General features: G+C 66.2%; 53 protein-coding genes and 1 tRNA gene (2 of these 54 running past the window's edge). 37 read left to right on the top strand and 17 right to left on the bottom strand.

Annotation, left to right across the window (positions count from 1 at the left end):
* The 11 genes from atpA to RM463_RS12205 all read left to right on the top strand — a co-directional run.
* A protein-coding gene (atpA, locus tag RM463_RS12255; RefSeq protein WP_311430177.1) for a F0F1 ATP synthase subunit alpha crosses the window boundary here: on the top strand, positions 1–1,497 show its 3' portion. Its footprint begins 48 nt before the window's first position; the window shows 1,497 of its 1,545 coding nt (coding positions 49–1,545); the start codon falls outside the window, past its left edge; its stop codon occupies positions 1,495–1,497.
* A gap of 71 nt (positions 1,498–1,568) precedes the next feature.
* Entirely contained in the window at positions 1,569–2,450 is an 882-nt protein-coding gene (atpG, locus tag RM463_RS12250; protein WP_132043358.1) for a F0F1 ATP synthase subunit gamma, read from the top strand.
* Between the two features lie 66 nt (positions 2,451–2,516).
* Positions 2,517–3,893 (top strand): F0F1 ATP synthase subunit beta, encoded by a 1,377-nt coding sequence (gene atpD, locus RM463_RS12245; RefSeq protein WP_195688659.1) that lies wholly within the window; start codon positions 2,517–2,519, stop codon positions 3,891–3,893.
* Positions 3,894–3,918: 25 nt separating this feature from the next.
* Positions 3,919–4,347 carry a F0F1 ATP synthase subunit epsilon gene (locus tag RM463_RS12240; protein WP_195688658.1) on the top strand — a complete coding sequence of 143 codons (429 nt, stop codon included), beginning with the start codon at positions 3,919–3,921 and terminating at the stop codon, positions 4,345–4,347.
* A 113-nt stretch (positions 4,348–4,460) separates the two neighbouring features.
* Positions 4,461–5,831: a magnesium transporter gene (mgtE, locus tag RM463_RS12235; RefSeq protein ID WP_195688657.1), complete on the top strand. Its 1,371-nt coding sequence runs from the start codon at positions 4,461–4,463 to the stop codon at positions 5,829–5,831.
* A 104-nt stretch (positions 5,832–5,935) separates the two neighbouring features.
* The gene (locus RM463_RS12230) at positions 5,936–6,733 is read left to right on the top strand and encodes an undecaprenyl-diphosphate phosphatase (RefSeq protein ID WP_311430176.1); all 798 of its coding nucleotides are present in this window, start codon (positions 5,936–5,938) and stop codon (positions 6,731–6,733) included.
* 22 nt (positions 6,734–6,755) lie between these two features.
* Complete coding sequence (locus RM463_RS12225) at positions 6,756–7,862, top strand: FAD:protein FMN transferase (protein ID WP_311430175.1); 1,107 nt, start codon at positions 6,756–6,758, stop codon at positions 7,860–7,862.
* 3 nt (positions 7,863–7,865) lie between these two features.
* Positions 7,866–9,230, top strand: a complete 1,365-nt coding sequence (gene glmU / locus RM463_RS12220; protein ID WP_311430174.1) for a bifunctional UDP-N-acetylglucosamine diphosphorylase/glucosamine-1-phosphate N-acetyltransferase GlmU — start codon at positions 7,866–7,868, stop codon at positions 9,228–9,230.
* 12 nt (positions 9,231–9,242) lie between these two features.
* Positions 9,243–11,078 (top strand): glutamine--fructose-6-phosphate transaminase (isomerizing), encoded by a 1,836-nt coding sequence (gene glmS / locus RM463_RS12215; RefSeq protein WP_311430173.1) that lies wholly within the window; start codon positions 9,243–9,245, stop codon positions 11,076–11,078.
* Positions 11,079–11,119: 41 nt separating this feature from the next.
* Positions 11,120–11,947: a DUF72 domain-containing protein gene (locus tag RM463_RS12210; protein WP_195688653.1), complete on the top strand. Its 828-nt coding sequence runs from the start codon at positions 11,120–11,122 to the stop codon at positions 11,945–11,947.
* A gap of 347 nt (positions 11,948–12,294) precedes the next feature.
* Positions 12,295–13,638, top strand: coding sequence for a sodium-dependent transporter (locus RM463_RS12205; RefSeq protein ID WP_195688652.1), 1,344 nt, complete (start codon positions 12,295–12,297; stop codon positions 13,636–13,638).
* A gap of 81 nt (positions 13,639–13,719) precedes the next feature.
* Here RM463_RS12205 and RM463_RS12200 read toward each other — a convergent pair whose 3' ends face one another.
* Complete coding sequence (locus RM463_RS12200) at positions 13,720–13,935, bottom strand: PA3496 family putative envelope integrity protein (RefSeq protein WP_132044663.1); 216 nt, start codon at positions 13,933–13,935, stop codon at positions 13,720–13,722.
* Between the two features lie 228 nt (positions 13,936–14,163).
* On the opposite strand from RM463_RS12200, the gene hexR reads away from it, so the two are divergent.
* The 3 genes from hexR (at position 14,164) to RM463_RS12185 (ending at position 18,637) form a co-directional block, all read left to right on the top strand.
* A complete protein-coding gene (gene hexR, locus RM463_RS12195; protein WP_195688651.1) occupies positions 14,164–15,027 on the top strand; it encodes a transcriptional regulator HexR in 864 nt (287 codons plus the stop codon).
* A gap of 175 nt (positions 15,028–15,202) precedes the next feature.
* Positions 15,203–17,404 (top strand): DNA helicase II, encoded by a 2,202-nt coding sequence (gene uvrD / locus RM463_RS12190; RefSeq protein ID WP_311430172.1) that lies wholly within the window; start codon positions 15,203–15,205, stop codon positions 17,402–17,404.
* Between the two features lie 144 nt (positions 17,405–17,548).
* On the top strand, positions 17,549–18,637 hold the full coding sequence (locus RM463_RS12185; protein WP_195688649.1) for a TRAP transporter substrate-binding protein: 1,089 nt from the start codon (positions 17,549–17,551) through the stop codon (positions 18,635–18,637).
* 150 nt (positions 18,638–18,787) lie between these two features.
* Here RM463_RS12185 and RM463_RS12180 read toward each other — a convergent pair whose 3' ends face one another.
* Positions 18,788–19,195 carry an acyl-CoA thioesterase gene (locus RM463_RS12180; protein ID WP_311430171.1) on the bottom strand — a complete coding sequence of 136 codons (408 nt, stop codon included), beginning with the start codon at positions 19,193–19,195 and terminating at the stop codon, positions 18,788–18,790.
* Between the two features lie 212 nt (positions 19,196–19,407).
* Here RM463_RS12180 and RM463_RS12175 point away from each other — a divergent pair, with 212 nt between their 5' ends.
* The 6 genes from RM463_RS12175 (at position 19,408) to cysZ (ending at position 25,586) form a co-directional block, all read left to right on the top strand.
* On the top strand, positions 19,408–20,367 hold the full coding sequence (locus tag RM463_RS12175) for a substrate-binding domain-containing protein (RefSeq protein ID WP_311430170.1): 960 nt from the start codon (positions 19,408–19,410) through the stop codon (positions 20,365–20,367).
* A 75-nt stretch (positions 20,368–20,442) separates the two neighbouring features.
* A complete protein-coding gene (locus tag RM463_RS12170; protein ID WP_311430169.1) occupies positions 20,443–21,657 on the top strand; it encodes an ABC transporter permease subunit in 1,215 nt (404 codons plus the stop codon).
* The gene (gene pstA / locus RM463_RS12165; RefSeq protein ID WP_195688646.1) at positions 21,654–23,189 is read left to right on the top strand and encodes a phosphate ABC transporter permease PstA; all 1,536 of its coding nucleotides are present in this window, start codon (positions 21,654–21,656) and stop codon (positions 23,187–23,189) included. Before RM463_RS12170 ends, pstA begins: the two co-directional genes overlap by 4 nt.
* Positions 23,190–23,254: 65 nt before the next feature.
* Positions 23,255–24,028, top strand: coding sequence for a phosphate ABC transporter ATP-binding protein PstB (gene pstB / locus RM463_RS12160; protein WP_409229402.1), 774 nt, complete (start codon positions 23,255–23,257; stop codon positions 24,026–24,028).
* 25 nt (positions 24,029–24,053) lie between these two features.
* Positions 24,054–24,782 carry a phosphate signaling complex protein PhoU gene (gene phoU, locus RM463_RS12155; protein ID WP_195688645.1) on the top strand — a complete coding sequence of 243 codons (729 nt, stop codon included), beginning with the start codon at positions 24,054–24,056 and terminating at the stop codon, positions 24,780–24,782.
* Positions 24,783–24,848: 66 nt separating this feature from the next.
* Complete coding sequence (gene cysZ, locus RM463_RS12150) at positions 24,849–25,586, top strand: sulfate transporter CysZ (protein ID WP_195688644.1); 738 nt, start codon at positions 24,849–24,851, stop codon at positions 25,584–25,586.
* A 7-nt stretch (positions 25,587–25,593) separates the two neighbouring features.
* Here the strand turns inward: cysZ and phoR are convergent, their stop codons facing one another.
* From phoR to RM463_RS12130, 4 genes are all read right to left on the bottom strand, one after another.
* On the bottom strand, positions 25,594–26,898 hold the full coding sequence (phoR, locus tag RM463_RS12145; protein WP_195688643.1) for a phosphate regulon sensor histidine kinase PhoR: 1,305 nt from the start codon (positions 26,896–26,898) through the stop codon (positions 25,594–25,596).
* A gap of 1 nt (position 26,899) precedes the next feature.
* On the bottom strand, positions 26,900–27,589 hold the full coding sequence (phoB, locus tag RM463_RS12140; RefSeq protein ID WP_311430168.1) for a phosphate regulon transcriptional regulator PhoB: 690 nt from the start codon (positions 27,587–27,589) through the stop codon (positions 26,900–26,902).
* Between the two features lie 91 nt (positions 27,590–27,680).
* A complete protein-coding gene (ubiA, locus tag RM463_RS12135) occupies positions 27,681–28,571 on the bottom strand; it encodes a 4-hydroxybenzoate octaprenyltransferase (RefSeq protein ID WP_195688641.1) in 891 nt (296 codons plus the stop codon).
* A gap of 32 nt (positions 28,572–28,603) precedes the next feature.
* On the bottom strand, positions 28,604–29,170 hold the full coding sequence (locus RM463_RS12130) for a chorismate--pyruvate lyase family protein (RefSeq protein WP_409229404.1): 567 nt from the start codon (positions 29,168–29,170) through the stop codon (positions 28,604–28,606).
* A 58-nt stretch (positions 29,171–29,228) separates the two neighbouring features.
* Between RM463_RS12130 and RM463_RS12125 the strand changes: the two genes are divergently transcribed.
* The 4 genes from RM463_RS12125 (at position 29,229) to yccS (ending at position 33,480) form a co-directional block, all read left to right on the top strand.
* Positions 29,229–30,389, top strand: coding sequence for an FAD-dependent oxidoreductase (locus RM463_RS12125; RefSeq protein WP_195688640.1), 1,161 nt, complete (start codon positions 29,229–29,231; stop codon positions 30,387–30,389).
* Positions 30,390–30,564: 175 nt separating this feature from the next.
* Entirely contained in the window at positions 30,565–30,840 is a 276-nt protein-coding gene (locus RM463_RS12120; protein WP_195688639.1) for an HU family DNA-binding protein, read from the top strand.
* Positions 30,841–30,955: 115 nt separating this feature from the next.
* Positions 30,956–31,312, top strand: coding sequence for a hypothetical protein (locus RM463_RS12115; RefSeq protein ID WP_195688638.1), 357 nt, complete (start codon positions 30,956–30,958; stop codon positions 31,310–31,312).
* 11 nt (positions 31,313–31,323) lie between these two features.
* A complete protein-coding gene (gene yccS / locus RM463_RS12110; protein ID WP_311430166.1) occupies positions 31,324–33,480 on the top strand; it encodes a YccS family putative transporter in 2,157 nt (718 codons plus the stop codon).
* Positions 33,481–33,648: 168 nt separating this feature from the next.
* On the opposite strand, the gene recG is transcribed toward yccS, so the two are convergent.
* Together recG and RM463_RS12100 are read right to left on the bottom strand one after the other, a co-directional pair.
* On the bottom strand, positions 33,649–35,742 hold the full coding sequence (recG, locus tag RM463_RS12105; RefSeq protein WP_195688636.1) for an ATP-dependent DNA helicase RecG: 2,094 nt from the start codon (positions 35,740–35,742) through the stop codon (positions 33,649–33,651).
* A complete protein-coding gene (locus RM463_RS12100; protein WP_195688635.1) occupies positions 35,739–36,659 on the bottom strand; it encodes a hydrogen peroxide-inducible genes activator in 921 nt (306 codons plus the stop codon). Before RM463_RS12100 ends, recG begins: the two co-directional genes overlap by 4 nt.
* 67 nt (positions 36,660–36,726) lie before the next feature.
* Between RM463_RS12100 and RM463_RS12095 the strand changes: the two genes are divergently transcribed.
* The gene (locus RM463_RS12095) at positions 36,727–37,599 is read left to right on the top strand and encodes an SDR family oxidoreductase (RefSeq protein WP_195688634.1); all 873 of its coding nucleotides are present in this window, start codon (positions 36,727–36,729) and stop codon (positions 37,597–37,599) included.
* Between the two features lie 24 nt (positions 37,600–37,623).
* On the opposite strand, the gene thpR is transcribed toward RM463_RS12095, so the two are convergent.
* The 7 genes from thpR to RM463_RS12060 all read right to left on the bottom strand — a co-directional run bounded on the left by thpR (position 37,624) and on the right by RM463_RS12060 (position 44,067).
* Complete coding sequence (thpR, locus tag RM463_RS12090) at positions 37,624–38,142, bottom strand: RNA 2',3'-cyclic phosphodiesterase (protein ID WP_195688633.1); 519 nt, start codon at positions 38,140–38,142, stop codon at positions 37,624–37,626.
* 32 nt (positions 38,143–38,174) lie between these two features.
* Positions 38,175–38,564 (bottom strand): RidA family protein, encoded by a 390-nt coding sequence (locus RM463_RS12085; protein ID WP_195688632.1) that lies wholly within the window; start codon positions 38,562–38,564, stop codon positions 38,175–38,177.
* Between the two features lie 86 nt (positions 38,565–38,650).
* Positions 38,651–40,789 (bottom strand): bifunctional (p)ppGpp synthetase/guanosine-3',5'-bis(diphosphate) 3'-pyrophosphohydrolase, encoded by a 2,139-nt coding sequence (locus tag RM463_RS12080; RefSeq protein ID WP_311430165.1) that lies wholly within the window; start codon positions 40,787–40,789, stop codon positions 38,651–38,653.
* A gap of 65 nt (positions 40,790–40,854) precedes the next feature.
* The gene (rpoZ, locus tag RM463_RS12075) at positions 40,855–41,112 is read right to left on the bottom strand and encodes a DNA-directed RNA polymerase subunit omega (protein WP_132044707.1); all 258 of its coding nucleotides are present in this window, start codon (positions 41,110–41,112) and stop codon (positions 40,855–40,857) included.
* A gap of 135 nt (positions 41,113–41,247) precedes the next feature.
* Positions 41,248–41,862, bottom strand: coding sequence for a guanylate kinase (gene gmk, locus RM463_RS12070; RefSeq protein ID WP_195688630.1), 615 nt, complete (start codon positions 41,860–41,862; stop codon positions 41,248–41,250).
* A 93-nt stretch (positions 41,863–41,955) separates the two neighbouring features.
* A complete protein-coding gene (locus tag RM463_RS12065; protein ID WP_195688629.1) occupies positions 41,956–43,146 on the bottom strand; it encodes an MFS transporter in 1,191 nt (396 codons plus the stop codon).
* A gap of 57 nt (positions 43,147–43,203) precedes the next feature.
* A complete protein-coding gene (locus RM463_RS12060) occupies positions 43,204–44,067 on the bottom strand; it encodes a YicC/YloC family endoribonuclease (RefSeq protein WP_195688628.1) in 864 nt (287 codons plus the stop codon).
* Between the two features lie 171 nt (positions 44,068–44,238).
* Here RM463_RS12060 and rph point away from each other — a divergent pair, with 171 nt between their 5' ends.
* Positions 44,239–44,976: a ribonuclease PH gene (gene rph / locus RM463_RS12055; RefSeq protein ID WP_132044715.1), complete on the top strand. Its 738-nt coding sequence runs from the start codon at positions 44,239–44,241 to the stop codon at positions 44,974–44,976.
* A gap of 91 nt (positions 44,977–45,067) precedes the next feature.
* Here the strand turns inward: rph and RM463_RS12050 are convergent, their stop codons facing one another.
* The gene (locus tag RM463_RS12050) at positions 45,068–45,835 is read right to left on the bottom strand and encodes an exodeoxyribonuclease III (RefSeq protein WP_195688627.1); all 768 of its coding nucleotides are present in this window, start codon (positions 45,833–45,835) and stop codon (positions 45,068–45,070) included.
* A gap of 91 nt (positions 45,836–45,926) precedes the next feature.
* Between RM463_RS12050 and pyrE the strand changes: the two genes are divergently transcribed.
* The 4 genes from pyrE to rep all read left to right on the top strand — a co-directional run bounded on the left by pyrE (position 45,927) and on the right by rep (position 49,879).
* Positions 45,927–46,616 (top strand): orotate phosphoribosyltransferase, encoded by a 690-nt coding sequence (gene pyrE, locus RM463_RS12045; protein WP_311430164.1) that lies wholly within the window; start codon positions 45,927–45,929, stop codon positions 46,614–46,616.
* Positions 46,617–46,686: 70 nt separating this feature from the next.
* On the top strand, positions 46,687–47,238 hold the full coding sequence (locus tag RM463_RS12040; protein WP_229333012.1) for a YfaZ family outer membrane protein: 552 nt from the start codon (positions 46,687–46,689) through the stop codon (positions 47,236–47,238).
* Between the two features lie 77 nt (positions 47,239–47,315).
* A complete protein-coding gene (trmL, locus tag RM463_RS12035) occupies positions 47,316–47,807 on the top strand; it encodes a tRNA (uridine(34)/cytosine(34)/5-carboxymethylaminomethyluridine(34)-2'-O)-methyltransferase TrmL (protein ID WP_195688624.1) in 492 nt (163 codons plus the stop codon).
* Entirely contained in the window at positions 47,804–49,879 is a 2,076-nt protein-coding gene (gene rep / locus RM463_RS12030; RefSeq protein WP_195688623.1) for a DNA helicase Rep, read from the top strand. Before trmL ends, rep begins: the two co-directional genes overlap by 4 nt.
* A gap of 96 nt (positions 49,880–49,975) precedes the next feature.
* On the opposite strand, the gene RM463_RS12025 is transcribed toward rep, so the two are convergent.
* Positions 49,976–50,833, bottom strand: a complete 858-nt coding sequence (locus RM463_RS12025; protein ID WP_311430163.1) for a c-type cytochrome — start codon at positions 50,831–50,833, stop codon at positions 49,976–49,978.
* Between the two features lie 248 nt (positions 50,834–51,081).
* On the opposite strand from RM463_RS12025, the gene RM463_RS12020 reads away from it, so the two are divergent.
* The 7 genes from RM463_RS12020 to ahpF form a co-directional block, all read left to right on the top strand.
* A tRNA-Arg gene (locus RM463_RS12020) sits at positions 51,082–51,158 on the top strand.
* A 253-nt stretch (positions 51,159–51,411) separates the two neighbouring features.
* Positions 51,412–51,939 carry an HPP family protein gene (locus RM463_RS12015; RefSeq protein WP_195688622.1) on the top strand — a complete coding sequence of 176 codons (528 nt, stop codon included), beginning with the start codon at positions 51,412–51,414 and terminating at the stop codon, positions 51,937–51,939.
* A 189-nt stretch (positions 51,940–52,128) separates the two neighbouring features.
* Positions 52,129–53,322: a zinc-binding dehydrogenase gene (locus RM463_RS12010; protein ID WP_195688621.1), complete on the top strand. Its 1,194-nt coding sequence runs from the start codon at positions 52,129–52,131 to the stop codon at positions 53,320–53,322.
* The gene (locus RM463_RS12005) at positions 53,319–54,359 is read left to right on the top strand and encodes a proline racemase family protein (protein ID WP_195688620.1); all 1,041 of its coding nucleotides are present in this window, start codon (positions 53,319–53,321) and stop codon (positions 54,357–54,359) included. Before RM463_RS12010 ends, RM463_RS12005 begins: the two co-directional genes overlap by 4 nt.
* Positions 54,360–54,474: 115 nt before the next feature.
* Entirely contained in the window at positions 54,475–54,879 is a 405-nt protein-coding gene (locus RM463_RS12000; RefSeq protein WP_195688619.1) for a ribonucleotide reductase subunit alpha, read from the top strand.
* Positions 54,880–55,013: 134 nt separating this feature from the next.
* The gene (gene ahpC, locus RM463_RS11995) at positions 55,014–55,577 is read left to right on the top strand and encodes an alkyl hydroperoxide reductase subunit C (protein WP_195688618.1); all 564 of its coding nucleotides are present in this window, start codon (positions 55,014–55,016) and stop codon (positions 55,575–55,577) included.
* Positions 55,578–55,746: 169 nt separating this feature from the next.
* Positions 55,747–57,059, top strand: partial view of an alkyl hydroperoxide reductase subunit F gene (gene ahpF, locus RM463_RS11990; RefSeq protein WP_195688617.1) — the 5' portion only. The gene runs 241 nt beyond the window's last position; the window shows 1,313 of its 1,554 coding nt (coding positions 1–1,313); the start codon lies at positions 55,747–55,749; its stop codon lies beyond the right edge, outside the window.

Raw genomic sequence — 57,059 nt, 5'->3', positions numbered from 1 at the left:
ATCGAAAAGCTGGATGTCGCATCCGAAGCCCGTAATCAGGGCACCATCGTCAGCGTTTCCGACGGCATCGTGAAAGTACACGGCCTCGAAGACGCGATGTTCGGTGAAATGATCGAGTTCCCCGGCAGCATCTACGGCATGGTGCTCAACCTCGAGCGTGACTCCGTGGGCGCCGTGGTGCTTGGCGACTACCTGCAGCTCGAAGAGGGCATGACCGCCCAGTGTACCGGACGCATCCTCGAGGTGCCGGTGGGCCCCGAGCTGTGCGGGCGCGTGGTCGATGCGCTGGGCAACCCCATCGACGGCAAGGGCGAGCTCAACGCCAAGCTGACCGACGCGGTGAAAAAGGTCGCCCCCGGCGTCATCACCCGTCAGTCCGTCGACGAGCCGATCCAGACCGGCTTCAAGTCCATCGACGCCATGGTGCCGATCGGCCGCGGCCAGCGTGAGCTGATCATCGGTGACCGCCAGATCGGCAAGTCGGCGATCGCCATCGATGCCATCATCAACCAGAAAGGCACCGGCGTCACCTGTGTCTACGTGGCCATCGGTCAGAAGCAGTCGACCATCGCCAACGTGGTGCGCAAGCTCGAAGAGCATGGCGCCATGGAGCACACCATCGTGGTCGCCGCCGGCGCCGCCGATCCGGCCCCGATGCAGTTCCTCGCGGCCTACTCCGGTTGCACCATGGGCGAGTACTTCCGCGATCGCGGTGAAGACGCCCTGATCGTCTACGACGACCTCTCCAAGCAGGCCGTGGCCTATCGTCAGGTCTCCCTGCTGCTGCGTCGTCCGCCGGGCCGTGAAGCCTATCCCGGTGACGTCTTCTACCTCCACTCCCGCCTGCTGGAGCGCGCGGCACGCGTGAACGCCGACTACGTCGAGAAGTTCACCAACGGCGAGGTGAAGGGCAAGACCGGCTCGCTGACGGCGCTGCCGATCATCGAGACCCAGGGTGGTGACGTCTCGGCCTTCGTTCCGACCAACGTGATCTCGATCACCGACGGTCAGATCTTCCTCGAGACCGACCTGTTCAACTCGGGCATCCGTCCGGCCATCAACGCCGGTCTCTCGGTCTCCCGTGTCGGTGGTTCCGCCCAGACCAAGATCATCAAGAAGCTCGGCGGCAGCGTGCGTCTGGCCCTGGCCCAGTACCGTGAGCTGGCGGCCTTCGCCCAGTTCGCTTCCGATCTGGACGAGGCGACCCGCAAGCAGCTGGAGCACGGTCAGCGTGTCACCGAGCTGATGAAGCAGAGCCAGTATGCGCCGATGTCCGTGGCCGAGATGGCACTCTCCCTGTATGCCGCCAACGAGGGCCATCTGGAGGAGGTCGAGGTCAACAAGGTTCTGGACTTCGAGCGTGCCCTGCGCGACTTCATGAAGGCCGAATACGCCGAGCTGCTCGACAAGATCAACCAGACCGGCGACTACAACAGCGAGATCCAGGACGGACTGAAAGAGGGTCTCGAGAAGTTCAAGGCCACTCAGAGCTGGTAATCCCGTTGGCCCATCCCGCCCGCGGGATGGGCCCTGGAGCTTACTGAGTGCCACGAACGGAGTAGATCGCTATGGCAGCTGCAAAAGAGATACGCACCCAGATCGGGAGCATCAAGAACACGCAGAAGATCACCAGCGCCATGGAAATGGTCGCGGCGTCGAAGATGCGCAAGGCCCAGGACCTGATGAAGTCCAGCCAGCCCTATGCGCGTCAGATTCGCAACGTGGTCGCGCATGTCGCCGATGCCAACCCCGAGTACCGCCACCCCTGGATGGTCGAGCGTGAGGTCGAGCGCGTCGGCTACATCGTGGTGTCCACCGACCGCGGCCTGTGTGGCGGCTTGAACATCAACCTGTTCAAGGCCGTGACCAAGGACGCCAAGGCGTGGCATGACCAGGGGGCCGAGCTGGATTTCTGTGCCCTGGGCAGCAAGGCCGGCAGTTTCTTCAGAAGCTACGGGGGCAACCTCGTCGCGGCGAAGAGCGGCCTGGGCGAAGCGCCCGAGGTCGAGGATCTGATCGGCAGTGTGAAGGTGATGCTGGATGCCTATGACGAGGGTCGGCTGGACCGCCTGTGCGTGGTGTACAACGAGTTCGTCAACACCATGACCCAGAAGCCGGTGGTCCGTCAGCTGTTGCCCCTGTCACCCGATATGGGCTCGGATTCGAACGACGAAGAAGACAAGCGTCCCGGTAGCTGGGACTACCTGTATGAGCCGGATGCCAAGGCGCTGCTGGATAGCCTGCTGGTGCGATTCGTCGAATCGCAGGTCTACCAGGCGGTGGTCGAGAACGGAGCCTGTGAGCAGGCCGCCCGAATGATCGCCATGAAGAGTGCCACCGATAACGCCGGCAATCTCATCGACGACCTGGAGCTGGTGTACAACAAGGCCCGTCAGGCGGCCATTACCCAGGAAATCTCCGAGATCGTCGGTGGTGCCGCGGCCGTATAAGCGCCAGGGAGGCCATGGCCCTCCCGGCATGCAGGTTTCATTTTCAGGTATTTGAGAGGAACCAAGATGAGCGGACGTATCGTACAAATCATCGGCGCGGTGATTGACGTAGAGTTTCCGCGGGACAATGTTCCCAAGGTCTACGACGCGCTGAAGGTCTCGAATGTCGAGACCGTGCTCGAGACCCAGCAGCAGCTGGGTGATGGCGTGGTGCGTACCATCGCCATGGGCTCCACTGAGGGGCTCAAGCGGGGCATGGACGTCACCAACACCGGTGCGGCCATCTCCGTGCCGGTGGGCGAGGAGACGCTGGGTCGCATCATGAACGTGCTCGGCGAGCCCATCGACGAGGCGGGCGAGATCGGTGAGCAGGAGCGCATGCCGATTCACCGCAGTGCGCCGGGCTATGCCGACCAGGCGGCTTCCAGCGAGCTGCTCGAGACCGGCATCAAGGTCATCGACCTGGTCTGCCCGTTCGCCAAGGGCGGCAAGGTCGGCCTGTTCGGCGGCGCCGGTGTGGGCAAGACCGTCAACATGATGGAGCTGATCCGCAACATCGCCACCGAGCACAGCGGCTACTCGGTCTTTGCCGGTGTCGGTGAGCGTACCCGCGAGGGTAACGACTTCTATCACGAGATGACCGAATCCAACGTTATCGACAAGGTATCGCTGGTCTACGGTCAGATGAACGAGCCGCCCGGGAACCGCCTGCGCGTGGCCCTGACCGGCCTGACCATCGCCGAGAAGTTCCGCGATGAAGGCCGTGACGTGCTGCTGTTCGTCGACAACATCTACCGTTATACCCTGGCCGGTACCGAGGTCTCCGCCCTGCTGGGTCGGATGCCCTCCGCGGTGGGTTACCAGCCGACCCTGGCCGAGGAGATGGGTGTGCTCCAGGAGCGCATCACCTCCACCAAGACCGGCTCGATCACCTCCGTGCAGGCCGTCTACGTGCCCGCGGATGACCTGACCGACCCGTCGCCGGCGACCACCTTCTCGCACCTGGACGCCACCGTGGTACTGGCGCGTTCGATCGCCGAGCTGGGTATCTACCCGGCCATCGACCCGCTGGACTCCACCTCCCGTCAGCTCGACCCGCTGGTGGTGGGCGAGGAGCACTACGGCGTCGCTCGCGGCGTGCAGAACGTGCTGCAGCGCTACAAGGAGCTCAAGGACATCATCGCGATCCTGGGCATGGACGAGCTTTCCGACGAGGACAAGCTGGCCGTGTCTCGCGCGCGTAAGATCCAGCGCTTCCTGTCACAGCCGTTCTTCGTCGCCGAGGTGTTCACCGGTTCGCCCGGCAAGTACGTGTCCCTCAAGGACACCATCCGCGGCTTCCAGGGCATCCTCGACGGCGAGTACGACGAGCTGCCGGAGCAGGCCTTCTATATGGTCGGCACCATCGACGAGGCCGTCGAGAAAGCCAACCAGATGAAGTAATCCCGTCTACCTGGGAGACGTCGTCATGACGAAAAGCTTCAAGTGCGAGATCGTCAGCGCCGAGGAAGGAGTCTTCTCCGGCCAGATCGAGCGGATCATCGCCAACGGGCGCATGGGCGAGCTGGGCATCCTGCCCGGTCACACCCCGCTGCTGACCGAGCTCAAGCCGGGACCGGTGCGCGTGCTTCATGATGGCGGTCAGGAGGAGAACTACTACGTTTCGGGAGGCTTCATGGAAGTCCAGCCGGACGTGGTGACCATCCTGGCCGACTCGGCCACCCGTGCCCATGACCTCGATGAGGCGGCGGCGGAAGAGGCTCGACAGCAGGCGCTGAGGAACCTCAACGACAAGTCCGCCGAGCTGGACTACACCCGGGCATCGGCCGAACTGGCCGAAGCCGTGGCCCAGCTGCGTACGATCCAGCAGCTACGCAAGAAGGCCGGCAAGGGCTGATCTTTGCCCCAGCGTGAAGTCTCGCGCCCCCGGCTCGACGGTAATGTCGAGCCGGGGGCGTTCTTGTCTCTATCATCCCGGTAGCCTGACCCTGGGGCGCCGAGGAGCATGCCATGTCCCTCACCGATATTCTCAACACCCATCGGGCCACACTCTGCCAGGCGCTTGCCGAAGAGGAGAGCGAGCGCGCCACTGCGCTGCTGTCCGAGCTGCGCTCGGCGGATATCGCCGAGATCCTCGGGGCCGTCCTGTCGGAGGACGAGGAGCCGTCCCGCACCCTAGCCCTGATGGAGTACCTGCCCCTGGAGCGGCGTGCCAGCATGCTTGGGCATCTGCCCGGTGATACCCAGCGGGTGCTCGCCGAGGCGATGAGCGATGAGCGCCTGCTGTTGACCCTCGAGGAGATGGGCTCCGACGAGCGTGCCGATCTCTTCAACCTGCTCGACGAGGATCGCCGCCAGAGTCTGCTGCGGCGCATGGCCCGACGCGAGCGGCAGGAGCTCAAGCGCCTGGCCAGCTACGAGGAGGGGACCGCCGGGGCGATCATGACCACGGACTACGTGGCCATTCCCAGTGGCATGACGGTCCCCCAGGCGATGATGCGGGTTCGCCAGACGGCGCCCGATGCCGAGACGGTCTATCAGCTCTATATCATCGATGGCCATGGCCGGTTGGCCGGCACCCTGTCGTTGCGTCAGCTGATGGTGGCGCCACCCGGAGAGCAGATCGACGAACTGATGATCCGCGATGTCATCCACACCTCGGTCGACGAGGCTCAGGAGGAGGTGGCGCGCATCGTCGCCCGCTACGACCTGCTGGCGCTGCCGGTGGTGGATGGCGATGAGCGACTGGTGGGGATCGTTACCCACGACGATGCCATGGACGTGGTCGAGTCCGAGGCCACCGAGGATATCCACAAGGGGATGTCGATCGGCACCCTGGAGGGCGGGGTCAGCCGAGTGCCGCTGTGGAGCCTGTATCGCAAGCGTGTCACCTGGCTGGTGCTGCTGGTATTCGCCAACCTCTTCTCGGGAGCGGGGATCGCCTACTTCGAGGAGACCATCGCCGCCCAGGTGGCACTGGTGTTTTTCCTGCCACTGCTGATCGGCAGCGGCGGCAACGCCGGCGCCCAGGCCGCCACCCTGATGGTGCGCGGCATGGCGACCGGCGACGTGGGCATCAAGGACTGGGGCAAGCTGATGGGGCGTGAGATGCTGGTGGCGGGCTCGCTGGGCCTGACCATGGCCCTGGCGGTGGCGCCCATCGGGGTCATGCGCGGCGGTGAGGCGCTGGCCCTGGTGGTGGCCATGAGCATGGTCACCATCGTGCTGTTCGGCAGCCTGCTGGGCATGTGCCTGCCCTTCCTGCTCGACCACCTGGGCTGGGATCCGGCCACCGCCTCGGCGCCGTTGGTGACCACCCTGATCGATGCCTCCGGCGTGCTGATCTACTTCGGCATCGCCACGACGATCCTCGGTACATGAGCCCTGAACCGATGGCAAGCGGGGCGGACAGCTCGGTCGCGCGGGTGTATCCTCTGCACGGCGTGGCGCCTACGGGTGCGGGCTTCATCTGACAGGAAACTACCATGGATTGGCTTCAGGTCGTCATACTCGCGATCGTACAGGGACTCACCGAATTTCTGCCGGTCTCCAGCTCCGCTCACTTGATCCTGGTCCCCGTCCTCACCGACTGGAGCGATCAGGGGCTGGCCTTCGATGTGGCGCTGCATATCGGCAGCCTGGCGGCGGTGGTGTTCTACTTTCGTCATGAGCTCGTGAAGATGACGTTGAGCTGGTCGGGTTCGCTGGTGGGGCGCGGCGTGGATGCCGATGCCCGCCTGGCCTGGTGGGTGGTGCTGGCGACGATACCCGTGGGGCTGGGGGGGCTGATCTTCCATGATGATATCGCGGAGGGGATGCGCTCGCCGCTGATCATCGCCTTCGGCCTGATTGCCTTCGGCCTGCTGTTGGCCTATGCGGACCTGCGTCAGAGTGGCAGTCGCGACGAGTATCAGCTGACCCTGCGCGATGCCCTGCTGATCGGTCTGGCCCAGGCGCTGGCGTTGATTCCCGGAACCTCGCGCTCGGGCATCACCATCACCGCGGCGCTGTTGCTGGGCATGAATCGTGAGGCCGCGGCGCGTTTCTCGTTCCTGATGTCGATCCCGGTGATCGTGATGGCCGGCGGGATGGAAGTCGTGGCACTTGTCCGCGATGCCGCGGAGGTGGAGTGGGTTACCCTGGTGGTGGGGGGGCTGCTCTCGGCCATCAGCGCCTATCTCTGCATTCACTACTTCCTGGCCTTTATCAAGCGGTTCGGCATGCAGCCCTTCGTGATCTACCGGCTGCTGCTCGGGGCCTGGCTGCTATGGCTATTCTGGTAACACCCCCTGTGAGGAGTCCGGCGTGATTCGACACCTGCTGTTGCTGCCCACCTTGCTGCTGCTGCTTGCGCTGGCGGCCTGCTCCGAGCGCGACCGGCCGCTCGATTCGCCGGTACGCCTCGAGGGCGCCATCTTCGGCAGCTTCTACCAGGTGACCATCGTCGATCCCCTGACCCGCGGTGAGGCCAGCGCCCTGGAAGAGGGGATTCTCGCCGAGCTCGAGGCGGTGGATGCCAGCATGTCGCTCTACCGCGATGACTCCGAACTGATGGCCTTCAACCAGGCACCGACCGGGGAGTGGCAGCCACTCTCCGATGCGCTTTACGAGGTCCTGGCCATCGGTCGGACCGTGGCCGAGGAGAGCGGCGGAGCCTTCGACATGACCATCGGCGGGCTGGTCAACCTGTGGAGCTTCGGTGCCGAGGCCCGTCCCCGGGAGGTTCCCGCCGACGCCGAGCTGGCCAGGCGCCTGGCACAGGTCGGCACCGACGCGCTGGAGCTCGACGCCCAACAGCGTGAGGCGAGGCGTACGCGCGAGGTGACCGTCGACCTGGGTGGGGTCGCCAAGGGCCACGCCACCGATCGGGTAGCCGCCTTTCTCGACGCCGAGGGGGTCGAGCACTATCTGGTGAACCTCGGTGGTGACCTGCTTGCCAGCGGCTACCGGGACGGCGAGAAGGAGCCCTGGCGCATCGGTATCGAGGCGCCCCTGGAGGATCGCCAGGAGGCGCAGTATATGCTGTCGCTGCACGATGTCTCGGTGGCGACTTCCGGCGACTACCGCAACTATTTCGAGGAGGAGGGGCGGCGCTACTCCCACACCCTGGACCCACGCAACGGGCGGCCGATCACCCATCGCCTGGCGTCGGTCAGCGTCTTCCATACCTCCAATGCCTGGGCGGATGCCTGGGCCACGGCACTGACGGTGCTCGGCGAGGAGGCGGGCATGGCGCTGGCCCGTGAGCACCGGCTGAGTGCGCTGATGATATTACGCCAGGAGGAGGGCTGGACGAGCCGGGTCACTCCCGCCTTCGTCGAGCAGTTCGGCAAGGCGCGGGTCGAGGAGCTGGGGCTCGAGGTCGCGGACAGCGACGCCTCCCGGCAACATGAACAACAGGATCAGGAGTGAAGGATGACGCTTGATGTCGTAATACTGGCCGCCGGGCAGGGCACCCGGATGCGCTCGACCCTGCCCAAGGTGCTGCACCGTCTGGCCGGCAAGCCGATGGTACGCCACGTGATCGATACCGCCGGGGGACTCAGCGCCGAGCGCACCCACGTCGTGGTGGGCCATGGCGCCGAGAAGGTGCGTGAGGCCCTGGCCGACTGTCGGGTGCACTTCGCCCTGCAGGCCGAACAGAAGGGCACCGGCCATGCCGTGTCCCAGGCGCTCGACGGGCTCGGCAATGGCAAGGTCCTGGTGCTCTACGGTGATGTTCCCCTGATCCAGCGCACGACCCTCGAACGACTGCTGAAGGGTGTCGACGACGATCACCTGGGCCTGCTCACCGTGACCCTCGATGATCCCAGCGGCTATGGACGCATCCTGCGCAATGCCGAGGGGCAGGCGGTGGCCATCGTCGAACACAAGGACGCCAGCGAAAGCGAGCGTGCGGTGCGAGAGTGCAATACCGGCATCATGGCGATGACCGCCAGCCAGCTGCGCCGCTGGCTGCCGCGACTCTCCGCCGACAATGCCCAGGGCGAGTACTACCTCACCGACATCATCGCCATGGCCGCCGCCGAGGGCGTCAGGGTGGTCACCGCTCAACCGGGCGACCCGGTCGAGGTGGAGGGGGTCAACAATCGCCTGCAGATGGCGCGTCTCGAGCGGGCCCACCAGCAGGCCATCGCCGAAAAACTGATGACCGAGGGCGTGGCGCTCGCCGACCCGTCGCGTCTCGACGTGCGTGGCACCCTTCGCTGTGGCCACGACGTGGAGATCGACGTGGGCTGTGTCTTCGAGGGCGAGGTGGAGCTGGGCGAGGGTGTTCGCATTGGGCCCCACTGCGTGATTCGCGACAGCCATATCGGCGCCGAGAGCGTGATCGAGCCCCATAGCGTCATCGAAGGGGCGGTGATCGCCGGACACGCCACCATCGGCCCCTTCGCGCGCCTGCGGCCCGGCTCGCGCCTGGCGGTAGGGACCAAGGTCGGTAACTTCGTCGAGACCAAGAACGTCGAGGTGGGCGAGGGCAGCAAGATCAACCATCTGAGCTATGTGGGCGACGCCCGCCTGGGGCGCGGTGTCAACGTCGGTGCGGGCACCATCACCTGCAACTATGATGGTGCCAACAAGCACCATACCGAGATCGATGACGAGGCCTTCATCGGCTCCAACAGTGCCCTGGTAGCGCCGGTAAGCATCGGGCGGGGAGCCACCGTGGGGGCCGGCTCCACCGTGGCCAAGGATGTGCCCGACAACTCCCTGGCGGTGACCCGTGCCCGCCAGATGACCAAGGCGGACTGGCCCCGGCCCCGCAAGCAGGACGACTAAGGAGAGAGAGCGATGTGTGGAATCGTCGGAGCCGTTTCCGAGCGTAACGTGGAGGGGATTCTTCTGGAGGGCCTCAAGCGCCTGGAATATCGTGGCTATGACTCCGCGGGCATGGCGGTGCTTGACCCCGACGGCAGACTGCAGCGGTGCCGGGCGATGGGCAAGGTGGCGGCCCTGGAGGAGCGCCTGGTCGCCGAGCCGCTGGCCGGTCGCAGCGGGATCGCCCATACCCGCTGGGCGACCCATGGTCGACCCAGCGAGGTGAATGCCCACCCCCACCAGTCCGGCGAGCGCCTGGCGGTGGTGCATAATGGCATCATCGAGAACCATGAGGCCTTGCGTCGTGAGCTCGAGGCCGAGGGCTACCACTTCACCTCCGAGACCGACACCGAGGTGGTGGCGCATCTGCTGGAGCGCGAGAGCCGCCAGGCGGGTGATCTGCTCACCGCGGTACGCGGCATTCTCGCTCGACTGGATGGGGCCTATGCGCTGGGGGTGATCCACGCCGATGAGCCCGACGTCATCATCGGGGCCCGCAAGGGCAGCCCGCTGGTGGTCGGGGTGGGCATCGGCGAGGCCTTCCTCGGCTCCGATCCGCTGGCCCTGCTGCAGGTCACTGACCGTTTCATCTATCTGGAGGAGGGGGATGCGGTTCGCCTCTCCGCCGGTGGCCGCATCGAGATCTTCGATGCCGACGGTGCGGCGGTGAAGCGTGAGGTCACCACCTTCGAGCATGGCGATGGCGCGGCCAGCAAGGGCGAGTACCGTCACTTCATGCTCAAGGAGATCCACGAGCAGACGGCGGTGATCGGCGCGACCCTGGAGGGGCGTCTCGGGGAGCGCTCGGCGCTGGTGGAGAGCTTCGGCCCCGAGGCCGAGGCGCTCTTCGGGCAGGTCAGGCAGATTCATATCGTTGCCTGTGGCACCAGCTATCATGCGGGCATGGTGGCGCGCTACTGGCTGGAGCGCTATGCCGGCGCTCCGGTGCAGGTGGAGGTCGCCTCGGAGTATCGCTATCGCCGGGTCGTGGTTCCCGAAGGGACCCTGTTCGTGACCCTCTCCCAGTCCGGCGAGACCGCCGATACCCTGGCTGCGCTGCGCTTCGCCAGGGCGGGTGATTACCTGGCCAGCCTGGCGATCTGCAACGTGCCGGGCAGCTCCCTGGTGCGCGAGTCGGACCTCTCCCTGATGACCCATGCCGGGCCCGAGATCGGCGTGGCGTCCACCAAGGCCTTCACGACGCAGCTTACCGCCCTGCTGTTGCTGACTCTGGCGCTGGGGCGCGTCAAGGGGCTCGACGAGGCCGTGCAGGCCGAGGTGGTCACGGCGCTGCGCGGCCTGCCGCGGCTGGTGGAGCGTGTGCTGGCGCTGGATCCGGCCATCGAGGAGCTCTCCATGGCCTTCGCCGAGAAGCAGCACGCCCTCTTCCTGGGGCGTGGGGCTCACTTCCCCATCGCCCTGGAGGGCGCGCTCAAGCTCAAGGAGATCTCCTATATCCACGCCGAGGCCTACCCGGCGGGCGAGCTCAAGCATGGCCCGCTGGCACTGGTCGACAGCGAGATGCCGGTGATCTCCGTGGCGCCCAACGATGAGCTGCTCGACAAGCTCAAGTCCAATCTGCAGGAGGTGCGCGCGCGCGGCGGTGAGCTGTTCGTGTTCGCCGACGAGGGGGTAGGACTCGAGGCCTCCGAGGGCATTCGGGTGCTGCGCCTGCCCCGGGTGCATGAGGCGCTGGCGCCGATCGTCTATACCTTGCCGCTGCAGTTGCTCAGCTACCATGTGGCGGTCCTCAAGGGTACCGATGTGGATCAGCCACGCAACCTGGCCAAGAGCGTGACGGTGGAGTGACGGCCCCAGGTGACGAACCGCCGCTCCATCTGGGGCTGCCCATGTGGGCCAATCCCGACTGGCGCGGCGGACTCTATCCTCCTCATGGCGGCGGCCTCGAGGAGTATGCCCGGGTCTTCACCTGTGTGGAGGGCAACACCACCTTCTACAGCGGCGCGCCACGCGCCGAGACCGTGGCGGCCTGGGCGCGTCAGGCACCCCCGGGCTTCCGTTTCTGCTTCAAGCTGCCCGCCGCCCTGACCCATGAGCGACGCCTGGCCGGCATCGAGGCCGAACTCGATGCCTTCCTCACGGTCCTCGAACCGCTGCACGGCCGCCTGGGCCCGTTGATGGTCCAGCTTCCCCGGGATTTCGGTGGCGATGAACTGCCTCGTCTCGAGGCGCTGCTCGCACGCTGGCCGGGCGACATTCCCTGTGCGGTCGAGGTGCGCCACACCGATTTTTTCCACAAGGGGAGCGTCGAGCGCCATTTCAACAGGATGTTGATAACTCACGGTGTGGATCGGGTGATGCTCGATGTGCGCCCCCTATTCGCCACTCCCGCCGGTGAGCATCCCGGCCTGCAGCAGGCCCAGCGCGAGAAGCCGAAACGCCCATTACACGTGCTTTCCACGGGAGGTCGACCCCTGGTGCGCTATATCGGGCATCACGACTCGACCATCAATGAACATTACTTCGCGGCCTGGATCGATCGCCTTGCCCTGTGGATAAAACAGGGGAAAACCCCTTATCTGATGGTGCATACACCGGACAACCGGCAGGCACCCCAGCTGGCGCGGCGCCTCCATGATCGCCTGGCAGAGCGACTGGCCCTGCCCTCCTTGCCGGCCTTCCCCGGCGAGGCCCAGGCCAGCCTGTTCGGGAGTTGATGCCTGCTTCCCCCTGCTCCTAAAGAGCAAGTGCCAAACCACAGAAGACGCTGGCCATCGAGTGTTTGATCGGATAGTTTTATGGTCCGGAGTGCTCATACCCCCGGATTCTGACTGGATTTGGCGCTGAACCTGCGTCGATCTTGCGATGGTCCTGCGCTCCCGTGCTCTTCGGTCAACGGCCACCCGCCGACGATCGTGAAGCGCAACGGCAGTGATCCTGCCCGGATCCTGTCATGCTCTGGACGGTGTCATGTAATCCATGACGCTCTGGACGTGGCAATGACAAGCACAAGCCGCCAACGCGCCGGATCGGCCGCTGGCGACACGTACACACAGGGTGAAACATGTCCAAACTCTCCCATGCACAGTGGTCATCGAAGATGGCCTTTATCCTGGCAGCCACCGGTTCGGCGGTGGGGCTGGGCAATATCTGGCGCTTCTCCTATATGGTAGGGGATAGCGGGGGCGCGGCCTTCGTGCTCATCTACCTGGCCTGTGTGGCCCTGGTCGGCCTGCCGATCCTGGTCGCCGAATGGCTGATCGGCCGCCGTGGCCAGAAGAACCCGATCAACTCGATGCTCGACCTGGCTCGTCAGAGCGGTCGTCTGCCGGCCTGGGCACTGGTCGGGGTCAGTGGCGTTCTGGGTGCCTTCCTGATTCTTTCCTTCTACAGCGTGATCGGCGGCTGGTCGCTCTTCTATACCCTGGGTTCGGTCACCGGCAAGTTCACGGGCATGGACTCCGATGGTGTCGGCGCCATCTTCAGTGGCCTGCTGGGTAACGCCACCGCCTTGACCCTGTGGCATACCGCCTTCATGGCGCTGGTGATCTTTATCGTGGCTCGCGGCGTGACCAAGGGCCTGGAGGGTGCCGTCAAGACTCTGATGCCGGCACTGGTCATCCTGATGGTGGTGCTGGTGATCTATGGCATGACCACCGGTCACTTCGGTGAGGCCATGGCCTTCATGTTCAGCCCCGACTGGAGCGCCATCAACGGTGAGGTAGTGCTGGCCGCCATGGGACAGGCCTTCTTCACCCTGTCGCTGGGCATGGGCATCATGCTGGCCTATGGCTCCTATCTGGGTGAGGACGTCAGCCTGATCGGTACGGCACGCACGGTGATCATTCTGGATACCGCCATCGCGCTGCTGGCCGGCATGGCGATCTTCCCCATCGTCTTCGCCAATGGCCTGAGCCCGGGCGAGGGACCGGGGCTGATCTTCGTCACCCTGCCGCTGGCCTTCGGCAACATGGCTTGGGGTACCATCCTCGGCCTGGCGTTCTTCCTGCTGCTGACCTTCGCCGCCCTGACTTCGGCGATCTCGCTGCTGGAGCCGACGGTGGAGCTGCTCGAGGAGCGCACGCCGCTATCGCGTGTCGCGGCCACCCTGGTGGCCGGTGTGGCGGTCTGGGTGCTGGGTATTGCGGCGCTGATGTCGTTCAACGTCTGGGACGAGTTCCTGATCCTGGGGCTGAACGTCTTCGACTTCCTGGATACCCTCACCAGCAAGTTCATGTTGCCGCTGACCGGCCTGGGCGCGATCCTGTTCGTGGCCTGGCGTCTCGACCGCGACAGCGTGATCAACGAGCTGGGGCTCTCGGCCGGTCAGGCTCAGCTGTGGCAGGTGGTGTCTCGTGTGGTGGCACCGATCGGGGTGGTCGTGGTGTTCGTCTACGGCCTGGTCTAGGCTCGCCGACCATCACGGTACTGGCTTCAAGCCCTGACGAGCCCCGCCCTGGCGGGGCTCGTTGCATATCGTGGGGTGACGTCAGTGCATGGCGTCCTCGGTGAGCTCGGCTTCTGGCAACTCGGCGATCTCCCGAGCCAGCTGCTTGAACTCGCTGTGGAGCTCGATGCCACGCCGGGCCCGCAGGTGACGCTGGGCGGCGGTGCGGGTGCGCTCTTCGTGCTCATGGACTTCCATGCTCATGAAGATGTCGAGAAGTTCACTCTTCAGGGAGGTTAACCGTTCGGTCTTGTGCATGATCGACTCTCTCCTTGGACGCTACGCGACACTGCACTTGTTACTATACATCACTTGACAGAATGATGACGGCGTGAGTCTTTTCCTCATGACGCTGCCTCAACGCTCCCCGGGCGGAGGCGCACTGCCCATATGGCCCCGCCTTCGGGCATACTGTAATTGGATACCATGAGTCAGATACCATGATCGTTCGTCATCGCATTGCGGTGGCCAGCCAAGGAGTTCCGTGTGAGTCGTGCCCTGTTCGATGAGATGAGACACCGCATGGAGCACTTCCGCCGCTCCGAGCAGAAGGTGGCGCGCTTCGTGCTGCGCAACCCCGAGGAAGTGATCCATATGCGAATCGTCGACCTGGCGACCGAAGCCAAGGTCAGCGAACCGACGGTGGTGCGCTTCTGTCGGGCGCTGGGCTGCAACGGCTTCCAGGACTTCAAGCTCAAGTTGGCGCAGATGCTGGCGGCCGGCAGCCAGTTCGCCCAGTTCTCGATGAACGACAGTGACTCGGTGGCGGAGTTTTCCCACAGCATCTTCGACTCCACCGTGGGCACCCTGCTGTCGGTGCGCGACCGCCTCGACAACGAGGCGCTGAGCAAGGCGATCAATGCCCTGGCCATGGCCAATCGGGTCGAGTTCTACGGCTTCGGGGCCTCCGGCGCGGTGGCCTTCGATGCTCAGCACAAGTTCTTCCGTCTGCAGATCTCCACCGCCGCCTATGCCGACCCGCATATGCAGAACATGTCGGCGGTGACCCTCAAGGAGGGGGATGTGGTGGTCGCCATCTCCCAGACCGGCCGCACCCGGGCGCTGGTGGCCAGCGTGCGCCTGGCACGGGAGGCCGGTGCCACGGTGATCGGGCTGTGCCCCGACGGTTCGCCGCTGGCCGAGGAGGTGACCCTGCCGCTGTATATCGACGTTCATGAGGACACCGAGATCTACACGCCCATGAGCTCGCGCATCGCCCATCTGGTGCTGGTCGATGTGCTGGCCGTGGGCGTGGCCAAGACCCGCGGTCCCAAGCTCGCCGAACAGCTTCGTGAAGTGAAGAAGAGCCTGACACCGCTGCGTTTTCCGGAGCAGGACGGCAAGCCGTAGCCACTTGAGGATACGGCTTGCCCGGGGACAGCTCGCCTCCCGCAGGGGACAGATCCCGGCCAAGCCGCCCAGTCCGCGTTGGTGCACCCTGCTTACGGTGCCCTCAGGGGGTAAGCTTCCAGCCAGGGGCATATGGTAAGCTGGTCGGCCATTCTCGACCCGGCACAGCCTTACCATGGACGACGTCACGGCGATCCTCGACCACCTGAATGCCGCCCAGCGCGAGGCGGTCAGCGCCCCCCAGGGCAATATGCTGGTGCTGGCCGGGGCCGGCTCCGGCAAGACCCGGGTGCTGGTGCAGCGCATCGCCTGGCTGATGCAGGCCGAGGGGCTCTCCCCCTATGCGGTGCTGGCTGTGACCTTTACCAACAAGGCGGCCCGCGAGATGCGCACGCGTCTGGAGGCGTTGGTAGGCACGTCACTGCGCCATGTCTGGGTCGGCACCTTCCACTCCATCGCCCATCGCCTGCTGCGCACCCACTGGCAGGACGCTCGCCTGCCCCAGCATTTCCAGATCATCGACAGCGATGACCAGCTGCGCCTGATCAAGCGACTGATCAGGGAGAGCGACATCGATGACGAACGCTTCCCGCCCCGTCAGGTGCAGTCGTTCATCTCCGGCTGCAAGGAGGAGGGGCTACGCCCCCATCAGGTCGATGTGCATGGCGATGCCTACCTGGGCCTGATGGTCGAGCTCTATGATCGCTATCAGCTGACCTGTGAGCGTGGCGGCCTGGTCGACTTCGGCGAGCTGCTGCTGCGTAGCCTTGAGCTGCTGCGTGACAACCCGGCGCTACTGGCCCACTACCAGCAGCGTTTCGCCCATGTGCTGGTGGACGAGTTCCAGGACACCAATACCCTGCAGTACGCCTGGCTCAAGCTGCTGACCGGCATGACCACGCCGATGACCGTGGTGGGAGACGATGATCAGTCGATCTATGGCTGGCGTGGCGCTCGTGTGGAGAACATTCGCCGCTTCGAGCGCGAGTTCCCGCAGACGAAGACGGTGCGCCTGGAGCAGAACTATCGCTCCACCAGTGCCATCCTCGAGGCCGCCAACGCCCTGATCGGCCACAATGCCGAGCGCATGGGCAAGACGCTATGGACCGCCGGCGAGCGCGGCGAACCGATCTCGGTCTACAGCGGCTTCAATGACCTCGACGAGGCGCGCTTTATCGTCGACACGCTGCGCGAACGGGTCGAGGAGGGCGTCAATCGCCGCGAGATCGCCATTCTCTACCGCTCCAATGCCCAGTCGCGGGTGATCGAGGAGACCCTGATCCGCCAGGGCGTGCCCTATCGTATCTATGGCGGTCATCGCTTCTACGAGCGTCTGGAGATCAAGAACGCCCTGGCCTACCTGCGACTGCTGCTCAATCGCGATGATGATGCCTCCCTGGAGCGGGTGATCAATGTGCCGGCCCGGGGCATCGGCACGCGTACCGTGGAACTGCTGCGCCGGCGTGCCCGCGAGGGGAGCGTTTCGCTATGGCAGGCGCTCCATGATGGTCTGGCCGACGGCGCCCTCAAGGGGCGTGCCGGCACCGCTCTGCAGGCCTTCGCCGATCTGATCGATACTCTGGACAACGATGGCGCCGGCCTCGCGCTCCACGAGATCATCGACCATGTGATCGCGCGTACCGGGCTGCTCGAGCACCATCGCAATGAGAGGGGAGAGAAGGGGCAGGCGCGGGTCGAGAACCTCGAGGAGCTGGTCACCGCGGCCAGGGCCTTCACCCAGGGCGACGCCTTCGATGCACCGGAGGCCGGCGAGGGGGCCACGGCGCTGGAGGCCTTCCTCTCCGAGGCGGCGCTCAACGCCGGCGAGCATGAGGCCGACGAGTTCGAGGATAGCGTTCAGCTGATGACCCTGCACTCGGCCAAGGGTCTCGAGTTCCCGGTGGTGTTTATCGCCGGGGTGGAGGAGGGGCTCTTTCCCCACCGCATGTCGGCGGAGGACCCGAGCCGCCTGGAAGAGGAGCGTCGCCTCTGTTACGTGGGCCTGACCCGCGCCATGCGCAAGCTCTATCTGACCCATGCCGAGATTCGCCGGCTGCACGGCAAGGAGACCTTCCAGCGCGCCTCGCGCTTCCTGCGCGAGATTCCCGAGGAGTATCTCGAGGAGGTGCGCCTGCGCGGCCAGGTATCGCGACCCGTCACCACCTCGCGCCCCACCGGGCTGCGCCAGAGCGAGGTCAACGGTGGTGATGACCTGCCATCGCTCTCCCTCGGGCAGCGGGTCAGTCATCCGGTATTCGGTGAGGGGGTGATCCTCAATGCCGAGGGCGAGGGTCCCCGGGCGCGGGTGCAGGTCAGCTTCGCGGGGGAGGGGGACAAGTGGCTGGTGCTGGGCTTCGCCAAGCTGACGCCACTGTGACATTCAGGGTGCCTGAGTTTCCGTTGACGTTCACGGCAGCGGGTGGCTTGTGGGTCTGTTCACGTCTGGAGCATACTGCCAGGCGGACACAGCCGCGCGACAGGCGCGGTGCTCGCATAATAATCCGTACGGAGTGATGCCTGAATGCAACGTCGCAAGTTCTTGACCACCCTGGGTGCCGGCGCCGCCGGTGTGGTCGCCGCCCCCTTCGTCTCCACCGCCAAGGCCCAGGAGACCATCACCTGGAACATGGTCACCTCCTGGCCCAAGAACTTCCCGGCCCTGGGTACCGGTGCCAGCGAGTTCGCCAAGCGCATCGAGACACTCTCCGGCGGTCGCATGCGTATCCGCGTGCATGGTGCCGGTGAACTGGTACCGGCACTCGAAGTGTTCGATGCCGTGGCCGCCGGTACCGCCGAGATGGGTCACTCCGCCTCCTACTACTGGCGTGGCAAGGTAGCGGCGTCACAGTTCTTTACCGCCGTGCCCTTCGGCATGACGACCCAGGAAACCAACGCCTGGCTCTATTACGGCGGCGGTCAGGAACTGTGGGACGAGCTCTATGCCAAGCACAATCTCAAGCCCTTCCCGGTGGGCAATACCACTACCCAGCCCGGCGGCTGGTTCAAGAAGGAGATCAACTCCCTGGAGGACCTGCAGGGGCTCAAGCTGCGTCTGCCCGGCCTGGCCGGTGAGGCGATGAACCGTATCGGTGTCACCACCGTCACCATGCCGGGCTCGGAGATCTTCACCTCCATGCAGACCGGGGTGCTGGATGCCGCCGACTGGGTCAGTCCCTACAACGACCTGGCCTTCGGTCTTCACCAGGTGGCCGACTACTACTACACCTCGGCCTGGAACGAGCCCAGTGCGATCCTCGAGGGAACCGTCAACCTGGAGGCCTGGAATGCCCTGCCCGATGATCTCAAGGCGGTGGTGACCGAGGCGGCTCGGGCGGCCAATCTGGCGATGATCAGCGAGTTCACCTTCCGCAACGCCCAGGCCCTGGATACCCTGGTCAACGAGCATGGAGTCAAGCTGCGCATCTTCCCCGAGGATGTGATGAAGGCGCTCTATGAAGCCTCCCAGGAGGTGATCGCCGAGCAGGTCGAGAGCGACCCGGACTCGAAGAAGGTCCATGACTCCTACGTCGCCTTCCAGAAGCTGGTGCGGGCGTCCAACGATGCCGGCGAGTTTGCCTACCTCAAGGCGCGTGAGGCGGTGCAGTCCTGAGGGCATGACCCCTCGGCAGAGGGCCGATCGGCCACGGCCCCCGGCGTATGCCACTGAACCGGCATGAAATGGCGGCTATCGGCCGGGGGGTGTTTGAAAACCAGAGCGGGGGCGCCGAGTGGCGCCCCCGCTCTGCATTGGTGGAAGCAGTCAGGTCTCGCGACGCACCGCACGGATGCGCCCATTGTCATCCATGGCCACCATCACGAAGCGAGCCTCGGTCACCTTGTGGAGCTCGTCGGGATTGCGTTCATGGGGTTGGCGGATCCACACCTCGACGTCGATGCGGATGGAGCTATGGCCGATCTCGACCAGGCGGGTGAAGATATTGACCGTGGAGCCGACCCGCACCGGACACAGGAAGTCCATCGACTCGATCGCCACGGTGGCGGTGCGACCGTTGGCCTCCCGGTCGGCCGCCAGCTCGGCGGCCTGATCCATATGGGCAACCAGCCAGCCCCCGGCGATATCGCCGTGGAGGTTGGTGTCCTGGCGACTGGCCAGCAGCTTGAGAGTCAGCTCTCCCCGTGGGCGCGGGCTGTCATCGAGTTCTGTCATGAAGGTGTCATCATCCTGGCTTGTTATTGGGGGCGAGACCGGACCCATGGTAAACCCGGGCTCGCTCACCCTCCAGCCCCGTGTGACGTGTGGCAGGGTAGAGGATAGCGAGAAGCCGTTGCCCAAACTATCAGTCGGCAGGCCGCGGGCGCGGCTCCGCAGTCGGCCGTGGGGTAGCATGGGTAGAGGACGCCGGGGTGAGGGGAGGCCACATGGCCAGAGTCGATGAACGCAGATGGTTACGCTGGATGGCACCGCTGCTTGGCGTGCTGCTGCTTCTGCTGGCGGTACGGGTACCGGCGGATGATGTCATCGGACCGCTGAGTGCGGTGGGATCGGACACCCTGGCGGGTCCCATGCTGCGCTGGGGGGAGCGGCTGGCCGAGCGCCATCCGGGGGTGCGCCTGCAGCTTCAGGCCAGTGGCTCGGCCAGCGCCCCGGCCGCGCTGACCGCTGGCACCGCGCGCCTGGGCGCGATGTCGCGGCCCATGAATGATCACGAGCGCGAGGCCTTTATCGCCCGCCATGGCTATCCTCCCGTGGAACTGAAGGTGGCTCGCGATGCCCTGGTGGTCATCGTGCATCGCCATAATCCGCTGGAGAGCCTCGGTCGTCGGGAGCTGGATGCCATCTTTTCGGAGTCGCGTCGCTGCGGTGCCGACCAGGGGGTCGAACGCTGGTCCCAGCTGGGGGGCATGCTGCCGGAGGACCGTATCGTGCTGCATGGACGCAACGTCGCCTCGGGGACCCATGATCTGTTTCGCAGGCGAGCCCTGTGTGGTGGCGGTTTCCGGGTGCGTCTCAACGAGCACCCCGGCTCGGCGGCGGTGGCGGCGGCGGTGGCCGCCGAGCCATCGTCCATCGGCTTCGTGGGTCTCAATCACCTGACCGCCGGCGTCAGGGCGCTTCAGCTCCATGACGCCCAGGGCCGGGCCGTCTCACCCACGCCTCGGGCCGTGCGCCGCGGCGACTACCCCCTGTGGCGTTACCTCTATCTCTATGTGAACCTGCCCCCCGGCAGTGCGCTGACGGGGCCGGAGCATGCCTTCCTCGAGCTGGTGCTCTCCCCGCAGGGCCAGGCGGTGGTCGAGGAGCTGGGCTTCGTCACCCTGACCGAGGAGCGGCTGATGCAGCAGCGCGACTGGCTGGCCTCGCTGCCGATGGCCGAGTAGCGCTGTCACGCGACTGTCATCGTTCTGTCGTAAAGTGGTGTTCCTGTTTCTATCCTCCGCGCCTGATGAGTGGCCATGATCGACTCTCGCCCGCCTCCCTCGCTGCACCTGCGTCGTCGTCGCCTTCGCGACCGCCTGGCGACCCTGCTGATCACCGCGGGGGGCATCGGGGTGCTGGTATCGGTACTGGCCATCGGGGTGTTTCTGGCGCTGGAGGTGATACCGCTCTTTCTGGGGGCGGATGCTATTGATACCGATGCACTGTGGCGCCCTCAGCCGGTGGAGGGGGCCGTCGAGCCCCGGCATCGCTGGCGGCCCGAGCCCCTGGGGGAGGCCAGTCCGGCGCATTACGGCATGCTGCCGCTTGCCTGGGGCACGCTCAAGGCCGCGCTGTGGGCGCTGCTGTTCGCGGTTCCCCTGGCGCTGGGCGCCGCGGTGCATTCGGCGCTCTACATGCCGCGTCGCCTGCGGGCCCGGTTGAAGCCTACCCTGGAGCTGATGGAGGCCATGCCCGGGGTGGTGGTCGGTTTCGTTGCCGGCCTGCTGCTGGCGCCCTGGGTAGAGCGGCATTTAATCGCCACCTTGCTGCTGGTGATCACCTTGCCTTTTGGGGTGCTGCTGGCAGGAGGAGCGAGGGGGCTGTTGCCGGCGCCACTGGGGAGGCAGCTGCCCCTTGGCTGGGCGGGAGTGTGGCTGATGCCCTGGCTGCTGATGGTGGGGGCCATCACCCTGTGTCTGGCGCCCTGGCTCGAGGCGGCGCTGGTGGGGGGAGATCTGCGTGGCTGGCTCGCCGCCACCCTGGGCCTCGACTATGCGGCGCGCAATGCCATGATCGTCGGTGTGGCCATGGGCTTTGCCGTGATCCCCGGCATCTATGCGCTGGCCGAGGATGCCCTGAACGGGGTGCCCGATAGCCTCGCCGAGGGTGCCCAGGCACTGGGTGCCACCCGCTGGCAGACGCTCTGGCGGGTGGTGCTGCCCGCGGCCTCACCGGGCATCCTGAGCGCGGTGATGATCGGCGCCGGCCGGGCGGTGGGTGAAACCATGATCGTGTTGATGGCCAGCGGCAATACCGCCCTGATGACCCTGAGTCCCCTGGAGGGGCTGCGCTCGCTGTCGGCGACCATTGCCATCGAGCTGCCTGAGGCCGCCGTCGGCGGTACCCACTATCGGTTGCTGTTCCTGGCGGCGCTGGTGTTGTTTCTCTTCACCTTTCTGGTCAATACCCTGGCCGAAGTGATGCGTACTCGCCTGCGGCGCCGCTATCGACGCCGGGAGGGAGGAGCATGAGAGGGTCGTGGCGACGCTACGGTGAAGGCCCCTGGCCCTGGCTGGCCGCCGGCAGTGTGGCGCTGTCGCTGCTGCTGTTGCTGGCTCTGCTGTTGCTGCTGGCCACGCGTGGGCTGGGCCATTTCTGGCCCGCCGAGGTGGCCGTGGTGACGCCTCACGCCGGCTCGCCCTTCGCCGGCATCGCGGTGCGTGAGGAGACGATCCCCGGCGACACCCGGCGTGAGCGCCTCTACTTCACCGCCAACCGGGATCTGGAGGGTGACCGCTGGCGCTGGGTCGAGCTGGGGGAGATCGCCAGGATCGACTACCCAGCCGAGCTGGTGATGATGGAGCGCAGCCGCTGGGGCGATCTTGTCGGTCGGTTGGTAGCGCTCGAAGGGGAGGAAGAGAGCCATGTCGGCGAGGCTGCCTGGCCCGCCCTGGAGGCGCGACTGAAGGCGCTGGAGAGGCTGCGCGACGAACGCAACCGCCTGCGCGACGAGGTGGTGATGCCTCTGGTTCGTCGCCTCGAGACCGTCGACAGCGACGAGGCTCGCGCGGCGCTGGTCGCGGCCAATGGGCGTATCCGTGAGCTTCAGGCGGCCATGGGCGGCGCTACCCTGATAGTGGAGAGCGCCGACGGGCGGCGTGTCGAGCAGCCCCTGGAGGAGGTACTACGTGCCTGGCGGCCCAACGCCATGACGCTGCCCGACAGAGTGGTTGCCTGGGCAGAAGGCGTGTGGCGCTTCCTCTCCGAGGGGCCACGCGCCGCCAACAGCGCCGGAGGGGTGTGGCCGGCGATCTTCGGTACCATGTTGATGGTGCTGCTGATGTCGCTGGTGGTGACCCCCTTCGGTGTGCTGGCCGCCATCTATCTCAATGAGGTGGCCCATCAGGGAGCGCTGACTCGCATCGTGCGCATCGGTGTGCGTAACCTGGCCGGGGTTCCCTCCATCGTCTTCGGGGTGTTCGGGCTGGGAGTGTTCGTCCATGGCATCGGCGGGAGCCTGGACGAGTGGTTCTTCAGCGAACGACTGCCATCCCCTACCTTCGGCACCGGCGGCCTGCTGTGGGCCTCCCTGACCCTGGCCCTGCTGACCCTGCCGGTGGTGATCGTGGCCACCGAGGAGGGGCTGGCTCGGGTGCCCGACCATCAGCGGGAGGGAGCCCTGGCGCTGGGCGCCACCCGCATGGAGATGCTGACCCGGGTGGTGCTGCCGATGACGCTGCCCGCCATGCTGACCGGCATGATCCTGGCCGTGGCCAGGGCCGCCGGCGAGGTGGCGCCCCTGATGCTGGTGGGGGTCGCCAAGCTGGCCTCCCGGGTGCCGGTGGACGGCGACTTCCCCTACCTGCATCTTGAACGCAAGTTCATGCATCTTGGCTACCATATCTACGACACCGCCCTCCATGGCGATGATGTCCAGGCCGCCATGCCGCTGGCCTTCGCCACGGCACTGTTGCTGGTGCTGGTGATCCTGATGCTTAACCTGACTGCAATATTTCTGCGCCATCATCTGAGGCTGCGTCATGAGGTGCCGTCGCGCGTCTAGCGGTGGCCTCGAGGAGAATCTGTCTGGTGTCCGTTTTCACGTCGTCATCCGCCGCGAGAGGGCCGATCATCGACTTCGCCGCCTCCGAAAGCTGCCTGGAGATCACCGGGGTGAGCCTTGCGTATGGCGACAAGCCGGCGCTGCGCGATCTCACCCTGCGCGTGCCACGCCACCGGGTGACGGCCTTTATCGGCCCATCCGGGTGCGGCAAGTCGACCCTGCTGCGCGCCCTCAACCGACTCCACGATCTCAACGAGGAGGTGGTGCGGTGCGGCGAGATTCGCCTCGAAGGGCAGGATATTCACGCCCCCGAGGTGGAGGTGGCGGAGTTGCGGCGCCGGGTGGGCATGGTCTTCCAGGCGCCCAATCCCTTCCCCATGTCGATCTATGACAACGTGGCTTTCGGTCTGCGCCTGCAGGGGGGGATGCGCAGGCGCCAGATGGACGATAGCGTCGAGTGGGCGCTGCGCTCCGCGGCACTCTGGGAGGAGGTGAAGGATCGCCTTCGGGCCTCTGCCTGGGCACTTTCGGGGGGCCAGCAGCAGCGCCTGGTGATCGCCCGGACCCTGGCGGTTCAGCCCGAGGTGCTGCTGCTCGACGAACCGGCCTCTGCCCTGGATCCCATCTCGACGCTGAAGATCGAGGAGCTGATCGGCAACCTGAAGTCGCGCCTCAGCCTGGTGCTGGTCACCCACAACATGCAGCAGGCGGCACGGGTCTCCGATTTCACCGCCTTCCTCGAGCAGGGCGAGCTGGTGGAGTACGGCCCCACCCAGACGCTGTTCACCCATCCGCGCCTCGCGCGCACCGAGAACTACATCACCGGGCGCATGACCTGAAGGGTCCGGCCCCAAGGAGAGTCCCATGGACATCAGCAGCGATATCCACAGCCAGCACATTTCCCGTCAGTTCAATCAGGAGCTCGAGGAGCTCAAGACCCAGCTGATGGCGATGGGGGGCCTGGTCGAGAAACAGGTCCAGGATGCCGTGGCGGCCCTGCTCGAGGGGGATTCCGCACTGGGCCGTCAGGTGGTCGAAAATGATCGCACGGTCAACGACATGCAGATCAGGATCGATGCGGAGTGCACCCAGGTCCTGGCGCGACGACAGCCTACCGCGTCCGACCTGCGTCTGGTGCTGGCGGTGATCCGCGCCGCCTCCGATCTGGAGCGCATCGGTGACGAGGCGAGCAAGATCGCCCGCAACTCCTGTGAGTTGATCGAGGGCGATAACGGCAGCCGCGGCTTCGTGGAGGTACGCATGATCAGCGAACATGTGCGGCGCATGGTGCGCGATGCGCTGACCTCCTTCGCCAGGCTCGATACCGAGCTGGCGCTCAAGCTGGTCCACGAGGATGAGCAGGTCGACAGCGAGTACCAGAGCGCCATGCGCTCGCTGATGACCTTCATGATGGAGGATGCGCGCTCGATCTCGCCGGTGCTCAGCCTGATGTGGATCCTGCGTGCCCTGGAGCGCATCGGCGACCATGCCAACAACCTCGCCGAATATGTGGTCTATCTGGTCAACGGCATGGATATCCGCCATACCGCGCCCGATGACCTGGATGCCGAGGCCATTGCCCGCAGGGGTTGACCATCGCCGGTGTTTCGTCGTCAATAACGCAGCCCCTTGATCTCGATCGCTGCAAGAGACGCTGAAATGCTTGATGCCTTCACGGCCCTGGCCCGTGGTACCCGCCTGGTCTACGGCGCCGGCCTGCGCCGCTATGTGTTTGCCCCCATCGCCGTGAACCTGCTGGTCTACGTCGCCATGCTGTGGTTCGTGCTGGCCAACTTCGGCAGCTGGCTGGACCACTGGATGAGCCTGGTACCGGGCTGGCTCGCCTGGCTGGAGTGGCTGATCTGGCCGCTGTTCGTGGTCAGCCTGGTGCTGGTGGTGTTCTTCACCTTTACCCTGGTGACGCACCTTGTCGCCGCGCCCTTCTACGGCTTTCTGGCCGAAAGGGTGGAGATCGAGGCCACCGGGCGGCAGCCGCTGGATGACCGGGGACTGACGAGAACCGCACTGGATGCCCTGGGCCGCGAGCTGGTCAAGCTGGTCTATATCCTGCCGCGCATGGCGGCCCTGTTCGTGCTCAGCTGGATTCCCGTGGTCAATCTGGTGGCCCCGCTGCTCTGGGCGCTGTTCTCGGCGTGGATGATGGCGATCACCTATCTCGACTACCCCATGGACAACAACAAGGTCAGCTTCGCCGAGATGCGACGCCGCCTCAGGATGCGCTGGTGGCCGACCATGACCTATGGGGGCGGGGTGACCCTGATCACCTGGATCCCGCTGGCCAACCTCTTCCTGCTGCCCGGGGCGGTGGCCGCCGCGGTGCTGATGTGGGACGGCCACTATCGTGACCTGCCCGCCGACCTGCCAACCCGTCGTTGAGGCGGCGTCAGGTCGCGCGGGTCTCCCCTTCCAGTCGGGTAGCGGGGAAGAGACAGCGAAAGGTGGTGCCCTGGCGCGGCCGTGAGTCGATCTCCAGGCGGGCGTCGTGGCGTAGCAGCACGTGCTTGACGATGGCCAGGCCGAGGCCGGTACCGCCGGTCGCCGTGCTGCGCCCCTTGTCGACCCGGTAGAAGCGCTCGGTAAGGCGCGGAACATGCACCGGGTCGATGCCTTCGCCGTCGTCGACCACCTCCAGGTAGGCGCCATGGTCGGGCCCGGGGCGCCAGCTCAGGGTGATATGACTGCCTTCGGCGGTGTAGCGCACGGCGTTGAAGGCCAGGTTGGAGAGGGCGCTGCGAACCTCCTGTTCACTGCCCACCAGGGCGCGAGGCTCCTTGAGCTCCACCCGGATGTGATGGCGACCGCCGGATAGCGCCATGGCATCCCGCTTTACGCCCTCCAGCAATCTGACCATGTCCAGCGGGGCATGGTCGCTGCCGCTGCGGTCGATCTCCAGCCGCGACAGCAGCAGCAGGTCCTGGACCAGGTTCTGCATGCGGGTGGTCTGCTCCTGCATCTGGCCGAGTCCCCTGGCGAACCGTGGGGGCAGCTGGTCGGCGAAGCTGGCGTAGGTCTCCAGGTAGCCGGCCAGCACGGTGAGAGGGGTGCGCAGCTCATGGGAGACATTGGCCACGAAGTCCCGGCGCATCTCCTCGAGGCGATGCAGGCGGGTGATATCGCGGGCCATCAGCAGCCGCTCGTCGTCGCCATAGAGGGTGATCTGAAACTCCAGGATGGTCCGCTCGTCGATGGGGGAGGGCAGGGTCAGGGAGTCGCGGTAGTCGCGTGCATGGAAGTACTCGACGAAGCGCGGGTCGCGCAGCAGGTTGGTGATATGGTGGCCGCGATCATGGGGCGCTTCCAGCCCCAGCAGCCGAGCCGCCGCGCTGTTCCACCACTCCATGTCGCCGTGTCGGTCGAGCATGACCACGCTGTCGCGCATGGCCTCGGAGGACTCCTGAATCCGCCCCAGGGTGCTGCGCAGTCGCTCCTGGGCGATACGCTGGACCTTCTGGTAGCGGTAGAGGCGATCCATCAGCTCACCCCATAGCCCGGCGGCCGAGGGCGGCTCGGCCTGGCTGTCATGGGTCAGCCAGTGGTGAAGGCGGTGCAGTTGATAGAGATGGTAGACAAGGCTCAGCGCGAGCCCCAGGGCCAGGCCGGCCCCCGGCGCGCCCAGCGGCCAGCCGACCGCCAGACCGAGGCCGGCGAGCAGAAGCAGGCGCCATAGCTCATGCCTCCAGTGCCTCACGTCAGCCCTTGGTGGAGAACCGGTAGCCGGTGCCACGCACCGTCTGTACCAGGTGCTGATGGCGCTCGCCCAGCGCCTTGCGCAGGCGGCGGATATGCACGTCGACGGTGCGCTCCTCCACGTAGACGTTGCCGCCCCACACCTGATCGAGCAGCTGGCTGCGAGTGTAGGCGCGCTCCTGGTGGGTCATGAAGAACTGCAGCAGGCGGTACTCGGTAGGGCCCACCCCCAGCTCCTGCCCGTCGGCGCTGACCCGATGGCTGACCGGATCGAGCCGCAGGCCATCCACCTCCACCGCCTCCTCGACACCATGGGGCGTTGCCCGGCGCAGCACGGCCTTGAGGCGTGCCACCAGCTCCCGGGGCGAGAAGGGCTTGGTGATATAGTCATCGGCGCCGGCCTCGAGCCCCTGGATCTTGTTGTCCTCCTCGCCCTTGGCGGTGAGCATGATGATCGGCAGTTCGGCGGTGGTCTCGTCGCGCTTGAGGCGCCGCGCCAGCTCGATGCCGCTGGTGCCGGGCATCATCCAGTCGAGCAGCAGGAGGTCGGGCTGGTGGTCGACCACCATGGCATGGGCGGTCTGGGCGTTGTCCGCCTCGAGCACGCGATAGTCGGCCATCTCCAGCGCCATGGCGATCATCTCGCGGATGGGCGCTTCATCATCGACGATCAGTACGGTCTTGGCGGTCATCCTGAAGCCTCGGGTCAATGACGGGTCGATGTCGAGTAGATCACGACATTATGACACTGACATGACAGGCCGGCCCGCACCGGAGGCACGGCTACTGGATGCCTGGCCACAGGCTCAGGGCGATGCCCGCGAACACCAGCAGACCCGACCAGTAGTTGTTGAGAAAGGCCCGGAAGCAGGGCTCCCGCTCGCGCTCGCGGATCAGCCAGTGCTGCCAGACGAAGGTGGCCGCCATGGCCACCAGCCCCAGCCAGAAGAAGCCGCCCAGGGCGAGTCGTGTGCCGGCCCAGGCCAGCAGCAGCAGCGTCACGATCTGCAGCAGGCCGATCATGAAGCGGTCGGCGCTGCCGAACAGCACCGCGGTGGACTTGATGCCGACCTTCAGGTCGTCGTCGCGATCGACCATGGCGTACTGGGTGTCGTAGGCGATGGTCCACACCACATTGGCCGCGAACAGCAGCCACGCCTCGAAGGGCACATGGCCGAGCACCGCACCGTACGCCATGGGGATCGCCCAGGAGAATGCCGCTCCCAGAAACAGCTGCGGCAGATGGGTGTAGCGCTTCATGAAGGGGTAGATGAAGGCCAGTATCACCCCACCGATGGAGAGCAGCACCGTGAACAGGTTGGTGAACAGCACCAGCACGAAGGCGCCCGCCACCAGCATCAGAAACAGCGCCTGGGCCTCGCCCTCGCCGATGCGCCCGGTGGCCAGGGGGCGGTCGAGGGTGCGCTTGACGTAGCCGTCCACATGGCGGTCGGCGTAGTCATTGATCACGCAGCCGGCGGCACGCATCAGATAGACGCCGGCGATGAAGATCAGCAGCAGGCGACGGCTGGGCAGCCCCTCGGCGGCGGTCCACAGCGCCCACAGGGTAGGCCACATCAGCAGCCAGGTGCCGATGGGACGGTCGAGGCGTGTCAGGCGCAGGAAGTCGGGGAGTCGGGCCAGGCCCGTGGGGCGCATCAAAGAGCGGTCCATCTCTACCTCGTGGCGGGTGGGAACACCAAAGCCTAGCGCGAAGGCAGGCCGAGGTCATCCGCCATGGCGTCGAGGAACCACTCCTGCACCAGCACGCGGAAGCCACCGTGGTGAAATACCGAACGGCGTCCCCAGGGCCCGCGGGTCTCTTGGAAGCCTGCCGGGTCACGGGTGACCTCGATCTCGCCGCGCTCGAGGTCGGGCTGACGGAACAGCCAGCTGCCCAGGGAGCGCTCGCCGAGATGCGCCAGCTCGTGGGCGGGCAGGCCCTCGAGCGGGGCCACCGAGCGTGCCACCACCCAGGGCGTCTCGCCCAGGCATAGCGCGACCTCGCGCCGCCAGGCCTGGCGGCCCGGGGGGAGGTCCAGCGCCTGGGCCTCGTCGCGCCGCAGCGCACCGGTGCGCTGGTCGATCAGGTGGACCCGGAAGGGACGCGGGCGCCCCGCCTCGGTGAGGCGCAGGGTCAAGGAGTCCCGCGAGCCTACCCACTGGCGCCAGGCCGGGCTCATGGTGGGGCGGACGGCGGCCAGGGGTAACCAGCGCGCGGGGCCATGCTGGGCGTGGGATCGGGAATCGGACACCGCGGACTCTCTGTCCATCCATGGGGGCGGGTAGTGTACCATGCGCAACCACCACCCATCCTCGACGAGGAGACCCATGAGTGCCCCCCTGACCATTCTCGGCAGCGGCATGGCGGGCCTTGGCCTGCTGCGCCAGCTGCGTGCCCTGGACAAGGAGCGGTCGGTGACCCTGATCACCGCCGACAGCGGTGACGACTACTCCAAGCCGCTGCTCTCAACCGGCTTCACCAAGGGGCTGCCACCCGAGCGGCTGGCGGCCCGTGATGCCCTGGCGGTGGCAGAATCGCTGAATGCAGTGGTGCGCACCCAGACTCGCGTCGACGCCATCGATACCGACTCCCGCATCCTGCATATCGGGGAGGAGCGGCTGACCTACGGCGAGCTGGTGCTGGCGACCGGAGCGGCGCCCACCATGCCCTTCGATATTCCGGCGTCCCTGGCCGGTCGGGTGATGGCGATCAACGACCTGGATGATTATCGGGCCTTCCACGCCGCAATAGGCGCCCTGGGCCGCTCCGCCCGAGTGGCGATCATCGGTGCCGGCCTGGTGGGCTGCGAGTTCGCCAACGACCTGCTGGCGGGCGGCCACCGGGTGACCCTGGTCGCACCGGAAACGGCACCGCTGCCGCGGCTGCTCCCCGAGCCGCTGGGCCGGGCGCTGGGGGAGGCGTTCCACGCGGCGGGCATGGCCCTGTGCATGGGGAGCGGTGTCGCCGGGCTGGCTGCCGAGGGCAGCGAGGCCGTCGTCGAGCTCGACGGTGGTGGATCGGTGGTGGCCGATCTGGTGCTGCTGGCGACGGGGCTGCGGCCTCGCACGTCACTGGCCGAAAGGGCGGGGGTCGAGGTCAGCGCCGCGGGGATTCATACCGATCGCCTGATGGCCACCTCGGCGCCGGGGGTGCATGCCCTGGGCGATGTGGCCTGCGTCGACGGCGTCAATGCCATGTATGTGCAGCCGCTGCAGGCCGGCGCCAGGGCCCTGGCGCATACTCTTGCCGGCACGCCGACGCCGGTGCGTTATGGCCCCTGGCCGGTGCTGGTCAAGACGCCGTTGCTGCCGGTAGTATCGCTGCCGCCCGCCCATCCCCCGGCGCGCTGGCGCATCGAGGGCGAGGCGGGGGATCTGACCGCCCTGGCCGAGGCCGAGGACAGCCGTTTGATCGGATTTGCGTTGACAGGAAGCTGTGTGCGTCGGAAAGTCGAACTGGCGCGGGCTGCGCCGGCGTTGCTAGGCTAGGTCGGCGATGGCGGTCCCAGGGTCGCCCTATGTTGTAGTAGATCGTTAGTATCTCTTTCGACGTCGCTCGCCCGTCGCCCGGTGAGACAACCGAGTGAACGGCGAGCGTCGTCTGCCATGACAGCTATCTCCCGACGAAGGTGTCGGGACCCAGTGTCAATACCAGGAGGGTTGTATGCGTAAGCCAGAACTCGCGGCGGCGATTGCCGAGCGTGCCGATCTGTCCAAGGACAAGGCGAGCCAGGTGCTCAATGTCATTCTCGACGAGATCACCGGGAGTGTCTCCCAGGGGCAGGATGTCACCCTGATCGGCTTCGGTACCTTTGCCGTGCGCGAGCGTGCCGCGCGCACCGGCAAGAACCCCCAGACCGGTCAGCCGATGAACATTCCGGCCAGCAAGACCGTGGCCTTCAAGCCGGGCAAGGGCCTCAAGGACGCCGTGGCCAAGTAACTCCGGGGAAAGCAACCCCGGGAACGTCACTCCGGGAAAGTGCCCCCGAACGCCTGGCCCCTTTCCGGTGCCAGGCGTCTTTCCCCCTATTCTCCAGGGATCCGGTGGTGATGACATGAAGCTGAAACTGATGCTCTGGGTGCTGGGTTGGCTACTCAAGCGCGCCTTGCGTCGCAAGGCACGCTTCCGCGAGCTCCTCGACGAGATGGGCCATCTCGACTGGGGGGTGGCCACCGAGGATCTCTCCATCGCCCGCCACTACCGCATGTCGCCTCGTGGCATCGAGCATGGCCGCGGCCTGCCGGTGGATCTCGACCTGGAGCTGCGCTTCGAGGATGCGACGACCGCGCTCGAGGTGCTGCGCAAGCCGAGCCAGCGGGTCTTCCTCGACGGCATGATGGAGGGCCGTGTGCGCCTGGTGGGCGATGCCAACGACCTGCAGCGCCTGCAGAAGTTGCTGCGCCACCTCTGACACGCCTCACCATGTCTCCGTCACTGGTCCTGCGGCGCTTCTGGACCCTCGAGGCCGCCGCCTACAGCCTGCGGGTGTTTATTGCCCTGGGTGGCATCACCCTGCTGTGCTGGTGGCGCGGCGATATGGCCAGCCTGATTCCGCTGTTCCTGGGGGCCATCGCCTGCGCCCTGGCCGAGACCGATGACGACTGGCCCGGGCGGCTGGCCGCCCTGCTGGTCACCCTGGTCTGCTTCGCGCTGGCCTCGCTGGCGATGGAGCTGCTCTTCGTCCATCCCTGGCTCCTCGTCGTGAGCCTGGGTGTGGCCGCCTTCGGCATGACCATGTTCGGCGCCGTCGGCCAGCGCTACGCCACCATCGCCAACGCCACCCTGATCCTGGCCATCTACACCCTGATCAGCCTCGAGCAGCGCGGCAGCCTGGTGCTGGATGAACTGTGGCGCGAACCGTCATTGCTGGTGGCCGGTGCCGCCTGGTATGGAGTGATCTCGGTCGTCTGGTGTGCGCTCTTCTCGCGTCAGCCGCTGCAGCTTGCCCTGGCACGGGTCTACCGTGAGCTGGCCCGCTACCTCGGCCTCAAGGCGGCGCTGTTCGAGCCCTTGCGCGAACTGGATGTGGAGAGCCGGCGCCTGGCCCTGGCGCATCAGAATGGCGTTGTGGTGGAGGCCCTCAACGACGCCAAGGAGCGCCTCTTCCGCCGCCTGGAGGGGCAGCGCGAATCGCTGCGCCTGGCCCGTTATCTGGGGCTCTACATGATCGCCCAGGAGATCCATGAGCGGGCCAGCTCCTCCCACTCCCCCTATGCCGAGCTGGCCGAGGCATTCTTTCATCATGACGTGCTGTTTCGGATGCAGCGGGTACTCTCCCGACAGGGCGAGGCGTGCCGCACCCTGGCCCGGGGGCTGCTGCTCAAGCGCAGCTTCGATCTGGCACCGAGCGAGCAGGCGCTGGTCGATCTCGACGCCTCCCTGGTACATCTGCGCGGAGAGCTGACCGACGAGCGCAAGGCGCTGCTGCCCGCCCTGGAGGCCGTGGCCGATAACCTGGCGACCCTGGCACAAGCCCTGGCCAGGGCCCGTCACCCGGAGTTCGGGGAGCGCGGTGACAGGGTGCTCCACGACCGCACCCCCCAGGGACTGGGGGAGGTCGTCGAACGCCTGCAGGCGCAGCTGACCCCAGGCTCACCGGTCTTTCGTCACGCCGTACGGCTCGCTACCACCCTGGTGGCCGGCTTCGGCCTGCTGCATCTGATCCATCCCACCCAGGGCTACTGGATACTGCTGACCAGCCTGTTTGTCTGTCGCCCCAGCTTCGGGGCCACCCGGCGCTTCCTGTGGCAGCGCATCCTGGGAACTGTGCTGGGGCTGGTGGCGGGCTGGGCGCTGATCACCCTGTTCCCGGCGCCGGCGCTCCAGGCGGGAATCGCGGTGGTCGCCGGGGTCGCCTTCTTTGCCCTGCGCGGGCGTCACTACACCCTGGCCACGGCGGCCATCACCCTGATGGTGCTGAGCTGTTTCAATCAGGTGGGCGACGGTTTCGGGCTGATCTGGCCCCGTCTGGTGGATACCCTGCTGGGCGCGGGAATTGCCGGGTTGGCGGTGCTGACCATACTGCCCGACTGGCAGGGCAGGCGACTGCATCGCCAGGCCGCCGCCGCCGTGGCCTCGGAACGGGACTACCTGGCGGCACTGGTGGCGCAGTACGCCGAGGGCAAGCGTGACGACCTGACCTATCGACTGGCGCGCCGCAATGCGCATAACGCCGATGCGGAGCTCGCCGCCATGCTGGCCAATATGCAGCAGGAGCCGGGCCCCTTTCGACGCGATGCCGAGCGGGGAGTGCCTTTCCAGCTGCATGCCCATACCCTGCTCAACTATCTGTCCGCCCTGGGTGCCCATCGCGGCGAGAGCCAGGGAGTCACCCCGGCGGAGAGTGCCCTGGCCGAGGCGATTATCGCCGAGCTGGATGATCTGGCCCTGGCGCTGGAGCGGCGCGAGCCGATCCCCCCGGGGGAGGCGCTCGAGGTAGCCGAGGGAGAGTCGGACTCGCTGCTGGGGGCGCAGCTGATGCTGATCGCTCGACAGCTGGTGCCGCTGCGAGAAGCCGCACAGGAACTTGAAGAGCGGCGCTTCGCGCCTGGAAGTCAGAAGCTCGAAGAAACCCCTTGACCCCTGAGTTACTGGAGCATGATCCTCAGGGGACAGGCCCCGGCCAAGCCGTCTCGGCTAGTCTTGGTGCACCGTGCTTACGGTGTTTCCTCCGCCGGGGCCTGTCCCCAAGCGGCTATGCTGTTTTCCAGCTTCCAGCTTCCAGCTTCCAGCTTCCAGCTTACGGCGTCACACCTGGCCGTAGCGTCCAGCCTCCTCACCCAGCCAGCGCCGGATCAGCGGCTGGCTGGCCTCGGGGTGGCTGGCCATCAGCGCCTCGGCGAGCGGCGCGACCCGGTCGAGCAGGTCGGCGTCGCGCTCCAGGTCGGCGATCTTCATCTGGGCCAGCCCCGTCTGGCGGGTGCCCAGCACCTCGCCGGGACCGCGCAGCTCCAGATCCTTCTCGGCGATGCGAAAGCCGTCGCTGGTCTCGCGCATTACCGCCAGGCGCTCTCTGGAGTGGGCCGACAGCGGCGGATGGTAGAGCAGCACGCAGAAGCTCCGGGTGGCACCGCGGCCGACCCGGCCACGCAGCTGGTGCAGCTGGGAGAGGCCCAGGCGCTCGGGGTTCTCGATGATCATCAGGCTGGCGTTGGGTACATCGACCCCCACCTCGATCACCGTGGTGGCGACCAGCAGATCCAGCTCCCCGGCCTTGAAGGCTTCCATCACCGTGGCCTTCTCGGCGGCCTTCATGCGGCCGTGTACCAGGCCGATGGCGAGTTCCGGCAGCGCCTCCACCAGCTCGTCCCGGGTCGCCTCGGCGGCCTGGCACTCCAGCACCTCCGACTCCTCGATCAGGGTGCAGACCCAGTAGGCCTGACGCCCCTCGGCGCAGGCATGGCGGATGCGCTCGACGACCTCGGGACGTCGCTCATCGGGCATCGCCACGGTCCTGACCGGGGTGCGGCCCGGGGGCAGCTCGTCGATCACCGAGACATCCAGGTCGGCGTAGGCACTCATCGCCAGGGTGCGTGGGATAGGCGTGGCGGTCATGACCAGCTGATGCGGGGTAAGGCCGCCGGCCTCACCCTTCTCACGCAGCGCCAGGCGCTGATGGACCCCGAAACGGTGCTGCTCGTCGACGATCGCCAGGCCCAGGCGCTGAAAGTGCACATCGCCCTGGAACAGCGCATGGGTGCCCACCACCATCTGGGCGCGGCCATCCTGAATCGCCGCCTTGGTGTCGAGGCGTGCCTTGCCCTTGAGCTTGCCGGCCAACCAGGCGACGTCGATGCCCAGCGGGGTAAACCAGGCCCGGAAGGCGCGATAGTGCTGCTCGGCCAGGATCTCGGTGGGGGCCATCATCGCCGCCTGGCACCCCCCGGCGATGGCGGCCAGGGCCGCCATGGCGGCCACCACGGTCTTGCCGGAACCCACATCGCCCTGCACCAGCCGCAGCATGGGCAGCTCCCGGGCCAGGTCGGCGCCGATCTCGTCGAGCACGCGGCGCTGGGCGGCGGTCAGCGAAAAGGGCAGCTGGGTCAGGAAGCGGGCCTGCAGCCCACGGCCCGAGGGCAGGGGGGGCGCACCATCCTCCTGAATGCGCAGGCGCACCGTCTGCAGGCTGAGGCGGTGTGCGAGCAGCTCCTCCAGTGCCAACCGACGCGTCGCCGGGTGGTGCCCCCCGGCCAGCTGTTCGGGGTCGATCTCCGGCGGTGGCTGGTGCAGCACATGAAGACAGCGATGCAGTCCGGGCAGCCGGAAGCGGCTTCGCAGGTCCGCGGTGATCCAGTCGGGCAGCGCCTCGGGAGCGTCATCGAGCCGCTCCAGGGCCTGCTCGATCAAGGCGCGCAGGCGGGTCTGGTGCAACCCCTCGGTCGTGGGGTAGATCGGGGTGAGGTGGTCCTCTACCGGCGGCGCATCGGTCTTGAGCAGGCGATACTCAGGGTGGTAGAGCTCGAGCCCGGTGGCACCGGTACGCGCCTCACCGAAGCCGCGCACTCGGCTACCGGGCTGAAACTGCTGCTGCTGCGCCGGTGAGAAGTGGAAGAAGCGCAGGCTGAGCAGGCCGCTGCCGTCGCGCAGTCGCACCAGCAGGCTGCGGCGCCGGCCCCGCACGACCTCGGCGGCAATCACCTCGCCCTCGACCACCGCTTCATGGCCGGCGCGCAGGGTGCCGATGGGGGTAATGCGGGTGCGGTCCTGATAGCGCAGCGGCAGGTGGAAGAGCAGGTCGGCCACGCTGTCGATGCGCAGCCGGGACAGCTTCAGGGAGAGCGCCTCGCCGACCCCCTTGAGCGAGGTGACCGGGGCGTCGAGGGGCGTGTTCTCGGCGCTCATGTCTTGACGGTGTCGGCCTGGCGGCAGCGAGCGACGGCCTCGGTGATGGCGTCGATCGCCCTGGGCCGGGGGAAGCTGGCGCGCCAGGCGATGGCGACGGTCCGCCCCGGGGCGGGGGCCGCGAACGGTACGCTCTCGAGCAGGCCGCTCTCGTAGTGGACGGTACCAATGGCCGAGTGGGGCAGCACCGTGATGCCGAGCTTGGAGGCGACCATATGGCGGATGGTTTCCAGCGAGCCCCCTTCGGCGGTCAGCGTATTGCTGGGGCTTGCGAGCTTCTGGCTGATGGCCGGGCAGGCCTCGAGAATCTGGTCTCGGAAGCAGTGACCCTCGCCGAGCAGCAACAGGCGCTCATTGAGCAGCTCCTCCTTGTGCACGCTGTCGCGGCTGGCCCAGGCGTGGTCCGCCGGGACCAGCACCTCGAACTCCTCTTCATAGAGTGCCTTGGTCAGTACATCGGTCTCGGTGAAGGGCAGCGCCACGATGATGGCGTCCAGCTCGCCGCTGCGCAGCTTGCGGCGCAGGCTGCCGGTGAAGCCCTCCTCGATATAGAGCGGCATCTGGGGTGCGCTGCGTGCAAGCTCGGGCACCAGATGAGGAAGGAGGTAGGGGCCGATGGTGTAGATGGCGCCGATGCGCAGCGGGCTTGCCAGCTGGTCACGGCCTGCGGTGGCGAGCTCCTTGATCACGCTGGTCTGTTCCAGCACCCGCTGGGCCTGCTCGACGATCTTCTCGCCGAGCGGTGTGACCTGCACCGTTGACTTGGAGCGCTCGAAGAGCGGGACGCCGAGCTCCTCTTCGAGCTTCTTCACCGCCACCGACAGGGTCGGTTGGGAGACGAAGCAGCGCTCGGCGGCACGACCAAAGTGGCGCTCCTGGGCCAGTGTCACGATATAGCGGAGTTCTGTTAGAGTCATGAGGGTTGCCTAGCGGGCATCCTTGTGGATTTCCAATAGGACCTTTCTATCAGGGGGCGAGGCAAAGGTGAAGACAACGACATTGATTCTGGGCTGCGGGGACATCGGCACGGCACTGGGCCAGCGCCTGCAGGCGCAAGGCCAGCCCGTGATTGGCGTACGCCGCCGTGTCGAGTCGCTCAAGGAGGCGGGCCTGGAGGCGGCTACCGCCGACCTCGCCGATCCCGCCAGCCTGGCTGGCCTGCCGGACGCGGATATCCTGGTCTATGTAGCCAGCGCCGACCGCTTCGAGGAGGCCGCCTATCGTGCCGCCTACCCCGAGGGGCTGCGGGCCGCCCTGGCGGAATTCGGCGCACGCGAGAAGGCGCCGCGCCACGTCTTCTTCATCTCCTCCACCAGCGTCTATGCCCAGCGCGATGGCGAGAGCGTGGATGAAACCAGCCCCACGGAGCCCACCGGTTTCTCCGGCCAGCTGATGTGCGAGGCCGAGCGGGCACTCCTCGAGCACGACCTGCCCGGCACGGTGGTGCGTTTCTCGGGGATCTACGGGCCTGGCCGCGACCGTCTGATTCGTCAGGTCAGCGAAGGCCGCATCGCCCCGGCGAGCCCCGCCATGTATACCAATCGTATTCATCGCGATGACTGTGCCGGCGTGCTGGCTCACCTGATCGGTCGGGTACTCGCCGGTGAGACCGTCGATGAGCTCTATCTGGCGACCGACAGTGAGCCGGCGCCGCTGCACGACGTCATGGCCTGGCTGGCGAAACAGCTCAAGGTGGAGGCCACCGAGACCATCCAGTCTCCGCTGCGTCGCCGTGCCAGCAAGCGCTGCAGCAACACCCGGCTACTGGAGAGTGGCTATACGTTCCAGTATCCCAGCTTCCGCGAGGGCTATGCCCAGGTGCTCAGGGAGGGAGGCTTCCTGCCCGAGAAGGCCTGAGGGCGGGCAGCCCTTCCGGCTCTCTCAGGCCGAGTGGGCCAGGGCCTCGTAGCGGGCCCCATCCTGCTCGGTGTAGGAGCGCAGCAGCGTCAGGCGTTGCCACCGCCAGTCGAGCGCGACCGGGGCCTGCGCCTCGAGGGGCTCGATGGCCATCCGCTCGGCTCGTCGCAGCAGGGTAATGTGGGGCACGAAGTGCGTTGGTCGCCCGCTCAGGTCGAGTGGCTCCAGGTCATCCCACAGGCTCGCCTGCAGCGCATCGAGCGCCGGGTCGGGCGTCCTGCCCCCGACCCATACGATGCCCGGCCGCCGGAAGCTGCCCCAGCGATCCAGCCGCCAGACGCCCCCCGTCGGTGCCTGGCCACTCACCCACTCGACAAGTGCCGGAAGACGGGCCTCGTCGACCTCGCCGAGGAATGCCAGCGTCAGATGCAGGCTCGCGTCCGGCACCCGCCGACCGCCGCAGCGGGCCTGGGCCAGGTCGGCCAGCGTAGCGAGCCGCTCGCGCAGATCGTCGGGCGGTTCGAGAGCCAGAAATAATCTCATATAAGTGCCCGAATCAATTATTCGGGTGCTTATCAGTCGCCGATGATCATCACACCCTCGGCCTCGAACTGCGCGCCCTTGGGCAGCGCCTTGACGCCGATGGCGGCACGCGCCGGGTAGGGCTTCTCGAAGAACTCCTCCATCATGGCGTTGACGACCGCAAACTGCCCCAGGTCGACCAGATAGAGGTTGAGCTTGACGATGTCCTGCAGGGAGCCGGCGGCCTCCTCGCAGACGGCGCGCAGATTGGTGAAGACCTGGCGGGCCTGGGCCTCGAAGTCATCGGAGACCAGCTCCATGGTGGCCGGATCGAGGGGAATCTGGCCGGAGAGGTAGACGGTGTTGCCGGCCTTGATGGCCTGCGAGTAGGGGCCGATGGCGGCGGGAGCTTTCTCGGTGTTGATCACGGCCTTGTTGCTCATGGTGTACTCCATCGTGTGGTTGATTTTCGTCGATCAATAACGGCCCGCTCGCCCCATGGGGCGCTGACGGGCCGGTCGGGGAGGGCTCAGTTGCCGATGCGGCTGATGCGCTCGACGTGTGAGAGGTTGCGTAGTCGCTTGATGATGCGCGCCAGGTGGACGCGATCACGCACCGCCAGGGTCAGGTTGAGCGTGGCCAGGCGGGCATCGCGCTCCTCGATGCCGATGCGCTCGACGTTGGCGTCCGCATCGGTGACCACCCCGGCCAGCTCGGCGACCAGGCCGCGATGGTTCTGCACCTCGAGGCGCAGTGCCACCGGGAAGTCCTCGTCGATGGTCTCCGCCCACTCCAGGGGGAAGAGCTTCTCGGGATCGGTCCCGAGCTCGGCCAGGTTTCGGCACTCGGCGCGGTGCACCACGATGCCCTTGCCTACCGAGATGTGGCCCACCACCGGATCGCCGGGCAGCGGATGACAGCAGCGAGCGAACTTGATGATCATGCCCTCGGCGCCGCTGATCAGGATGGGACCATGACGGCGAGTGTCCGGGGCGTTGTCCTGGCCGGTGGCCGCACCATGCTGAAGGTCCATCAGGCGCCGCGCGATGACGTGGGCCACACGTGAGCCAAGACCGATCGACTCCAGCAGGGCAGCCTCGTTCTTCAGGCTCAGCTCCGCGAGCAGATCGGGCAGCAGGCCTTCGGGCAGCTCCTCCAGGCTGGTCTCGAACTCGCCGAGGGCCTTGTTGAGCAGGCGGCGGCCGAGCTGTACCGCCTCGGTGTGCTGCTGGTGCTTCAGGGCGTGACGGATCGCCGAACGCGCCTTGGCGGTGATCACGAAGTTGAGCCAGCTGAGGTTGGGGCGCGCCCCGGGGGCCGTGATGATCTCCAGGGTCTGGCCGCTCTCCAGGCGGGTCGAGAGCGGGGCCAGGTGGCGATCGATGCGACAGGCAATCGTGCTGTTGCCGATATCGGTGTGCACGCTGTAGGCGAAGTCGATCACCGTGGCGCCCTGAGGGAGCTCCATGATATCGCCCTTGGGCGTGAACACGTAGATATCGTCGGGGAACAGGTCGTTCTTGACGTGCTCGATAAACTCCAGCGAATCCCCGGCGTGGCGCTGCATCTCGAGCAGCCCCTTGACCCAGGCGCGGGCCCGGGCGTGGCTTCCCTCGGCGATGGGGTGATCGGTCTGGCCCGCCTTGTAGAGCCAGTGGGCGGCGACGCCGTTGTTGGCCATGGCCTCCATCTCGCGGGTGCGGATCTGCACCTCGATGGGCATGCCGCCGGCGCCGAACAGGGTGGTATGCAGGCTCTGGTAACCGTTGGCCTTGGGGATGGCGATATAGTCCTTGAAACGCCCGGGCACCGGCTTGTAGAGGTTATGCACCACGCCGAGGATGCGGTAGCAGCTGTCGACATCCTCGGCGAGAATGCGGAAGCCGAAGACGTCCATGATCTCGTTGAACGACTTGCGCTGATCGCGCATCTTGCGATAGATCGACAGCAGGTGCTTCTGGCGTCCGACCACCGTGCTCGGCAGGCCCCCGTCGTCGAGGCTCTGCTGAAGGGTGTTCTGGATCTGACGAATCGCCGAACGGCGGTGGCCCCGGGCGCTGGAGACGGCGCGCTTGATACGCTCGGCGCGCATCGGGTGCAGGGCGTGAAAGGAGAGATCCTCGAGTTCCACGCGGATGGTGTTGATGCCCAGCCGGCTGGCGATGCGGGCGTAGATTTCCAGGGTCTCGCGGGCGATGCGCCGTTTCTTCTCGGGGCGCAGGGCACCCAGGGTGCGCATGTTGTGCAGGCGGTCGGCGAGCTTGACGATGATCACCCGGATATCCCGGGACATCGCCAGCACCATCTTCTGGAAGTTCTCCGCCTGGGCCACCGCCTTGTCCTCGAAGGCGATCTGGGTCAGCTTGGAGACGCCATCCACCAGCTCGGCAACCGGGGCTCCGAACTGCTGGGCGAGGGCCTCCTTGTCGACGCCGGTATCCTCGATCACATCATGCAGCATGGCCGCCATCAGGCTCTGATGGTCCATATGCATGTTGGCGAGGATGTTGGCGACCGCCAGAGGGTGGGTAACGTAGGCTTCGCCGGAGCGCCGACGCTGGCCGTCGTGGGCCTGCTCGGCATAGTAGAAGGCGCGCTTGACCTGCTGGATCTCGCTCTGGGGTAGATAGCCGCCGAGACGATCGGCCAGGTCATCGATGGTGAACATGCGGCGCGCCTGACTCCTGGGTGAGTGTCCGAAAGGGGAGGACGGCGCCGTGGCGCCGTCGGGGATCACTCCTCGGTGAAGCTACCGTACTGTGGCTGGGGCGGACGCACCAGGGCCTCGATGGGCTCGTCGAGCACACTGGAGTCGACCAGGCCGGCGGCGATCTCGCGCAGGGCCATGACGGTGGGCTTGTCGTTGTCCCACGGCAGCTGGGCGTCGCGGGAGCCGCGGGCCAGCTGGCGAGCGCGGTGGGTGGAGATCATCACCAGCTTGAAGCGGTTTTCGACGTTTTCCAGACAATCTTCGACTGTGACTCGCGCCATGGGTGCCTTCCTGAAGAGCTGACGGGACCCCCGACATCAAACACGCGGTGGGCGCGTGGACGGGTGTCCGCTATGGGTAGACCCAATAGGTTACTCGACGCCCGGCAGCGCTGACAAGCGCCACAGACGCGGCCTTCAGGCAAGAAGCGCCTGCAGCAGGGGGGCATGGGTGGCGCCGGCGCGCTGGCGGGTCAGGCGATGAGACACCACCAGGGCGCGCAGTTCGGCCAGGGCGGTGGTGAAGTCGTCATTGATCACCAGGTAGTCATACTCGTCGTGATGGGACATCTCGCTCACCGCGTCACGCATGCGCCGTTCGATCACCGCGTGTTCATCGGTACCCCGTCCGGAGAGTCGACGCTCCAGCTCTTCTCGTGAGGGAGGCAGGATAAATATCGACACCGCCTCGGGGAGCTGTTGACGGACCTGGCGGGCGCCCTGCCAGTCGATCTCCAGGATCACGTCCTGGCCGGCGGCCAGCGCCGCCTGTACCGCGGGCCGCGAGGTGCCGTAGTAGTTGTCGAACACCCGGGCGTATTCGAAGAACTCGCCACGTTCGATCATCGCCTCGAACTCGGTCACCTCGACGAAGTGGTAGTTGACCCCGTCCACCTCGCCTTCGCGACGGGGCCGCGTGGTGTGTGAGATCGACACCTGGATGCCGTCGAGACTCTCGACCAGTTCGCGCACCAGGCTGGTCTTGCCAGCGCCGGAAGGAGCGGAAACAACGAACAGCGTACCTTGCGACATGCGCATCTCCGGGTTGGGTGGTCCGGGGACCGGGATGAGGCCGATAGTGGAAGGGGGCGAAGTATCGCATACCCATGTGAGGCCTGCATCCGGCTAGCCGGAGGGGGCGGGACGCCGCCGCTCGAGCTGGCGCCCCAGGACGAAGATCATCAGGCCGCCCAAGGCCAGGCCGGCACCCACCAGCCCGGTGGCCGACCAGGCGGCGCCGGTCTTGACGGTGATGCCGCCCAGCCAGGCGCCGAGGGCGTTGGCGCCGTTGAAGGCGGCGTGATTCATGGAGGCGGCCATGGTCTGTGCCTCACCGGCCACATCCATCAGCCGCGACTGCAGCGCCGGCCCCAGGGCGATGCCGGTCCCCACCAGGCCAACGAACAGCAGCCCCGTCACCAGGTGATTGGCGGCGATATAAAACCCCAGCTGTATCGTCAGGCTCCACAGCAGGATGCAGGGGATTGCGCCGACGGGGTGACGGTCGGCAAGCCTGGCACCGACCAGGTTGCCGATGATGCCGCCAATGCCGAAGATGGCCAGCACCCAGGGGCCCAGGGCTTCGGGCATGCCCGCCTGATCGCGCAGGGTCGGCACCACGTAGCTGAATACCGCGAACATCCCGCCGAAGCCGATGGCGGCGATGGCCAGGGTAGCGAGGACCCGCTGACTGACCAGGGCGCCGAGCTCGCGGCGTGGACTCGCGTTACGATCGCCGGGCTGGACCGGAACGAACAGCCGAATCATCAGCATGGTGGCCAGGGCCACACCGCCCACGGCGTGGAAGGCGAAGCGCCACCCCAGCCACTGGCCGGCCCAGGTGGCCAGGGGGGCGCCAATCACGATGGCGACGCTCAGCCCCAGCATCACCCGGCCGATGGCGCGAGCGCGTTGATCCACGGGTACCGCCGCCGCCGCGACCAGCGCGGCCACGCCAAAGAAGGCGCCGTGGGGCAGTCCGGCGACGAAGCGCAGGGCGACGAAGGGCCAGAAGGTGGTGGTCAGGGCACTGGCCACGTTGCCCAGGGCGAACACCAGCATCAGGATGATCAGCAGGGCGCGGCGAGGCACGCGCGCGGCCAGTGCCGAGATCAGCGGCGCGCCCACCACTACGCCCAGGGCGTAGGCGGAGATGGCGTAGCCGACGTCGGCGGTGGCCACCTCGAGGTTGGTGGCGACCCGCTCCATCAGGCCCATGATCACGAACTCGCTGGTGCCGATGCCAAAGCCCCCCAGCGCCAGGGCGAGTTCCGCCAGGCGCGGATGGCGAGCCGCGGCGGGTGAAGATACGGACATGATGTCTCCATGAGAGGTAGGGCGGCCCCCACTGGGTGGCAGGGGGGCAGGTCTTGCCTATTCGATGTTCTGCACCTGCTCGCGGATCTGCTCGATCAGCACCTTGAGCTCCACGGCGCAGCGGGTGGTACTGGCCACCACCGACTTCGATGACAGGGTATTGGCCTCGCGGTTGAGCTCCTGCATCAGGAAGTCGAGGCGCCGGCCCACCGGGCCCTTCTGGTCGAGCTGGCGCTTCACCTCGGCGACATGGGTCACCAGACGATCGAGCTCCTCGTCGACGTCGGCCTTCTGGGCCAGCAGGGTAAGCTCCGCCTCCAGCCGCTGGGGGTCGAGCTCGGCCATTACCGTCTCCAGGCGCTCGAGCAGCTGGGCACGCTGGCGCTCGAGGATCCGTGGCATCAGGCCACGCACCTCGGTCACCTGGGTTTCGATGCAGGCGAGCCGTTCGCGGATCAGCTCGGCGAGCTTCCCCCCCTCCCGGGCGCGGCCGGCGAGCAGGTCGACGAGGGCGCGCTCGAACAGTGCCAGGGCGGCGCTCTTGACCGTTTCCGGATCGGGGCCGCGGTTCTCCAGCACACCGGGGTAGTCGAGCAGGGCCAGGGCGTCGGGCGGGGTGGCCTCCGTCACCACCTGGCGCACCTCGCCCAGGGCGCGGCCGAGCTCGGCGAGCCGCGCCGGGTTGACGGCGAGTCCGGCGCCGTCTCCGGCGGCCTCGAAGCGCAGGCTGACTTCGATCTTGCCCCGCGCCAGGCGGGCACGCAGCGCATCGCGGAAGGCGGGCTCCAGGTCGCGAAGGCTCTCCGGCAGGCGGAAGTGGGGTTCGAGATAGCGCTGGTTCACCGAACGCAATTCGAGCTGCAGGCTGCCCCAGGCGGCGGTGTGCTCCTGACGGGCGAAGGCGGTCATGCTGTGCACCATGGTGGGCTCCCGGGGTGACTGGTGTGAGATGAGGGGTGAGAAGAGCGGGTCATGCCTCGTGAACAGGCCGCAGTGTAACCGATTCGCCGGCAGCGTCGGGCCAAGCGTGTAGAATGTCGGCCAGCCGAAACAACTCAACGTCTCCTCAACCCCTATCGATCACGAGGTATCATGGCCAACGACTTTCGACGCCCCAGCGGGCGCGCGCCCGAGCAGCCCCGCGAGATCCGCCTGACCCGCGACTACACCCGTCATGCCGAGGGCTCGGTGCTGGTGGAGTTCGGCGATACCAAGGTGCTGTGCAACGCCAGCGTCGAGCCCGGCGTGCCGCGCTGGCTGCGCGGCAAGGGTCAGGGCTGGGTCACCGCCGAGTACGGCATGCTGCCCCGGGCCACCCATACCCGCGGTGGACGCGAGGCGACCCGCGGCAAGCAGGGTGGCCGCACCCTGGAGATCCAGCGGCTGATCGGCCGTTCTCTGCGTGCCGCGGTCAACCTCAAGAAGCTGGGCGAATTCACCATCACCGTGGACTGCGACGTGATCCAGGCCGATGGCGGCACGCGTACCGCTTCCATCACCGGCGGCTGCGTGGCGCTGGTGGATGCGATTCGTTACCTGCAACGCAACAAGCTGATCAAGGGAGACCCCTTCAAGCAGCTGGTCAGCTCGGTGTCGGTGGGCATCTTCAAGGGCGTGCCGGTGGTGGACCTGGACTACCCCGAGGATAGCGGTGCCGATACCGACATGAATGTGGTGATGACCGAAGGGGGCAGCCTGATCGAGGTGCAGGGCACCGCCGAGAAGGACAGCTTCAGTCGCGCCGAGCTCAATGCCATGCTCGAGCTGGCCGAGAATGCCGGCGTGCAGCTGTTCGACCACCAGCGTGAGTCGCTGGGTATTCCGCGCTGATCCTGCAGGCCTCCTGCTAATGCAGAGTGCCGGCCATCACTGGCCGGCACTCTGCGTTCCGACAGACCGGAACGGCGACGGAGGGAGGCGCCTAGAGCGGCAGGTCGTACTCGACGATCAGCGGCGCGTACTCCGAGAAGGTGGCGTCGTAGTCGATCCAGGCGTCCACCACATGGCGGCGGAAGTTGGGCCCCACCACCTGATAGTCGATACGCCAGCCCTCCTGGCGAGAGCGCGGCACCTCCTGGTCGGGCTTGGGCCACCAGGTGTACTCACCGGCGTCACGGTTGATCTCACGGAAGGTGTCGATAAAGCCGGTGGGGCCGAACACCTGATCCATCCAGGCACGCTCCTCGGGGGTAAAGCCGGGCGTGCCCTGGTTATCGGCCCAGTTCTCCAGGTCGATGGTCTTGTGGGCGATGTGCCAGGTGCCACAGATGATGTACTCGCGGCGCTTGCGAGCCATCTTGCTGAGGTACTCCTGATACTGTGCCATGAAGGTCTGCTTGGCGGCCGGGTCGCTGCCGTCGGGCATCAAAAAACTGGCGATGCTGAAACGGTCATAGTCGGCCTGCAGGAAGCGTGCCTCATGGTCGCACTGGGGAAAGCCCAGTCCGTACATGATCGCCTTGGGAATCTTGCGGCAGTAGAGCCCGACCCCGGAGAAGCCGTCCTGCTCGGCGTCGAGGAAGTAGCCCTCGTAGCCTTCCGGATAGAGGATGCTGTCATCCAGCTCGAAGCTCTTGGCCTTGAGGTTCTGAACGCAGACGACATCGGCGTCCTGATTGGCCAGCCAGTCGAGAAACCCGCGACCGACCGCTTCGCGGATGCCGTTGACGTTGATGGTTGCAATTTTCATACGTGGTCCCTTTTCCGTCGCGCGTGTATGATACCCGACGTTTCGACGTATGGGTAAATGGCCAAGGCCAATAAATGTGATAGGAGGCCCCGTGGCGGATCAGCACCTGCAGCCCTACCAGCGTGAGTTCATCGAATTTGCCATCGAGCAGGGCGTGTTGCGCTTCGGCGAGTTCACCCTCAAGTCCGGTCGTGTCAGTCCCTACTTCTTCAACGCCGGCCTCTTCCGCAGCGGCGCCGCCCTGGCCCGCCTGGGTCGCTTCTACGCCCACGCGATCGCCGAGCGTGCCCCGCGGTTCGACGTGCTCTTCGGTCCCGCCTACAAGGGCATCCCCCTGGCCGCCGCCACCGCCGTGGCGCTGGCCGACCAGCATGACCGCGACCTGCCCTACGCCTTCAATCGCAAGGAGGCCAAGGCCCACGGCGAAGGAGGCACCATCGTCGGTGCCGAACTGGCCGGTGATATCCTGATCATCGACGACGTGATCACCGCCGGCACCGCCATCCGTGAGGTCATGACGCTGATCGAGGGCGCCGGGGCCCGTGCCGCCGGGGTGGTGATCGCCCTGGACCGCCAGGAGCGCGGTAGTGATGAGGTCGAAGGCGAAGGGCTGAGCGCCATCCAGGAAGTGGAGGCACGCTACGCCATGCCGGTGGTCAGTATCGTGACGCTGGATATGGTGCTGACCTATCTCGAGGAGCATGCCGGCGACTCACTGCGTGGCCATGCCGCGGCCATTCGCGACTATCGTGCGCGCTATGGTGTTTCCGCTGTGGCGTGACGGCCGATTGCGCTAAGCTCTACAGGAGCCAAAACAGGATATGCCGACGGCAGAGAACGGGAAGAGCATGATGAGAACGAGACAGACGCTGCTGGCGTGCCTGCTGCTGATGGGTGCAGGCACTGCCCAGGCCGCCAGCCTGGACCTCAATCTGGGCGAGGATGCCGTGCAGTTCGAGGCGGCCGGCGAGGTCGTGGAGGGCGTTCAGCTCGGCGGTGGCGTGCTCGACAGCGACTACCGCAAGGATGCTACCGTCTATCATGCCCAGCTGATGGGCAGCCAGCACACCTCGCGTCGTGAAGTGGGCATCGGTGCCCGCTGGACGCACTATGATGCCAGGGGCGGAGAAGGTGGCGGTTTGGGTCTCGGTGGCTACGGCTACGTCTATCTGCCCAATCTGCCGGCGGTCTCGCTGGGCGGTTACGGCTTCTACACCCCCGGTGTGGTGACGACCAGCGAGCTGGACAAGGGCTATGAGGTCGGCCTGCGTGCCCGCTACGCCTTTACTCCCAATGTGGATGGCTACCTCGGGCTGCGTCAGCTGGATGCCGACTTCGACGACGACCGCGGCAGTCAGACCCTGGACCGCGGCGCCCAGGTCGGCGTGCGCCTGCGCTTCTGACGGCCTCCCTGCGGCGAGGATTGCGGGCCCCATCATGGGGCCCGCCTGCGTTCCAACGGGACCACAGCGGATAAATCATGCTCGATGTCGTTCTGTTCCAGCCCGAGATACCCCCCAATACCGGAAACCTGATTCGGCTGTGCGCCAATACCGGCTTTCGCCTGCACCTGATCGAGCCGCTGGGGTTCGAACTCGATGACCGGCGCCTGCGCCGTGCCGGTCTCGATTATCACGAGTGGGCAGCGGTAGGCGTGCACCCTGACTGGCAGGCCTACCTCGAGGCCGCCAGGCCGGTGCGGGTCTTTGCGGTATCGACGCGCGGGCGGCGTGGCTACCATGAGCCCGACTACCGGGCAGGTGATGCCCTGGTGTTTGGCCCCGAGACCCGTGGCCTGCCCCAGGAGATGCTCGATGCCCTGCCCGAGTCCCAGCGGCTGCGCATCCCCATGCGGCCCGACAGCCGTAGTCTCAATCTCTCCAATGCCTGTGCGGTGCTGGTCTATGAAGCCTGGCGGCAACTGGACTTCGCCGGCGCGGCAGGGGAAGACAGCGTGAGGCCTCTCCCTTGAGTGCTCCCAAGACCATCCAGCAGCGTCTCGCCGGCCTCAACCCCCGGCAACAGGAGGCGGTGCGCTATATCGACGGCCCCTGCCTGGTGCTGGCGGGGGCCGGTTCCGGCAAGACCAGCGTGATCACCACCAAGATCGCCTACCTGATTCAGGTGTGCGGCATGAGTGCCCGACGCATTGCCGCGGTGACCTTCACCAACAAGGCCGCCCGGGAGATGAAGGAGCGGGTGGGAGCAATGCTCAAGGGCAAGGAGGGGCACGGGCTGACCGTCTCCACCTTCCATACCCTGGGGCTCAATATCATCCGCCGCGAGCTCAAGGCGCTGGGCTATCGCCCCGGCTTCTCGCTGTTCGACCCCGAGGATGCCAAGGCACTGCTGCGCGACCTGATGCACAAGGATGCCCAGGTCGACGCCGACCAGATCAATGCCGTGCAGCACCGCATCTCCGAGTGGAAGAACGACCTGATACTGCCGGGCCAGGCGCTCTCGCATGCCGCCGATGAGGATGAGCTGTTCGCCGCGCGGGTCTATGAGGCCTACAACCGCCACCTCAAGGCCTATAACGCGGTGGACTTCGACGACCTGATCCTGCTGCCGGTGGTATTGCTGCGCGACGACCCCGAGGCCTTGGCACGCTGGCGCAAGCGCATTCACTACATGCTGGTGGATGAGTATCAGGACACCAACGTCAGCCAGTACCAGCTGGTCAAGCTGCTGATGGCCGAGCGGGCCACCTTCACCGTGGTGGGCGACGATGATCAGTCGATCTACGCCTGGCGTGGGGCACGCCCCGAGAACCTGGTGACCCTGGGCGAGGACTTTCCGCGCCTGGATGTCATCAAGCTCGAGCAGAACTATCGCTCCACCGGCACCATCCTGCGCGCCGCCAACACCCTGATCAGCAACAACCCCCATGTCTACGAGAAGACCCTGTGGTCGGACATGGGCGAGGGCGCGCCGATCCGCGTGGTGGTCAACCGCCACGAGGAGGCCGAGGCGGATCGCGTGGCCAGCGAGATCCTCACCCGGCGCATCAAGGAGCGCGCCGAGTGGAGGGATTTCGCCGTGCTCTACCGCGGCAACTTCCAGGCCCGGCTACTGGAGCTCAAGCTGCAGCACTACCAGATTCCCTACAAGCTCTCCGGGGGCACCTCCTTCTTCTCGCGCAACGAGATCAAGGATGCCATGGCCTACCTGCGGCTGCTGATCAATCCGGCCGATGACAACGCCTTCCTGCGCATCGTCAATGTGCCGCGCCGCGAGATCGGCCCCGGTACCCTGGAGAAGCTGGCCAACTACGCTAACGGGCAGGCCAATGGGCGGAGCATCTCGCTGTTCGCCGCCTGCCATGAGCTGGGTCTGGCCGAGCAGCTGCCGGTCAGGGCGGTCGAACGTCTGGGGCGGTTTACCCATTTTATCGACGGCGTGCGGCGACGCATGGATGGCGGCGATGCCATCGCCGCCATTCGCGACATGTTGCACGAGATGGATTACGAGGCCTGGCTCTATCAGAACGCCAGCGCCCCGACCATCGCCGAACGGCGCATGGCCAATGTCTGGACCCTGATCGACCAGCTGGAGAAGTCGATGGAGGCCGACCCGGAGGAGAGTACGGCCTCCGAGGAGACCGAGACCGACAGCGTGGAGGCGGCCATCTCGCGGCTGGTGCTGCGGGATATTCTCGAGCAGCAGGCCGAGGAGGATGACTCCGACCGTGTTCAGCTGCTGACCATGCACGCCTCCAAGGGCCTCGAGTTCCCGCATGTCTATCTGATGGGGCTGGAGGAGGAGCTGTTGCCCCACCGCAATGCCATCGAGGCGGGCACGGTGGAGGAGGAGCGGCGCCTGGCCTATGTGGGCATCACCCGGGCGCGGCGTACCCTGACCCTGACCCTGGCTCGACAGCGCAAGACCTACGGAGAGCTGATGGACTGCGCACCCAGTCGCTTTCTCGACGAGCTGCCCGAGGCGGATCTGGAATGGGAGGGGCGGTCGGACCGTGAGGATCCGGAGAAGAAGCAGGCGCGGGGGCAGAGTGCCATCGCCGGGCTGCGCTCTCTGTTGGGGTGAGTCGAATGCCTGCTCTGCTGGGCTGGCATCTTGCTGGCAATCAGACGCAAGCGGGGCGCCCGTAGGCGCCCCGCTTGACCCGCCGTGATCGGGAGCTTATCGCACCGGAGCGATCAGGTAGTCGGTAGCAGCCTTTACCTCATCATCGGAGAGGTTCGGGTTGCCGCCCTTGGCCGGCATGGCGTTGAAGCCGTTGATGGAGTGGTCGTAGAGGGTCTCGATGCCCTGCTCCAGGCGAGGAGCCCACTGGTCGGCTTCACCGCGGACCGGAGCGCCAGCTGCCCCCGTCATGTGACAGGCCATGCAGATCTGATTGAAGATCGCTTCTCCGTCGATACCGGCGTGGGAGGGTTCACCGCCCGCGGCAGACTCCTCGGCGCTGGCATTCCCTGCCGACTCATCGGTAGCATCTTCCTGGCTGGCGGCATCGGCCTGTGCCTTCTCGTCGGCTTCCTCTGCCGGCGCTTCGGCCGCCGCCTCGTCGCCGCCGCCCAGTTCCGGCACATCCATCACCGGCTCGACCATATAGGCGGTGACGGCCTCCATCTCGGCGTCGGAGAGGTTGGGGTTGCCGCCTCGAGCCGGCATGGCATTGAAGCCATTCATGGAGTGGTCCAGCAGGGTGGCGAAGCCCTTCTCCACGCGATCGGCCCAGGCCGCTTCGTCGCCGCGAATCGGGGCGCCAGCGGCACCGGTCTCATGACAGGCCATACAGACACTGTTGTAGATGCTGGCGCCATCGATATCGCCGCCGCTGGAGGCACCGTTGCTGGCACCGCCGGCACTGGCACTGGCGGTGCCGCAATCTTCGCCCTCGACACAGAGCTCGCCCACCGGCTTCAGGCGCTCGGCGATGGCTTCGCGTTCGGCGTCGACCTGCGCCAGGGCGGTGCCGGCGCCGGCGGTCAGGCCCAGGGTGGCCAGGCACCCCATGATCAGCTTGCTGAATTTCACTCTCACCACCTCTTCACGGTCCTTTAGGAAGTTGTTCGTGGCAGCGCCCGGCGGGAACGGTATCGGCAACGCAGCCGAGGAGATGCCATCATGCAGTCATTGCCGACAGTATACCGGCAACCCTGGCGCCAGGAAAATGGCAGCGCCGTCCACGCTTAGGTGCCATGAAAGCGTTCGCAACGCCTTGCGCTGGACAGTGGCCTGCCTGGCGGTTAGGATGTCGACCGCTCGATGCCATGTCGAGCAAGGCGCCCGTAGCTCAGTTGGATAGAGTGTTGGCCTCCGAAGCCAAAGGTCGCAGGTTCGAATCCTGCCGGGCGCGCCAAGAATATCGTAGGCCCCGGGGAGAACTCTCTCCCCGGGCCCTTCTGCGTGCCTGGGATTCGTTGGCAGGGGCGTCGGCCCGCTTCACTGTCTGTGGTGATGCCGACAGTGGCGACAAGGGGAGTGAGGCCTTGGCAAGGCGGGGAAACATGACACCGATCAAATTTAATTCATTTGGTTATAAATAATACTTGCTTTAATGTCGTTAAGTAATTTGTCAGACTCTGCCGCTCACCCCTCACGATTCAGGAACGATGAAGACCTATCTGGGAAAGATGCGCGGTGAGCGCCTGCGACGCGATACGCCCGATCTCGGTGATGCCCTCTGGTCATGGCTGGGTGCCATGGCCGGCATGGGGGCGATCTGCTGGCTCAGTGCGCACTGGCTCTCCCAGCAGCTGCTGATCGTGGCCTCCTTCGGTGCCACCTCGGTGCTGCTCTACGCCGCACCGGAAAGCCCCTTTGCCCAGCCACGCAATGTATTGCTGGGCAGCCTGCTCTCGGCGATGGCCGGGGTCGCCTGCTTCCAGCTGCTGGGCGCTACCACGCTGGCGGTGACCCTGGCGGTATCGCTCTCCATCCTGTTGATGCAGCTGACTCACAGCGTGCACCCGCCCGGTGCCGCCGCGGCCCTGATCGCGGTGATCGGCGGGCCCGAGATCACGGGGTTGGGCTGGTGGTATCCGCTGATGCCCATCGGCGTCGGTAGCGCCATCATGGTGGTGGTGGCGGTGCTGGTGAACAACCTGGCCCGCCACCGGCGCTATCCGCTGCACTGGTAGGGGCTCAGAGCCAAGGAGCGCAGAAAAAACCGCCATCTCCTTGCCGTAAAACAGGAAGGATCACACCGCTATTCGCTACCTCAAGGGCTCGGTTGTGCCGGGGGCACTCTGCTATTGTGCTGTGGACAATTTCACGCCGCCGACGCGTTGTCGGTGGCCCCACGAGCATTCCCACCAAGGAGGCAGCAGATGGCGAACCCCACTCCCCATGCAAACGTTCCCGCCACCATGTCGGCCATGCTGCTGACCGGGCATGGCGATATCGACAGGCTGGTCTACCGAGATGACGTGCCGACCCCGCGGCCGGGCCCAGGCGAGGTGCTGGTAGGGGTCACGGCCACCGCCAAGAACAACACCGATCGCAAGGCCCGGGAGGGGCTCTACCCGGTGAAGAAGGGCGAGGTGACCTCCTTTGCCATGGGCGGTGAGCCGACCCTGACCTTCCCGCGTATCCAGGGTGCCGATATTGCCGGGCGTGTGGTGGCGGTGGGCGAAGGCGTCGATGCCGCACGGATCGGCGAGCGCGGCCTGCTCGACTTCAACCTCTACCCGGACGCCCGCCGCGACATCAATCTGACCCCGGACTACTACGGCCATGGCGCCGATGGCGGCTTCGCCGAGTATGTCGTCGTGCCCTCGGACCAGTTCCATCATGTACCCAACTCCGAGCTCGACGATGCCGAGCTCGCCGCCCTGGGCATGTGCTCCTATCAGACCGCCTACCATATGTTGACCTCGACCGGCGTGGCTGCCGGTGAGCGGGTACTGGTCAGCGGCGCCAGCGGCGGCGTGGGCACGGCACTGATCCAGCTCTGCCGCATCCTGGGGGCCACTCCCTATGCGGTGAGCCAGCCGGAGAAGGCGGAGGCGCTCGAGGCCCTGGGTGCCGAGGCGGTAATCGATCGCGGCGAGCTCGAGGGCTTCGCCCAGCGGGTCCTCGAGGCCACCGGAGGGGCGCCCATCGATGCGGTGATGGACCTGGTCGGTGGCGAGATGACCGACTGTTTCATCGATACCATGATTCAGGACATGAAGGCGCGCACCAGCTATCCGCGGCTCTCCATCGCCGGGGCCAGCGGCGGCAATATCTCGGAGATCCTGTGGACGCGCATCTACCTCTATCAGGTGCAGATCTTCGGTGTCTCCCATGGCACCCGTGACGAGGCCGAGCAGCTGATCGTCTGGATCCGCTCCGGTAAGCTCAAGCCGGTACTGCATGCCACCTTCCGGCTCTCGGAACTTCACCAGGCCGAGCGCTACTTCGTCAGTCGCGGCAGCAACTTCCTGGGCAAGATCGTGATCGTTCCCGACCGCCAGTGGGAGGCGCATGGTGCTCCCTTCGCCCTTGCCGCTCCCTCTTCCCAGCAGGAGTCGCGCCCATGACCCGCCCGCTCAGCTTCAGGATGATGGACACCCACGCCGGCGGTGATGTCAGCCGGATCGTGTTGGGGGGCATCGACGCCCTGCCCGGCGCCACCGTACGCGAGCAGATGCACTACCTGCGCGATGATGCCGATGGCCTGCGCAAGCTGCTGCTGTTCGAACCCTATGGCGTGCCCGAGATGTCGGTGGACCTGATCGTTCCGGCCAGTGACCCCGAGGCGGCCGCCGGCTACATCATCATGGAGGTGATGGGTTACCCCATCTACTCGGGCTCCAATACCATCTGCACCGCCACCGCGGTCCTCGAGGCCGGCATCGTGCCCAAGCGGGAGGGTGTGCAGCGCTTCACGCTCGAGGCGCCGGCGGGGCTGGTCAGAATCGAGGCGAGGGTGGAGAACGGCGTGGTGGAGGCGATCACCTGCGAGGGGCTGCCCAGCTATATCGATACCTATCGTGCCTCGATCCAGGTGCCGGGGCTGGGCGAGGTGGCCTACAGCGTGGCCTACAGCGGCGGCTTCTATGCCCTGGTGGATGCCGGTGAGCTCGGCTTTCATCTCAACCGCGACGAGGAGCGTGAGCTCGCCGAGTGTGCCCACAGGATCGTCGAGGCGATTCAGGCCGAGCGCGGCTTCTCCCACTACACCCTGGGCGATGTGGGGCCACTGCCCTTCCTGCACTTCATGGGCCCGGTGGAGCAGGTGGCCGATGACTTCTACCGCTCGCGTTCGGCCACCTATGTGCATCCGGGGGTGATCTGCCGCAGCACCACCGGCACCGGGACCTCGGCACGCCTGGCGCTGATGCGCCATGAGGGTACCCTCGAGCCCGGCGACCGGCTGGAGACCATCTCCCTGCGCGAGACCGGCTTTATCGGCACCTTCACCGGTACCCGTCGGGAGGGCGCCCATACGGTGGTGGAGAACACCATCACCGGCAAGGGCCATGTGCTGGGTCACACCGAGGTGGTGGTCAACTGCGACGACCCCCTGGTGGAGTGCAGCGGCCTGCACCATATCCTCAGCGCCCGCCACGGCTGAGTCTTGCTCCCACCATCTTGACTGAGTCGATTCGCCCGCCTTCCCCTTGAGCGCCGCCTCCAAAGGGAGCAGGCTGGCGCTCACTCTTCTTTTCGATTGCCCCCGGAGGCTTCGCATGGCCATCACCAACTTCTCCGATCTGCTAAGCGAAGCGCGCCTGCAGCCCGATGCCCAGCGCCTGCTGTTCGTCTTTACCCGTGCCGAACTGCCGGACAACCCCTCCGCCGAGCAGCGTGCCCGCTTCGAGCGGGGCGAGGGTGGCGTGCTTGCCCCGGTGCTGTGTGTCGACAAGGCTCCCGAGGAGCTGACCGATATGGCCGGCCTGGTGGTGGAGTCGCAGAACACCGGTGTCGAGTGGGACATCGTCTTCGTCGGTGCCCTTTCGGGGCGTGGCAGCGAGGCCCCCGCTTCCGAGCAGGCCGAGGCGCAGCTCGAGCGCATGGTCGAGTCGCTGAAGATGGGCAACGTCGAGGCCTTCCTGGCTCTGGACCGCCAGGGGGAGGCGGTGCGCATCGGCTGACCGTGCACCGCCCCTGTCATAGGGTTGAATTATCAGGGCGATGCCCCCATTCAATTTATACTATCGGGTAATACGGGCTACCATGCCTGCGTATTCCAGCCACCCCTAGGCAACGACGAAAGGAGCATTAACGAATGTCCCTGCTTAACACCGAAATCAAGCCGTTCAAGGCCACCGCTTACCATAACGGTGAGTTCATCGACGTCAGCGAACAGGACGTGAAGGGCCAGTGGAGCATCTTCTTCTTCTACCCGGCCGACTTCACCTTCGTCTGCCCCACCGAGCTGGGTGACCTGCAGGACAACTACGAAGCGTTCAAGAAGCTGGGCGTCGAGATCTACAGCGTCTCCACCGACACCCACTTCACCCACAAGGCGTGGCACGACAGTTCCGAGACCATCGGCAAGCTGACCTACCCGATGCTGGCCGACCCGACCCACACCATCTCGCGCAACTTCGAGGTGCTGATCGAGGATGCCGGTATCGCCGAGCGTGGCACCTTCGTGGTCGACCCCGATGGCAAGATCCAGATCATCGAGCTGAACGCCGGCAACATCGGCCGTAACGCCGAAGAGCTGCTGCGCAAGGTCAAGGCCGCCCAGTACGTGCGTGCCAACCCCAACGAGGTCTGCCCGGCCAAGTGGGAAGAAGGCGAAGAGACCCTGGCGCCGTCACTGGACCTGGTCGGCAAGATCTAAGCCCCGCCCGCGTGGCGAGGCCCTCTTCCGGCCTTGCCACACCGCCCCGGGCACCTCCCCCGCCCGGGGCCCTATTTCGCATCACGAGCCAGATCGATGGCACTGTCAAACCGGCAGGGCGCGGCTAGCTCGTGGCCTGATACTCTCGAACATGAAGGAACACGCTGTCATGTTGGACGACAACCTGAAAACTCAGCTCAAGGCCTATCTGGCCAAGGTCACTCAGCCCTTCGAGATCGTTGCGTCCCTCGATGATGGCGCCAAGTCGAAGGAACTGCATGGCCTGCTGGCCGATATCGTCGGCCTGACCGACAAGATTACCCTCAAGCTTGATGGCGAGGAGGCACGTCGCCCCTCCTTCGCCATCAATCGCCCTGGCGAGGAGACCGGCGTGGTCTTCGCGGGCATCCCCATGGGGCACGAGTTCACCAGCCTGGTGCTGGCGCTGCTGCAGGTGGGTGGCCATCCGCCCAAGGCCAGCGACGAGGTGATCGAGCAGATCAAGGGGCTGGAGGGTGAGCTCAACTTCGAGACCTACTTCTCGCTCTCCTGTCAGAACTGCCCGGATGTGGTCCAGGCGCTGAACCTGATGGCGATCCTCAACCCCAACGTCCATCACGTGGCCATCGACGGGGCCCTGTTTCAGGACGAGGTGGAAGAGCGCCAGGTGATGTCGGTGCCGAGCATCTATCTCAACGGCGAGCCCTTCGATCAGGGACGCATGAGCATGGAGCAGATCCTGGCCAAGGTGGACACCGGTGCCGCCGAGCGCGAGGCCGCCAAGCTCAGCGAGAAGCCGACCTTCGATACGCTGATGGTCGGTGGTGGCCCCGCCGCCGCGGCGGCGGCGGTCTATGCCGCACGCAAGGGCATTCGCACCGGTGTCGCCGCCGAGCGCTTCGGCGGCCAGGTGCTCGACACCATGTCCATCGAGAACCTTATCTCCGTTCCCCATACCGACGGGCCCAAGCTGGCCGCGGCACTGGAGGAGCATGTCAGGGAGTATGAGGTCGACATCATGAACCTCCAGCGTGCCGTCAAGCTGCTGCCGGGTCAGCCGGGCGAGGTGCACGAGGTGCAGTTCGAATCCGGCGCCAGCCTCAAGAGCAGGACCCTGGTGCTGGCCACCGGTGCCCGCTGGCGCGAGATGGGCGTGCCCGGCGAGGCCGAGTATCGCAACAAGGGGGTGGCCTACTGCCCCCACTGTGATGGCCCGCTGTTCAAGGGCAAGCGGGTGGCGGTCATCGGCGGGGGCAACTCCGGCGTCGAGGCGGCCATCGACCTGGCCGGCATCGTCGGCCATGTGACGCTGTTAGAGTTCATGGACGAGATGCGCGCCGATGAGGTGCTGCAGAAGAAGCTGCGCAGCCTGCCCAATGTGGAGATCATCCTGGGGGCCCGCACCACCGAGGTGAACGGCGATGGCCAGCGCGTCAACGGCCTCACCTACGAGGAGCGCGCCAGCGGCGAGATCCGTCGGGT

Source organism: Halomonas sp. LES1, from assembly GCF_031846005.1.
Lineage (GTDB): Bacteria > Pseudomonadota > Gammaproteobacteria > Pseudomonadales > Halomonadaceae > Halomonas.
The sequence above is the reverse complement of the archived record's forward strand: the minus strand, read 5'-3'. Positions and strand labels throughout refer to the sequence as shown.

Bases quoted from the DNA above. Each gene is read 5' to 3' on its own strand.
- atpG (WP_132043358.1), top strand. From the start codon at position 1,569: ATGGCAGCTGCAAAAGAGATACGCACCCAGATCGGGAGCATCAAGAAC.
- atpD (WP_195688659.1), top strand. From the start codon at position 2,517: ATGAGCGGACGTATCGTACAAATCATCGGCGCGGTGATTGACGTAGAG.
- RM463_RS12240 (WP_195688658.1), top strand. From the start codon at position 3,919: ATGACGAAAAGCTTCAAGTGCGAGATCGTCAGCGCCGAGGAAGGAGTC.
- mgtE (WP_195688657.1), top strand. From the start codon at position 4,461: ATGTCCCTCACCGATATTCTCAACACCCATCGGGCCACACTCTGCCAG.
- RM463_RS12230 (WP_311430176.1), top strand. From the start codon at position 5,936: ATGGATTGGCTTCAGGTCGTCATACTCGCGATCGTACAGGGACTCACC.
- glmU (WP_311430174.1), top strand. From the start codon at position 7,866: ATGACGCTTGATGTCGTAATACTGGCCGCCGGGCAGGGCACCCGGATG.
- glmS (WP_311430173.1), top strand. From the start codon at position 9,243: ATGTGTGGAATCGTCGGAGCCGTTTCCGAGCGTAACGTGGAGGGGATT.
- RM463_RS12210 (WP_195688653.1), top strand. From the start codon at position 11,120: ATGTGGGCCAATCCCGACTGGCGCGGCGGACTCTATCCTCCTCATGGC.
- RM463_RS12205 (WP_195688652.1), top strand. From the start codon at position 12,295: ATGTCCAAACTCTCCCATGCACAGTGGTCATCGAAGATGGCCTTTATC.
- RM463_RS12200 (WP_132044663.1), bottom strand. From the start codon at position 13,935: ATGCACAAGACCGAACGGTTAACCTCCCTGAAGAGTGAACTTCTCGAC.
- uvrD (WP_311430172.1), top strand. From the start codon at position 15,203: ATGGACGACGTCACGGCGATCCTCGACCACCTGAATGCCGCCCAGCGC.
- RM463_RS12185 (WP_195688649.1), top strand. From the start codon at position 17,549: ATGCAACGTCGCAAGTTCTTGACCACCCTGGGTGCCGGCGCCGCCGGT.
- RM463_RS12180 (WP_311430171.1), bottom strand. From the start codon at position 19,195: ATGACAGAACTCGATGACAGCCCGCGCCCACGGGGAGAGCTGACTCTC.
- RM463_RS12175 (WP_311430170.1), top strand. From the start codon at position 19,408: ATGGCCAGAGTCGATGAACGCAGATGGTTACGCTGGATGGCACCGCTG.
- RM463_RS12170 (WP_311430169.1), top strand. From the start codon at position 20,443: ATGATCGACTCTCGCCCGCCTCCCTCGCTGCACCTGCGTCGTCGTCGC.
- pstA (WP_195688646.1), top strand. From the start codon at position 21,654: ATGAGAGGGTCGTGGCGACGCTACGGTGAAGGCCCCTGGCCCTGGCTG.
- phoU (WP_195688645.1), top strand. From the start codon at position 24,054: ATGGACATCAGCAGCGATATCCACAGCCAGCACATTTCCCGTCAGTTC.
- cysZ (WP_195688644.1), top strand. From the start codon at position 24,849: ATGCTTGATGCCTTCACGGCCCTGGCCCGTGGTACCCGCCTGGTCTAC.
- phoB (WP_311430168.1), bottom strand. From the start codon at position 27,589: ATGACCGCCAAGACCGTACTGATCGTCGATGATGAAGCGCCCATCCGC.
- ubiA (WP_195688641.1), bottom strand. From the start codon at position 28,571: ATGGACCGCTCTTTGATGCGCCCCACGGGCCTGGCCCGACTCCCCGAC.
- RM463_RS12130 (WP_409229404.1), bottom strand. From the start codon at position 29,170: ATGGACAGAGAGTCCGCGGTGTCCGATTCCCGATCCCACGCCCAGCAT.
- RM463_RS12125 (WP_195688640.1), top strand. From the start codon at position 29,229: ATGAGTGCCCCCCTGACCATTCTCGGCAGCGGCATGGCGGGCCTTGGC.
- RM463_RS12120 (WP_195688639.1), top strand. From the start codon at position 30,565: ATGCGTAAGCCAGAACTCGCGGCGGCGATTGCCGAGCGTGCCGATCTG.
- RM463_RS12115 (WP_195688638.1), top strand. From the start codon at position 30,956: ATGAAGCTGAAACTGATGCTCTGGGTGCTGGGTTGGCTACTCAAGCGC.
- yccS (WP_311430166.1), top strand. From the start codon at position 31,324: ATGTCTCCGTCACTGGTCCTGCGGCGCTTCTGGACCCTCGAGGCCGCC.
- recG (WP_195688636.1), bottom strand. From the start codon at position 35,742: ATGAGCGCCGAGAACACGCCCCTCGACGCCCCGGTCACCTCGCTCAAG.
- RM463_RS12100 (WP_195688635.1), bottom strand. From the start codon at position 36,659: ATGACTCTAACAGAACTCCGCTATATCGTGACACTGGCCCAGGAGCGC.
- thpR (WP_195688633.1), bottom strand. From the start codon at position 38,142: ATGAGATTATTTCTGGCTCTCGAACCGCCCGACGATCTGCGCGAGCGG.
- RM463_RS12085 (WP_195688632.1), bottom strand. From the start codon at position 38,564: ATGAGCAACAAGGCCGTGATCAACACCGAGAAAGCTCCCGCCGCCATC.
- RM463_RS12080 (WP_311430165.1), bottom strand. From the start codon at position 40,789: ATGTTCACCATCGATGACCTGGCCGATCGTCTCGGCGGCTATCTACCC.
- rpoZ (WP_132044707.1), bottom strand. From the start codon at position 41,112: ATGGCGCGAGTCACAGTCGAAGATTGTCTGGAAAACGTCGAAAACCGC.
- gmk (WP_195688630.1), bottom strand. From the start codon at position 41,862: ATGTCGCAAGGTACGCTGTTCGTTGTTTCCGCTCCTTCCGGCGCTGGC.
- RM463_RS12065 (WP_195688629.1), bottom strand. From the start codon at position 43,146: ATGTCCGTATCTTCACCCGCCGCGGCTCGCCATCCGCGCCTGGCGGAA.
- RM463_RS12060 (WP_195688628.1), bottom strand. From the start codon at position 44,067: ATGGTGCACAGCATGACCGCCTTCGCCCGTCAGGAGCACACCGCCGCC.
- rph (WP_132044715.1), top strand. From the start codon at position 44,239: ATGGCCAACGACTTTCGACGCCCCAGCGGGCGCGCGCCCGAGCAGCCC.
- RM463_RS12050 (WP_195688627.1), bottom strand. From the start codon at position 45,835: ATGAAAATTGCAACCATCAACGTCAACGGCATCCGCGAAGCGGTCGGT.
- RM463_RS12040 (WP_229333012.1), top strand. From the start codon at position 46,687: ATGAGAACGAGACAGACGCTGCTGGCGTGCCTGCTGCTGATGGGTGCA.
- trmL (WP_195688624.1), top strand. From the start codon at position 47,316: ATGCTCGATGTCGTTCTGTTCCAGCCCGAGATACCCCCCAATACCGGA.
- RM463_RS12015 (WP_195688622.1), top strand. From the start codon at position 51,412: ATGAAGACCTATCTGGGAAAGATGCGCGGTGAGCGCCTGCGACGCGAT.
- RM463_RS12010 (WP_195688621.1), top strand. From the start codon at position 52,129: ATGGCGAACCCCACTCCCCATGCAAACGTTCCCGCCACCATGTCGGCC.
- RM463_RS12005 (WP_195688620.1), top strand. From the start codon at position 53,319: ATGACCCGCCCGCTCAGCTTCAGGATGATGGACACCCACGCCGGCGGT.
- RM463_RS12000 (WP_195688619.1), top strand. From the start codon at position 54,475: ATGGCCATCACCAACTTCTCCGATCTGCTAAGCGAAGCGCGCCTGCAG.
- ahpC (WP_195688618.1), top strand. From the start codon at position 55,014: ATGTCCCTGCTTAACACCGAAATCAAGCCGTTCAAGGCCACCGCTTAC.